The organism is Bacillus sp. V33-4, assembly GCF_002860225.1.
GTDB lineage: Bacteria > Bacillota > Bacilli > Bacillales > Cytobacillaceae > Bacillus_BJ > Bacillus_BJ canaveralius.
In genome coordinates, this window is the sequence record NZ_PGVC01000034.1 from 1 (window position 1) to 57671 (window position 57671).

A 57671-nucleotide genomic window follows, 5' to 3' on the forward strand; every position below is an offset into this window, starting at 1 on the left:
GACACTTACTCGGGTTGGACTTTCACCAACTAGCAATTAACGGCTTGCTGGGCACGCGCAAAAGAAAAAACCCGGCTTGTCCGGGTTTTTTCTTGTTCTATTGGCATATAGTTTTTAAAGTTGCTCAAGCAGTGTTTTTGTATCTGAAAATTCAAGGTTATGTGCTTCAGCCACAGCCTGATACGTTACATAGCCAGCGAGCGTATTGATCCCTCTCAGCAAGGCCCCATTATCAAGGCACGCTTGTTTGTACCCTTTATTTGCGATTTGGATCGCATACGGTACGGTCACATTCGTCAGCGCAATTGTCGAAGTGCGCGGCACCGCTCCCGGCATATTGGCGACAGCGTAGTGAACAACACCATGCTTTTCATAAGTAGGGTTGTCATGAGTCGTAATTCTGTCAGTTGTTTCAAAAATCCCGCCCTGGTCAATCGCAATATCAACAACCACTGCACCAGGCTTCATCGCTTGGATCATTTCCTCTGAAACCAGCTTTGGCGCCTTTGCCCCTGGAATTAAGACTGCACCGATCACAAGATCCGATTCTTTAACCGCTTCCGCAATATTGTAAGGGTTGGACATGAGGGTTGTTACATCTGTTCCGAAAATATCATCCAATTGGCGGAGCCGCTCAGGATTCAAATCGATCATCGTAACCTTTGCCCCAAGGCCAATTGCCATTTTCGCGGCATTTGTCCCCGCAACACCGCCTCCGATAATCGTCACCTTGCCTCTTTGCACACCGGGAACACCTGACAGAAGAATCCCCATTCCGCCATTTACTTTTTCTAAAAATTGCGCGCCAATCTGCGGTGCCATTCTTCCGGCAACCTCGCTCATCGGCGTCAATAAAGGAAGCGCCCCATTTGCGAGCTGCACAGTTTCATAAGCTAGTCCGACCACTTTATTTTCGATCAGTGCTTTTGTCAGCTCCGGTTCAGGTGCTAAATGCAAATATGTAAATAAAATTAATCCTTCACGAAAATAACGATACTCACTCGGAAGCGGTTCTTTCACCTTCATGACCATATCCATCGACCAGGCTTCCTCGGCCGAATTGACGATTTTTGCTCCGGCAACAATGTAATCCTCATCTGTGAAACCCGATCCTGCACCGGCATTTGTTTCAATATATACTTCATGGCCAAAATTAATGAGATTAACTGTTCCTGCTGGTGTCATCGCCACGCGGTTTTCATTGTTTTTGATTTCTGCTGGCACTCCGATTCGCATTATTTTATACCTCCCATAATATCTTCAGACCGAAATGATTATCTAAACAGTTACTAATATATCACCTTTTCATAAGAAAGAGGAAGAAAAATTCCCCTTTAACGATAAGACTTTTTGAAAATTTCGCATCTTGACATTAACTTAGTGAACAAGCCGTAGCTGCTTGCTCCTGGTGTGGATCAAGCTAAACCTGCTTGTTCCTATCGTGGAACAAGCCAAAAGCCGCTTGTTCCTATCGTGGAACAAGCCAAAAGCCGCTTGTTCCTATTATTGTTCGTTTTTTTGCTACAATATTCACAGCGAAAATATTGTATAATTAAGGCAAAGGAGGAGAGGACAATGAAACTGGCGTATAAAAATATTTTAGTAGCCGTTGACGGTTCCAAGGAAGCGGAATGGGCTTATAAAAAAGCGATTGAGATTGCCAAAAGAAATAATGCTTCCCTCGTTTTATCCCATATTATTGACACAAGAACCTTTGCCACTGTAGAAGCGTATGATCGGGCAATCGCGGAAAGGGCACAGCTTTTTGCCGAAGAGCTTTTGAAAAATTACCAGCAGCGGGCGTTGGATGCCGGCATCACAGATGTAAAATATGAAATAGATTATGGTTCTCCAAAGGTTAAAATTCCGAAAGATGTTGCCAAAAAGCATCAGGTCGACTTAATTATTTGCGGTGCAACCGGATTAAATGCGGTTGAACGCTTCTTGATCGGCAGTGTTTCAGAGCATATTACCCGCTATGCAGCTTGTGATGTCCTTGTTGTTCGAACCGAAAAAGGTCTGGATTAAATACTGTTAATATTATCATTTTTACCTTAATGTCAGCAGATAATACCAAAAGCACGCAGCCACTAGCGGCATGCGTGCTTTTTTATTTCCATAATAACTTTGCTTTATCAATCGCTTTTTGTACCTGTTCAAATCCTGTCCCGCCAGCGCTGTTGCGGCGCTTGACGGCCGTGTATGGATCAAGGGCGCTATAAATATCTTCTTCAAATAATTCGGTTGCCTCCTTGAACTTTTCCAGCGGCAAATCGGCAAGAAAGCAGCCTTTTTCAACACAGGCAAGAACCAATTTTCCAACTACTTCATGTGCCTCACGAAATGGCAACCCTTTATCCGCCAAATAATCGGCAAGCTCGGTTGCATTGGAAAAATCGTTTTTTACTGCTTTTTCCATAACTTCGGTATTGACCTTCAGCGTCTTCATCATGCCGGCAAATATTTTTAATGAACCGGTAACAGTCGTCACCGTATCAAACATTCCTTCTTTGTCTTCCTGCATATCCTTATTGTAAGCGAGGGGAAGCCCTTTTAAGACCGTTAACAGCCCGATTAGATTTCCATACACCCGTCCCGTTTTACCGCGGACCAACTCAGCCATGTCAGGATTTTTCTTCTGCGGCATAATGCTGCTTCCTGTCGAAAATGCGTCGTCCAATTCAATAAATTTGAATTCCTGGCTCGCCCAAAAAATAATTTCTTCGCTTAATCGCGACAAATGCATCATTAAAATGGAGCTCGTTGATAAGAATTCAAGGATAAAGTCGCGGTCGCTGACAGCGTCAAGGCTGTTTTCATAAATTGCATCGAAGCCGAGCAGCTCGGCACTGTAGTGGCGGTCGATCGGAAAAGTTGTCCCTGCCAGTGCCCCGGCTCCGAGCGGCGAAACATTAACCCTTTTTAAACTTTCCTCATAGCGCTGTTTATCCCGTTCAAGCATCCAAAAATAGGCCATTAAATGGTGCCCGAACGAGATCGGCTGTGCCCTTTGCAGGTGCGTATAGCCCGGCATAATCGTTTCAACATGCGCTTCGGCTTTTTCGACAAGCTCCTTTTGCATTTCGATGATTAATTCAATGATCGCTTCTGTTTGCGTACGCAAGTATAAGTGCATATCGGTGGCAACCTGGTCATTTCGGCTTCTTGCCGTGTGAAGTTTGCCGCCGGCTGCGCCAATTTCCCCGGTCAGCAGACTTTCAAGATTTAAATGAATATCCTCCAATTTAACTGAGAAAGGCAGCTCGCTTTTGCCGGCCTTTTCCTTTAAGTTAAGAAGGCCCTTTTTAATGAGCTCGCCTTCAGCTTCGGTTAATATCCCGCATTTCGAAAGCATCTCTGCATGCGCAATACTTCCGTCTATATCTTCGTTTACGAGCTGATGGTCAAATGAGATCGATGCGCCAAACTCATCGACCCACTCCTCCGCACTCTTCGTAAATCTTCCGCCCCACAGTTTTTTCACACAGTCACCTTCTTGTTTTGCACAATACTTTGTACTTTTGTTGGCAAGCCCCATAACTTAATAAAACCTAAGGCCGCTGTATGGTCAAACTCATCTTCCGCTGTATAGGTAGCAAGCTTCTCATCATAAAGGGAATAAGGAGATTTTCTGCCTTCCACGATTGCATGGCCTTTGAAAAGCTTAACGCGAACCGTTCCGGTGACATGCTCCTGGGTCTGTTTCAAAAACGCTTCAAGCGCACCTTTTAAAGGAGAAAACCAGAGACCCTCATAAACGAGCTCAGTAATTTTTTTCTCAATCACCGGTTTGAAATGCGCGACTTCCTTCACAAGCGTCAAGTCTTCCAGCTCTTTATGCGCGTTAATTAATGTGATCGCAGCGGGACATTCATACACTTCCCTCGATTTGATCCCGACAAGGCGATTTTCAACATGGTCGATTCTGCCGACGCCGTGCTTTCCAGCCAGCTTATTTAATTGTAAAATAAGCGCAGATAAGGAGTAATGCTTTCCATTCAATGATACAGGTACTCCCTTATCAAAGCCGATTTCAACTAGATCAGCTGTTTCCGGAGTATGTTCAAGACTTGCTGTCAGCTCGTACGCCTCTTCCGGCGGCGCCGCCCACGGATCTTCCAAGATTCCGCATTCATTGCTTCTCCCCCACAGGTTCTGGTCAATCGAGAACGGGCTGTCTAAGTCGATCGGAATCGGAATTCCCTTTTCTTTTGCATATTGAATTTCTTCTTCCCTTGACCAGCTCCATTCACGGACTGGAGCCAATACCTTCAACTCAGGGTTCAACGCCTGAATCGAAACTTCAAACCTGACCTGGTCATTTCCTTTGCCTGTGCAGCCATGAGCAACTGCGACCGCACCCTCCTGCTCAGCAATTTCAACCAGCTTCGCTGCAATCAAAGGGCGCGATAAAGCTGATACGAGCGGATATTTTCCTTCATATAATGCATGAGCCTGCAAGGCGATCAATGCATATTCCTTGGCAAATTCTTCTTTTGCATCAATCACGTACGACTGGACCGCCCCAACCTGAAGCGCTTTTTGCTGGATAAACTCCAAATCCTTGCCTTCACCGACATCAAGGCAACAGGCTACTACCGAATATCCCTGGTCCCCCAGCCACTTTATTGCTACAGATGTATCCAAGCCACCTGAATATGCGAGTACTACTTTTTGATTTGTCATCGAAGTTCCTCTCCTTAACGAATGAATAAATATTCATCTAAATATATTTTTATACAATATCTGTTTTTTACTTTACCAAGTTTTCGATCACTTTTCAATACTTATTAATAAATTTGTGTAAACATGATTTTTTTAATGATTGGAACACATGAGGGGATTGATGTAGAATGAAAGCAACAACGCTTCATGGAGGCTTAAGATGGAGGATTTTTTTTCGTTTAATCAAAGGCTGGGCATCCCCCTTCCCGAGTCTTATAAAAGCTGGGACACATACAGTGAAGAAGACCAGCAATCAATTTTGCTGACATGGGAAAAAATCAGAGGCAAAATCCCTGATCGAATCTCCGATTTGGAGAGGATAATCAATTTAAAACAAGCAGCACTCTCAGATGAAAGCGACTTTAAGCATTCCTGCCAGCTAAACAATGAGATTGCCGAACTGGCGTCGATCATCAATGATTTATGGCTCTGGTACCGTACCAGCCAGGATATCTCCGGGAAGGTGCATCAATAAAAGGCCTCTTCAATGTGAAGAGGCCTTTTATCCATTCAAGCTACTTCAATGTGAAGAGGCCTTTTAAGCTACTTTAAATCCTTCCTCAGTTCTCTGACGACGTGCCCAAGCTCAGGCAAAATCAGCCTGTTCATTGCGAGCTTTACGGCGCCTGATGATCCGGGCGTTGAAAAAATCGCTGTATCCTTGATAACTCCGGCAATCGCTCTTGATAGAATTGCTGCTGATCCGATATCCTCCTGATAGCTAAGCATTCGAAACAGCTCTCCGAATCCTGTTATTTCCTTATCAAACAGCGCGCGCACCGTTTCAATCGTGACGTCCCGCTTCGCGATGCCAGTACCGCCATTTGTAATGACTGCATCAACGGCAGAATTCCCGGCAGCCTTTAAAACTTCTGCACGAATCGACTCCGCTTCATCTTTTACAATGACGTAATCCAAGATTGAATGACCGAACTCCTCAAGTAAATCGATGATTAATCGGCCGCTTTTATCCGTTTGTTCATCCCTTGTATCGCTGACGGTTATGACCATGCAGCGAACCTGCTTCGGTGCTTCCTGCTTATGCTCCGCTGTGCTCATCGGCCCGCTCCTTTTCCAAAAAATAACGCATTTGATAATATTGGTGCGCGAATTCTGTCACCTTTCTCGTCAGCTGATAATTTACTCCCGCACCAATTGCCATGCTGATCAGCGGCATTCCCTGAACAGAACGCTTTTTTAACATCATAATCGCAATTCCTTTAAAGACCTGCTTTAGCGGATGCTCAAGCCACGTCAAATCGGTTAAATCTTCTTTTCCATCATAAAAGTAAAACTCCCCGCTCCCTTCAAGCTCGTTCATCAATTCGTTCCAGGCCTGTCCCTGCATGCGCGGCGGCAATGTCGCAGCGTGGAACACTTTTAACGAAGTCATCATTTCAAAAGGAGTGTTTACTTCAAAACTGTAAGTCATCGCAATCAGCTGGACGACCCGGAGATTAATCACCGCCATTGCCGGAATATCCGTACCGAGCAGCAACGCACCGCCTGTTCCGGATAGGCCGCCCTGTGCAAATGAATACAAGCGGTGTCGCGAAATTTGTTGATGGGCTATGTATTTAAGCTGGTCGATATCAAGCGAGCGGAGATCCCTGACTGTCTCAATGTCCGGATTAAACACCCTGCCAGCTGTTAGAATCCGTTCTTTTGCATCATGCTGGATTTGCGCACTTTGAATCACAGCATGAAGATGAAAGAGCCAATTATCGAGGGCAGAAAATATTTGCTTCTGAATCTGTTCAGGAAGCAGCGAAAATGATCGCTCCAAATATTTTTCATATGTCAATTCCAAATCATTCGGCTCATAACTTGCCAGTCGCGTTTCCCAATCCCTTATTCCATCAAGTACCTGTTGTTCCCGTTCTGATAAAGCCAATCCTATTACCCCCAGTCTTGCCGGCTATTTTTAATCATTATAGCACAGAAAAACATCCCGTTTCCTTTCAGAAGCCAACGGGATTTTCATACAAAAAAGCAGCTTTATCCCGTACTTGAGAATAAAGCTGCTTGTTATTATCCGTGAATTGCGCCTTTTTCAACAACGTCCCTGGCAATCATCACTTCTTCATTGGTCGGGATGACCATAACTTTAACAGGGGAGTGAGGATAGTTAATAAACGCTTCTTCACCGCGGACTTTGTTTAAAGCCGGGTCCCAATAAACACCCATAAATTCCAGTCCTCTTAACACTCTTTCACGAATGGTATCACTGTTCTCACCGATTCCTGCCGTGAAAATAATCGCGTCTACGCCGTACATGCGGGCAGCGTAAGATCCGATATATTTGTGGATTCGATTTCCAAACACTTCAAGGGCAAGTTCAGCCCGTTCATTGCCTTTATTGGCCTGCTGTTCAATATCGCGGAGATCACTCGAAAAACCGGATACGGCAAGCATGCCGCTCTTCTTATTTAACACCTCAAGAACCTCTTCGGCTGTCATTCCTGTTTTCTCCATAATGAACGGAATCAGCGCGGGATCGATGTTACCTGAACGGGTTCCCATTGTAACACCTGCCAATGGGGTAAAGCCCATTGAAGTATCAATTGATTTGCCGCCCTCAATTGCGGCAATACTGGCACCGTTCCCCAAATGACATGAAATAAGGCGCAATTGCTCGACCGGACGGCCAAGCATTTCGGCAGCCCTCTGTGATACATATTTGTGCGAGGTTCCATGGAAACCGTATTTGCGAATTCCGTATTTTTCATAATATTCATAAGGAAGGCTGTACAGGAAAGAGTTCTCCGGCATTGTTTGATGGAAAGCCGTATCAAACACCGCCACGGCAGGGACGCTTGGAAGAACGCGCTGAAATGCCCGGATACCCGTGACGTTTGCCGGGTTATGAAGCGGGGCGAGCTCTGATAATGATTCAATTTTGCGGATCACTTCATCAGTAATCAAAACAGATTCATTGAAATCTTCACCGCCGTGAACAACGCGGTGCCCGACTCCATCAATTTCTGATAATGAAGCAATGACCCCAAGATCAGTCAGCTTATCAAGCAGCAATTTTACAGCTACTTCATGGTTTGGTATGTCGGTAACTTCCTGTATTTTTTCACCGTTTACCGTTATATTAAAAAGTGCATCATTGAGGCCGATCCTTTCAATCAGACCCTTTGTAATCACTTCTTCGCCAGGCATTTCAAACAGTTGAAATTTTAAAGAAGAACTGCCTGCGTTTATTGCAATAACCTTTGACATGATTGCTACCGCTCCTTTTGTATAACACGATCATAAATTAATATTCTTGCCTGGTACAATGTTATTTTGTACAACCGGCATTGAATATATCTCTCAACTCCCCATTTAAACACTGTCCATGACACTTTTCAAGACGCACGTGCGATTGTTACCGTTTTCAACACAAATTAAATATATTCTGATATTTTATCGAAAAAAACCGCTGCAATTTCTGCACGCGGTTTTATGATTTCTCTTATTTATTTTCGGCAAACCAGGCATTTATTTTTTGAAGGATGCGGTCTACCGCAGCTCCGTTTGATAGATCTGGCAGATTAACAAGCAGAGCTTCTTTAGGAGGGTTGATATTTTCGCCCTTTTTCTGCAGGATCAAAATGCTTTTTGCGTCAGCCTCATTTTTAACAAGGTTGAAAGGAAGCTGGATCAAGCTTTGAATATTCAAATTCTCTTTTACAAAAGCATGCAGATTTGCAGCCTGCTCACTTTCAAACAGGCCATTCGGGATGATCAAAAACAGATAACCACCCGGTTTTAAATATCGGGTGCTCTGTTCGATAAACAAATGATGTGCATACGTATGACCTGATTCAGCCCGAATATCAAACGCGGCGGCCCTGTCATCATTTGGATAAAAGCCGACAGGCAAATCGCAAACTACAGCGTCAACAGGATCTACAAAGAGCGGCTCCAAGCTATCCTGATTAAATAACTGAACTGGATGTGATTGCAAATTGGCATTTACATAAGCGAGCTTTACCAGCAAATCGTCGATGTCGATCCCGATCGCCTCAACCTGTCTATTATCCTGGTAATTGATTACCGTCGTTAACAGATTGCCCGTCCCGACTGCCGGATCGAGGAGCCGAAAAGAACTCGCCTCCACAAACTTATTGACCAAATACCCAACGAGCATCCCGACTGTATCGGGAGTCATCTGATGGTTTGGCTGGACATGCTCCTTCATTCCTTTTAAAATCGCGAGTTGAAATGCTTTGCGATACTCTTCGCTTAGAAAATTTTTTTCCGCAACCAAGTTATAACTTTTTTCAAGCCTTTTAACGGTTATCTCACTCAATTCTTCCTGAAGAATCGTGTTTTGAAAAATATTTTCCCCTGTTTCAGCAAGGGCTTCCAAATATGTACACTGCAGCTCTTCCTGCAGGATCGCAGCTGTACCGTCAAATACTGCAAATAGTTGTTCTACTGGAGAAACCTCCACTTCACATACCTCCCGAAGTCTTTATTTCCCTATTGTAACGATCACACTTTTGATTCACAAGCAGGCAACTCTCACGTTCGCGGATAAATTTTGCTTTTAACGGATATATGGTGCCTTTCCGCGGATAAATTGAATTTTTCGCGGATATATCGAAATTTTCGCGGATATCTCCCTTATTTCCGCGGATAAAATTTTTTCAGCAGGCAGGAATTTGTAAATTTAATAGAGAAATTGTCTTAAAAAGTAAAAAGGAGTGATATTTTTGATTGTTAAAGAGCGTACAGTTCCCGTAAAAATTAAACTGGGTAAGGCTTTGTTAAGAAGATCCCCAAAAACCATCCAAAACGGGCGACAATTGAGCAAGACTTAGCAAAAGGGCAGGCCGGTTACAAAGGAGAGGAAGCCTTAGACTTTTATTTAAAACGTCTCCCCCAGAAAAACTTCTATATTTTTCAAGACCTTCGACTGCAACATACCTACTCTTACTTCCAAATCGATACGCTGATCCTTTCTCCATGTTTCGCGGTTATCCTTGAAGTCAAAAATATTTCAGGTACATTATATTTTGATCCCTATTTCCAGCAACTGATTCGAACAATGAATGATAAGGTTGAAGGCTTTCAAGATCCTTTAACTCAAGTGAGAAGGCAAAGTGAACTTTTTAAGAAATGGATAACAGAACATAACATTCCAGATATCCCGATAAAAAATTTCGTTGTGATTAGTCATCCCTCTACCATCATTACGACTCCACCTGAAAATTCTCAAGCGCTCCAAACCGTTTGCCACGCTTTTCAACTTGTCAGTAAAATAGAAGCTCTTACCAATCACTTTATTAAGGAAAAACTTTCTGAAAAGAACCTCAAAAGGTTAAATCGTCTGCTAATCAAGAAACATAATCCCCTGCAATACAATATCCAGCATTATAATATCTCCCAAAATGAAATCTTAAAAGGCGTACATTGCCCGGAGTGTTCATTTATACCGATGGCCCGAGTGCAAGGAGCATGGGTATGTGCTAACTGCAATACTCGTGCCAAAGATGCACATGTAGAAACAATAGATGATTATTTTCTCCTTATTCGACCTACTGTTACGAATAAGCAATTACGTCAATTCCTGCAAATTTCTTCTCCGGACCTATGTAATAGAATTCTAAGAGCGCTGAATTTGCCCTGCACTGGAAAAGGTAAAGGCCGAATTTACTTTCAGTCCGAACCACTTGAAAAAAATTAGAGACTTCCCTGTATGCACGTAGCGTGCATCCTACATTTCGCGGATATAATAAAATTTTCGCGGATATATGGTCCTTTTTCGCGGATATATCAAAATTTTTGCGGATATATGGTCCTTTTTCGCGGATATATCGAAATTTCCGCGGATATGAAGCTATTTCCACGGATAAATCGCAATTCACCGCGGATAGCCCACCTTTTTATGTGTTTTTTTCATCTAAAACAGTCAAGCGCCCCGTCTTGATGATTTTCTTTGCAGTTTTCAACTGCTTCCAATCATTTCAACTATGTTTTCACCATTCCCAACCGCCTGGGATCGGACCAAGTTTAAAAATCGCAATAAAACACCCCCGCTATCCATCAGCGGGGGCCACTTTGATTATTTTGCTTGTTTTGCGGCTTCTATAGCTGCTTCGTAATTTGGATGATTGGTTGCTTCGCTGACATACTCTGCGTATGTAACGGTCTCGCTTGAATCAACGACGAATACGGCACGGGCAAGCAGGCGAAGTTCTTTAATACCAACTCCGTACGCTTCAGCAAATGAAAGGTCACGGTGGTCGGAGAGCGTTTGGACATTCTCAATTCCATTTGCTCCGCACCAGCGTTTTTGTGCGAATGGAAGATCGACACTCACCGTTAAAATCTTCACATTATCAAGTTTTGCTGCCTCTTCGTTGAAACGTCTTGTTTGCGCGTCACACACACCTGTATCTAATGACGGCACAACGCTGATCAGCCGAACAGTACCTTTCGAATTATCAAGCGTCACCTCTGATAAATCATTGGCCAGCACGACAAAGTTTGGTGCTTTGTCACCAACTTTTACTTCATTTCCTAACAAAGTAACCGGATTGCCTTTAAAAGTAATTGATGCCACTCGAACCATCCTCCTCAACATTTTTCTTGCAGAACGCCTGGTCTTGAGATAATAAGCCGCTTTTGTCAGAATATATTCCTACATAAATGCAGCTTATTTTTTCAATATGTACAGTGTAAATGATAGCTTTTAAGAGCATTTTTTGCAAAGGATTAAGCTTTTTTTAGGAAAAAACAAACACAAGAATATCTTCTAATCCAACAAAAAAGCTAACTCTCATCTTGCAAGAGTTAACTTCTGTTGTTCTAAAAATCTTCGTCCTGCTATTGGCTGTTACAGTTGTTCGATTCGTTTTGCTGTTGGCTGTTACCGTTGTTCGATTCGTTTTGCTGTTGGCTGTTGTTGTTGTTTGATTGGCTTTGCTTCTTGCCGGCCTGTTCGCCCCCGCCTGCCCCGTTTTTATTCTGAAACATTTGCTGGATCTTATCAACGGCCTGTGGAGCGAGCTCCAATATTTTTTCATAAATATGAGTGCTTTCATCAAGGTGCAGCATTTTTACTCCACTAGAGTTGACGATTAAAAAAGCGATTGGCGTAATCGAAACACCGCCCCCGCTTCCACCGCCAAACGGATGCTGGGATTGTCCCTGGCTCTGGCTCCGGCTTTGGCTCTGATTCTGACTTTGTCCCTGCCCTTGAGAGGAACTTGAGCCATCCAGCTTAAATTCACTGCCGCCTGCGGCGAAGCCAAAGCCAACCTTTGCAACCGTTAAAATTACGCTTCCATCAGGGGTTTCAACAGGATCCCCAATAATCGTATTGACATCAATCATTTCTTTTAAACTTTCCATGGCAGTGGTCATTAACCCCTGAATCGGATGCTCGGACACTTCTGCTTCCTCCCCATCTAAATGGATTTAGCCTTATTTTCAGAATGAGCGGAAAAAGGTTTTGTTATAAACCTGAGGCCTGCGCCCTTCCCAAATTTAATCATTTTAATTCCGGCAACCATAGCATGCCCGATTCTAAATTGAAGCATACATGTAAAGGATGTTTCAGAAATGACCTGTTGAAACCCGGGCGCAATCGACAACACAGGCATCATCTTAAGCTTCATATAACTGCTGATCATCCCGATAATGCTGCCTTTAAGCGCCCAGATCCCGCCCGTCAGCACCGCTGTCGATGCAGCATCGCCAACCCCGACAACCGAATGCCATTCTAAATGTTTAATAGCTATTTGCTTCAAAAAATTTTTAAGAATTCGATGTAACTGTCCCATCTCGTCAAGCAGTTTTTTCACGTCATTTAAACTAGTTCCCAAATCACCGCCAGGATCCCTGCCGTATTCTTGTGACGGATTTGTTCCATCATGCTCCATTTCCTCGTTTAAAATAGCTGATCCGGAATCTTCATTGGCCGTTGGCAGAGGGACATCAACTCGATATTTTACCAGCCCAAACCACACTTTAAACTCCAATTGTAAATGGTTGTTGCCGTTGTAATGGTTGAAGTATGCATAAACCGTTAATTTGCTCATCACAATGATGACTATAAGGAGAATAGTAACCATCAAAATGATTAATCCAATTGCAACCCAATTCATGATAAAACCACAACCTTTCAGCCTATTATTATCGGCTGAAATCAAAAAAATAAACCTGCCATTCTCTTATGGCAGGTTTACGTTTCTATCTTTCATGAACGACTGTTGTGTCTGAAAACAGATCGTGCAGTCCCTGTTTTTTCGGCAAAAAAGCGACAATTATATAGCCCACTATGATTGTTGATGAAATAAAGCGCCCAATCCATTCTCTAAACAGAACAGTTCCCCACGATAACTTGCTTCCATCTAAATCAACGACCTTAAGCCCAAACACCATCTTCCCGAGCGTTTGCCCGAAGAACTTCGTCATCAGCACAAAGTAGGCATAGAAAGTAATGGCTGTTGCAATTGTGATTGGCGCGAAAATTCCCATTTCATGCAGGGGAATATCAAGTACCCTGAAAATCGGATTCATGATTAGGCGATCGATGCTTCCAACGACAATTAAATCTAAAAGATATGCCCAAAAGCGCATCCAGAAGCCGGCAAAGCGCAATACAGGAGCTGGAGGAGCGCTGACCGCATAATCTGAATCAGAAACTCGATTAGCATTTTCGGCAGGAAAAGATTCGCCAGCCTCCAAGCTTTCCAGGGTTACGGACGCTTCGTCCTGTTGATCGAGATTTTTTTCTGAAGAATCGTTAACACTCATCGGTTTCCCTCCTTATTCAGCATATAAATACATGAGACGTGGAGCATACGGCTGGGATAACAGCTTCATAATTCCGGCCATTTCCAGCTCTTCCCCCATGATTTTGTGCGCCCCCATACTAAATAAAGAGCCAAAGCCCAGATTTTCGGTATATTGGACAACCATCGCGCCGCTTAAGTCATGGTCTTTTTTCAACGCCTCAATGACATCGTCTAAATAACCGAAATCATCAATCAGGTTCAATTCCTTCGCCTGGCGTCCGTCATAAATGCGTCCGTCGGCAATTTGCCTTACCTGATCTTCGGACAAGCCACGGCCTTCAGCGATAACGTCTACAAAACCTTTATAAGAATTATCAATCATCGACTGGAGAATCGCGCGTTCTTCTGCTGTCATCTCTCTCGTCGGGCTCATAATATCCTTATATGGACCGCTTTTGATTGTTTCAAAATCGACCCCATATTTTTCAGCAAGGCCGCTATAGTTCATACCTTGCATAATCACACCTAAAGAACCGGTCATTGTCTCGGGGCTTGCATAAATTTTGTCAGCAGGAGCTGAGATGTAGTAACCTCCGGAAGCCGCCATCGATCCCATTGAGACGTACACAGGCTTTTTCGTTTCTTTCTGAATCTCAACAAGCTTATCATGGATTTCGGCACTTTCGACCACTCCGCCGCCCGGCGAGTTGACACGAATAATCATGGCGCTTACGGTATCGTCATCCTTGACTTGCTCCAGTTTTTCCATAAAAGCACGGTGATTATATCCAGGGGTTGCGAACAGCGCAGCTGCGTCGCCTGTATCCTGAATAACTCCATCGACGTCGAGCACAGCAATTTTGCTAAATTCGTCGCCTTCCTCGACAACCTCTTCAAGGAATAAATCATCGGATGTTTCAAATACCTCCGAAAATGTAGTTTCCCAATCATTTAATGCAAATGCTGTTGCAAAATTAACAATCACTGATACTAAAAATAATCCGGCAGCAATTCCAAGTGCTGCCCAGCGTTTACCGTTCATGATGTTTCCCCCTTATTTATGACTCCATTTTAATACGGACTCACTTTCAAAATGTTTCAAAAACATGGTAAACTAATGTCAACATCTAATATTTTAGCAAAATGGCAAGCTCTGTAGTTTAAAAATAGGAACGTATGAAAATTCATTTTTTTCAGAAAACGAATTGAACCAAAATAACCTACCTTATGCTTGGAGGAATGAACATGCCTAATCGCCGCAATTTATATCTTTACCATAAGCGGGATGTTGAAACTCTGGAAAAAGTAGCGCCCCTCTACGAACTTGCCAGTCAATACGGATTTAACGTTGTTAAAGATTTTAACACCGCGAATATTATCGTCAGCATCGGCGGTGATGGTACATTTCTGCAGGCAGTCAGAAAAACAGGCTTTAAAGAGGATAGCTTGTATGCAGGTATTTCAACAACCGGCAGCTTAAGCCTTTACTGCGACTTTAATATTGATGACACCGCAAAAATGATTGAGGCAATGACCAATGAACAGATCGAGGTTCGGCGCTATCCAACCATTGATGTAACGTTGGATGATGAATCTACCTTCAGCTGCCTGAATGAGTTCAGTATCCGCTCCGCGATCATCAAAACCTTTGTTCTTGATGTCTTCATCGACCAGAACTACTTTGAAACCTTCCGCGGCGACGGCATGATTGTCGCGACACCAACTGGGAGCACAGCCTATACAAAATCGGTTAATGGTTCCATCGTCGATCCGATGCTGCCGTGCTTCCAGGTGAGCGAGCTCGCTTCGTTAAACAATAATCGCTACCGGACGCTCGGGTCTTCTTTCATATTGAGCGGTGACAGACAGCTTACCCTCAAAGTTGCCCAGGCTGGCAATGACTACCCGACAATGGGAATGGACAATGAAGCACTCAGCATCCAGCATGTTGAAAAAATTGATATTAAATTAAGCGGCAAAGTCATCAAAACCGTCAAACTAAAGGACAATTCTTTTTGGGAAAAAGTGAAACGGACTTTTTTATAGAATTTTGTAATGAAAGAGAGTCCCCCAAAACGGACTCTCTTTCTCACATTTCAAGGCCTTTGCTTTTTTTCCATTTCAGCTCGAGCGCTGTGACCGCTTTTGTACGTGCAATTGAATAAATCGTCAATGCTGCCCAAATAAATGTGAAGGCGAGCAGGTGATTTCTTGAAAAGTGTTCACCATAGACAAACACGCCAAGAAGGAGTGTTAAGGTTGGCGCGATATATTGCAGGAATCCCAGCATTGATAATGGAATGCGCTGGGCGCCTTTTGCAAAAAACAACAATGGCAAGGCAGTAGCAGCACCTGCACCAATCAGCAGCAGGTCTGTAGAGATGGACACAGACGCAAAAGCATTGCCGCCATTGTAAAAAAGTACGCCGATGTAAATGGCGGCAATCGGAGTCACCATCAAAGTTTCAAGCGTCAAGCCAATTTCCGAATCGACTTTGATCAGCTTTTTCGAGAGACCATATAAACCAAATGAGACCGCGAGTGTCAACGCAATCCATGGAAAGCTTCCGTATGAAATCGTCAAGACGAGAACGCCAATTGCGGCAAACAGCACCGATAAGTATTGTGCAGGCGAAAGTTTTTCCTTGAAAACAAGCATACCGAGCAAAACACTGACGAGCGGATTAATGTAATAGCCAAGGCTGGCTTGAATCATTTGGTCGGTATGAACTGCCCAAATATAAATAAACCAGTTGATACTGATCAACAAAGAAGCACAAGCAAGTGCAGCCGCTTTTCGAATGTTTTTCAGCTCCTTCAGCTGCTGCAAGAAGGCTTTCTGCTTTCTTAGAACAAACAAGACAGCAAGCATAAAAATAAACGACCAAACAATCCGGCTTGCCAAAATTTCATAGGCACTGACATGATGCAAAAACTTCCAATAGATCGGCAGCAATCCCCATAAAATATAAGAGAAGCCTGCGTAAATGGCCCCTAATCGTTGTTCATCATGATTCATTTCCTTCGTTCCTCTATTCTTTCTAGTATCGAAATATTTTTTATTATACAGGAAATGTGTGGATAGTGAGCTATAATTGCTTGTGAAAAAATAAAAATCCGGGATTACACCCCCGGATTTTCCAGTTTATAAACGATTTGTCCATCAACAACCGTCATTGCGACTTGTATATCAGCAATCTGCTGCGGATCAATTTCAAATATATTTTCGGAAAGAACCGTGAAATCGGCGGCGTATCCTGCTTTAATGCGACCGCGGTCATGTTCATGGCAAATCGCATAAGCGCTTCCTTTTGTGAACAAGCTGACAGCTTCATAAACCGATAACGCTTCTTCTGGCTTATATGCGATCTTTGCAGGATCATCGACGTTCGACCTTGTGACAGCAGCATGGATGCCGAGCAGCGGATCAGCTGGCTCGATCGGCGCATCCGAACCTCCGGCGCAAGGAATGCCTGCGTCGAGAAGAGTTTTCCATGCATAACAATATTTCATGTGCTCCTCGCCAATCCGCTCGACTACCCACGGGAAATCGGATGCTGTGAACATTGGCTGGATATCGAGGATTAACGGAAGCTTTTTTGCCCGCTCGATTAAATCGCTGCGTAAGATCTGGGCGTGAATCAGCCGGTCCCTTCCCTTACCTTGCAAAGAGCTTTTCTCCAGTGCATTTAAAGCGTACTCAAAGGCCAAATCGCCGATCGTATGAATCGCGACAGGCATCTCGTGTTCCCTCGCGTTTTTGACTATATCAAGCAACTGTTGTTCTGTAAAAATGGCAACGCCGCTCGTGCCGGGTTCATCTGCATACGGGTGGCTCAGCAAGGCCGTTCGACCGCCCAGTGCCCCGTCCGCAAATATTTTGATTGCGCCAAATTCAATCCATTGATTTCCGCCGAGAAAAGTGCCACCCTCTTTATAAAGATCGGAAGCCACTTCATGGTGGACGAGAAGGTGGGCACGGAACCTCAATCCTTCATCTTCAATGACATGTTTAAATGTTTCATATGTCTTTTGAAAACCGCCATAATAATTTAAATCCTCTGTGTGGGCCCCGGTCAGGCCGAGACGCCAGGCGTTTTTTATCGCTGCCCGCAACGCCTGCTGCAAATATTCTTCCTCGACATCAGGCAAAGCTGACAAAAGGAGATCCTGGGCCTGGTCCTTCAGAAGTCCAGTCAATTTTCCCGAATCACTCTTGTCAATGACCCCTCCGGGAGGACAGATCGTTGCCGAGGTTATATTGGCCGCTTTTAAAGCGAGCGAATTGGCGACTAAAGCATGGCGGCAGACGCGCTTGAGTAGCACGGGATGATCCGGGACAAGCGCATCCATTTCTTCCCGGGAAATAACTTCAGGATTTTTCCACAGATTTTCATTCCAGCCTTCCCCGATGATCCACTTGCCTGGTGCTGTGCGGTCCGCATAATCCTCTACAGCTTTAAATACCGCTTGCTTCGAGGTATGCCTGGAAAGATCAAGCCTGATCAGCGTCTCACCATGGCCGATTAGATGCATATGGCTGTCGACAAAGCCTGGCAACATTGTTTTTCCATGTAAATGATTGATTTCAGATATCTCGTTTTGATATTTTCCCTGAAGACCTGCGAAGGTTCCCGTTGCCATGACCGTGCCATTTTCCGTATAAATGGCTTCAACCTGCTCGCCTTCCGTCTCCATCGTATAAATTAGTCCACCGTGCCAGAGCGTTCCCATCATCCATTTCCCCTTGCTTTTCCATTTGAAAATGCAGACGGAATACGCCTGCATTTTTTGAATAAGTATACCAAATATCACGGGAAAACATCATCTTGTAAACTGCCGATCTGTGCGGACTGTAAGGTTCGATATATCCGGGATGTTCGACGATATTCTTCCCTAAGTTGACGATATATTCGGGAAGTTGACGATATCCTTCCCGAAGTTGACGATATCCTTCCAAACTTGACGATATATCCGGGAAGTTGACGATATCCTTCCAAGCTTGACGATATATTCGGGAAGTTGACGATATCCTTCCAAACTTGACGATATATTCGGGAAGTTGACGATATCCTTCCAAACTTGACGATATATTCGGGAAGTTGACGATATCCTTCCCGAAGTTGACGATATCTTTCCAAACTTGACGATATATCCGGGAAGTTGACGATATCCTTCCCGAAGTTGACGATATCCTTCCCGAAGTTGACGATATCCTTCCCAAGCTTGACGATATATTCAGGAAGTTGACGATATCCTTCCCGAAGTTGACGATATCTTTCCAAACTTGACGATATATCCGGGAAGTTGACGATATCCTTCCCAAGCTTGACGATATCCTTCCCAAAGTTGAGAATATATCCGACTTATTATAGGATTAGTTCTCCTTCAACATCCCTAATTCCTTCTGGCGGAGTTCAATTCTCCTGATTTTTCCCGAAGTGGTTTTCGGCAGCTCGTCTAAAAACTCGAATTTTCTTGGGTATTTGTATGGCGCTGTTAATCCTTTGACATGATCCTGCAGGTTCTTGACCAGATCTGCTGAATTTCGATCAACTCCATCGCGCAAAATAACGAACGCTTTGACGACATGTCCGCGGATTTCATCCGGGCTTGCGACAACGGCACATTCTTTTACAAAAGGATGTTTCACGAGCGCGTCTTCCACTTCAAAAGGTCCGATCGTGTAACCCGAGCTGACAATAATATCATCACCGCGCCCTTCAAACCAGAAATAGCCGTCCTCATCTTTCTTTGCCTTGTCACCGGTGATATAATAATCGCCCCTGAACTGCATCGACGTTCGCTCCGGGTCTTTATAATATTTTTTAAATAGAGCAGGTGTTTCCACATGGACGGCAATATCGCCGACCTCGCCAGGCTGGCATGGCTCTCCTTCATCGTTAACAATCTCTACACGGTTGCCAGGGGTAGGTTTTCCCATTGAACCAGCTTTAAGCTCCATCCCCTTCGTCACACCGACAAGAAGCGTATTTTCCGTTTGTCCGTACCCATCCCGAACATCAACGTTAAAATATTTTCTAAATGTATCAATCACTTCCCTGTTTAACGGTTCGCCTGCAGATACAGCACTGTGAAGATGTGAAAGCTTGTACTCATCAAGGTTGTCAGCCTTTGCCATCAGCCTGTACTCGGTTGGCGTACAGCACAGTACATTAACTTCATATTTGTCCAATAACGACAAATATTTTTTCGGCTCAAATTTGCCATGATAAACAAGGCCGGTTCCACCAGTTCCAAGAACTGATAAAAACGGACTCCATATCCATTTTTGCCAACCCGGCCCTGCCGTTGCCCAGACCACATCGCCTTCTTTAATAGAAAGCCACTTCTCGGCCGCTGTCTTCAAATGGGCATAGGCCCAGCCGTGCGTGTGCACGACCCCCTTCGGATTTCCGGTTGTTCCTGAAGTATATGATAAAAACGCCATATCGTCCCGCGAAGTTGCCGCGATTGCCATTTCATCTGATTCACCCACCATTTCTTCATCAAGGTCGGTCCAGTCTTCAGTTTTTCCGCCAATCACAAACTTTTCAAGGCCTGCCATTTCTCCGATATCGGAAAATTGCTCAACATATGGATAGTAGCTGACGATTGCCTTGACGTCACCATGGCTAATTCGATATTGTAAATCCTTACTGCGCAGCATTTCCGAACTTGGAATAACGACCAGCCCCGCTTTTAAAGCAGCAAAATACACTTCATAAGCCCGGATCAGGCGCGGGACCATGATTAGAACGACATCCCCCCGCCGCAGGCCGCTGCGAAGAAATACATTGCCAATTTTATTCGCATTTTTTATCAGCTGTTGATATGTAATTTCACTGGTTTCTCCTGTTTCATTTTCCCATTTAACTGCCAGTTTCCCCGGATCAGCTGCAAAACGTTCCATCTCACGAACCAAATTATATTTATCAGGTGCAATTAAGTCTTCCCGTTTCAAAAATATTCCCCCTCACATGAATTCTCTGCAAAATTATTATACTAAATTTTTCAACATTTTAAAATCACACAAAAAATAGGAGCAGGCGAACCCGCTCCATGTAGCCATTTATTTTCATTGGGTTTAAGAAACTAAGCAGCATAACATCGCACTTCATTCAGGTTGAACCCCGGCATTTCGTGCCATCGCGTCTCCCTATCAATAGGATGTGCCAAACCTCCGAAAAACATTCGTATTTCGAAAACTTCTAGAACAGCTCATCAATTTGTTCTGCTTCGTTGCCGAATCCAGGTTTGATGTTCAGCAGCTGCGTATCATTAACAGCTTTTTGAATATACGGTTCAAAATCGATAAAACTTTCATAGCGCTGAACTTTCTCGCGCCGCGGCTTCGTTTTCGGAGCCGCCGGTACAAAAACAGTACAGCAGTCTTCATACGGCCGAATTGAAATATCGTGTGTATCAATGCTGTGGGCAATCGACATAATTTCCGTTTTATCCATCGAAATTAACGGTCTTAAAATCGGTGTGTCGGTGACCTCATTGATTGTAAACATGCTTTCGAGCGTTTGGCTGGCAACCTGGCCGAGACTTTCCCCGGTGACGATCGCAAGGCCTCCCTGCTTTCGGCGCAATTCATCGGTTATTCTCAGCATCAGCCGCCTTGTCGTCGTCATTGTATAATTCTCCGGAATCTGTTTTTGGATCAGCTGTTGGATTTCAGTAAACGGAACGATATGGAGCGTGATAGCACCACTGACACCGGCAAGCTTTTCAGATAGGTCAATTACCTTTTGCCTGGCCCGTTCACTCGTAAATGGAGGGCTGTGAAAATGGACTGCTTCAATATCGACTCCCTTTTTCATCGCCAAATAGCCGGCTACAGGACTGTCAATTCCCCCTGAAAGCATCAGCATTGCTTTGCCGCTTGAAGCGACAGGGAGTCCTCCGGCACCGTGGATATTTTCGCAGGAAAGGTACACTGCCTCTTTCCTGACTTCAATTTGCAGATTAATATCAGGGTTTTTCACGTTTACCTTAAGACCGGGAATATTTTTTAACAAATATCCGCCAAATTCGTGATTAATTTCATCTGTGTTTAACTGAAACGTTTTGTCGCCTCTTTTGGCAGTAATTTTAAAGGTTTTCCCTTGCTCGTAAATTCGCGAGAACAGCTTCAACGCAGCCGATTTCATTTCATCAACATTCCGGTCGGTTTTAACGGCGAGGCTGAACGATTGGATTCCAAACACCCTTTTAAGTTTTACCGCAATTTCTTCTCCATCTTCGCCGTTAAGCAAGACATACATCCGATCACGGTCCGCCTCAACGGCAGCGTTTGGATAATCGCGCAAAACTCTTTGGATGCTTGCCTTAAGGAGGCTAATAAATTTATTGCGGTTTCTTCCTTTTGTTGATATTTCACCATAGCGAATAAGAATTCGATCATAATTCATGTTAATTCATAACCCTTCCCAATTTGTCTATCGCGTTCTTGATCGTGTCGATTACCTGGCCTGCTTCCTCTACTGTATTATCGTATGAGAGGCTGATCCGTACCGCACTGCCCGCCTCATCATCCGGAACACCCATCGCCAAAAGTGTTGAACTTGCCGTTTTTTGCTTTGATGAACATGCGCTAGTCGTTGAAACGTAAACTCCCTCTTCTTCAAGGGCGTGAACAAAAACCTCTGCTTTAAATCCTTTTATTGAAAAATTTAAAATATGCGGCGCAGAAAATTTTCGTGGAGTATGAATTTTTACGCCCACGATTGTTTGCAGTTCTTCCCTTAATTTTTCCTTGATTGCTTCCATTTGCTGCAAATGTTCTTCCCTTTTCGAGAAAGTCATTCGCATCGCTTTGGCCATGGCTACCATCCCGGCAACATTTTCTGTACCGCTTCTTATTTTCGATTCCTGGTTCCCTCCGGAAAAAAGCGGTGACAGCGTAAGACCTCCCTTTACAAACAGGGCACCCGTACCCTTCAACCCGTGAAATTTATGGCCGGATATGGTGCAAAGACCAATACCGCATTCATACATATCCAAAGGTACTTTTCCAATCCCCTGGACGTGGTCGACATGAAAGATGATCTTGTGGTAGTTTTTCAGCATATGACCAATTTCGCAAATCGGCTGGATTGTGCCGACCTCATTATTTACATGAATGACCGAGACAAGCATCGTTTCATCGGTTATAGCCTTTTCGATATCAGTGATCCTTACTCTTCCGTCAGAATCCGGTGCAATATAGGTTACGCTGAAACCATAATCACGTTTCAATTGTTCGATTGCTTCCCTGACGGAGGTATGCTCAACCTGCGTCGTGATGATGTGCCTGCCCCGTCCTTTATATGCCAGGGCGGCACCTTTAATCGCCAGGTTATTACCTTCCGTACCTCCGGATGTAAAATATATTTCGTTAGCCTTGACATTCATTAATTTTGCCAGCTCTGCTCTAGCACGTGAAAGCAGCTTTTCTGCCTGGGCACCGGCGCTGTGGAGTGAAGAAGGGTTGCCAAAGTAATCTGAGGACACCTTTACATACGAATCCAATACTTCCTTGTAAGGCTTGGTTGTCGCACTGTTATCAAAGTAAATCATCGTGTCTTCCCCCTTGTTTTTAAAACATTTATGCCAACTTTAAATGTTAACATAATCAATTGACGCAAATCCAGCCGTAATCGCAAACAAATTCAAAAAAAACAGGCCGCAACGTTGGCCTGTTTTTCTATTCCTTTGCTAATATCATTTCAATTTTTCTTAACGCACCCGGCTCGACTTCCTCTATAGATGTTGCCGCCTGCTCCAATGCCGCCTGGTAATCAAAGCTTCTAAATGCAGATTCTGCTTCAACAAGCCCTTTTGCGACAGATGGATAACGGCTTCGGTAACGGTTGCCGTATTGGATGACTTTTTCAGCAAGCATCGCGTTTTCAACAAGTTCAAGCGTTGTATTTGCCAGCTTTTCGACCGTTAAAACGGCTACTTCCAAATACCTCTGTACCGCCGGGATATCAAGAGGCTTTTCCTCCAGCTTCAGCACCACATTCTGAATACTCTCATTGGCATCATCCAATAAATATTGATATGTATGCGACAGGCCCGGAATATTGCTTTTCGATACCGATCTGATCGTCTCAGCGATCTTCTTCTTTAGCTCAGCAACTTTTTCATGCGCCGACATTTCATCTTTTCGGAGTGTCTGGAGCTTCTGCGCATATTCTTTCTGTTCATCCAGTACGGCTTCAAGCAACTGCTGGACTTCTCTTAACTCTTCGCCTAATACCGATTGTGCAGTATCATTCTCAGCCAGTCTTGTCTCAAGTACCAGATGCCTTTTCGCAAGCTCTGACAAATGCTTCTCCATTTCAGCCAGATTCTTCAGATCATTTTCCGCCAAATGATAGCTCTGTTGGACTGAAAGAGTCTCGGCCTTCAACTGTTCTTTTTCATTAAGCAGCTTTTCCAGGAAGTTTTTTATTCCCTGTCCATGCTGGCTTATAAAGCGTTTCGCATCTACTTCCCGTTCAAGAATATCGAATAAATTTTCGACACTTTCTTTTAATGCCTGGATTCCGTTCTCCACTTCGGAAATTTCAGCCTGTTCGAGATAAGCCACGTATGCGGCCAGTTCTGTTTCAAGCCTGTCGGTTTCCTTGTCAAGCTGGAGATGGTCCAAAACATACCCTTGAGCTGTCATCTCCCGGCAACCCTCTTTGACTTCATGAATATGGCCAGGAATCGTTGACTGGCATTCCACCAATAAATGCGGCAGATTTTCAAGGCAGTAGTTGATTTTTTCAAGCTCGTCCTTTATGACAAGCACCACTTCCCGCGCTTCAAGATAATTGCCCTGGTTCGTCTTATCATCGAAATCCTCGAATTTCGCCATAACACGGTCCAAATTTTGTTCAAGCTTTGCTTCAGCTTTTCCGTAATTATGCCTGTGCGCAAGCAAAGTTTTTTTATTTTCGCGGTATTGTTCCTTTAATCCGTCGATCTCTGCGCGGTTTTTTTCTTCGCTGCCGACAAGTTCATGAAGTTCATGCAGGATGCTTTTTATCTGTTCTTCTGTTTCAGTAAGCTCCCGCTCTATTCTTGACTGCACTTCTTTCGATTTGCCAAAGCGATATTTATCGATAAACTCTTCTGCGTCGAACAAAAGGTCTTCAACAGCCGGCAGCCGCGTCGTCACGATCTCGTCCCATTCTTCGCGCCAGCGTTCAAACAGTTTCTCTGTTTGCCCGGTCATATTTAACTGTTTAACCTTTGACATCTCATCCAATACAGGCCGGTTCATTATATCAATCTTCCAGCCTTCCAGCCGGTCAATGTCATGATAAAATTTTTTTCTCAATAAAAAGCCGCTTAAAAATAAAATGATAATAATGGCTAATCCGCCAATGATGTATTCCATTGTAAACCCCCAGTTTACATACCGAATTTGGAGCAATTGTACGGTTCTATGTAAAAAATGAATAAAATGTGTTTTCTTAGTTTTTATGATACCATGTAAACGACAATTTTTGACTAATAATTTCACTTTTTCTTGAAATAGCAACAAAAATTCGGCTATTAGCTTATTTCAAGTCGGGATATTCCTCATAAAATATCCCAGTATTAAAAAAAGCTGATGGGGACCCCTTAAATAAAAAAAGGAGGGCGGCAAATGCTGAAGGATGGCCATATTCATACAAAATATTGTCCGCATGGAACAGCGGATTCATTTTCCGAGTACATCGAAAAAGCCATTAAACTCGGATTTCAGGAGATAACTTTTACCGAGCATGCACCGCTTCCGGAGCAGTTTGAGGACCCGGCTCCAGGAAAAGACAGTGCCATGAATCCTGAATTACTGGATGCTTATTTTGCTGATCTCGACGTTTTAAAGAAAAAATTTGCCGGTGTAATCAAAATAAACACAGGCTTGGAAGTCGACTTTATTGAAGGATATGAAGAGGAAACACGGAGGTTTTTGGACAAAGTGGGACCTAAACTGGATGATGCCATTTTATCTGTGCACTTTTTAAAATATCGCGACAGCTATGACTGCCTCGATTACAGCCCTGAAGTTTTCGGACAAATGATCGAAAAGTACGGGACAATCGAAGCGTTATATGAGCGCTATTTTGATACATTGCTTTTATCAATCAAAGCTAATCTTGGCCGCTATAAGCCGACGCGGATCGGGCATATCACCCTTGTCAGGAAGTTCCATAAAAAATTTCCTGCCGCATACGATTACAGCGAAAGACTTGCTGAGATTCTTCTCGTGCTGAAAATTTACGATTACGCACTTGATTATAACGGAGCTGGAACCGCAAAACCGCTATGCCGGGAGCCTTATCCGCCAGACTGGATTGCTGAAAAAGCAGTCGAGCTTGGAATTCCCCTTGTTTATGGTTCTGACGCACATCAGGCAAAAGAGCTGGGACAAGGACGTGAACAGATGGCTTTTATCCAGCTCCCTGAATAGCCAGTACCCGCTCGCGCTCACTTGTGCATAACATCCGTTCAATCCAAAGGACGAGCTCCTGTTCATACATTTTCAAAAAGTATTGTTCATGCGGAAAAACATGGAGCACTTCGGTTGCATATTGAATATTTAAAAAAGGCATCATTAAAAGTCCTTTAAACTGGATGATCGTATACGGAATCGATTGGATCGAAAATTCGCCAGCTTCGATTCCTTTTTCAAGCACCGTTTTAAAATAAAAGCGTTCTTTAACATAATAAGTGGACATAATTTCCCTGACAACTTGAGAGTCAATCGACATTTCCCTTAAAATAAATCTTGTTAAATGAATATTCTCACACTGGTATGCAAGAAGATTTTTGCCGATCTCCTTTAAACAATGGGCGGCCCCGAGCTCAATCTGTGCAAAGCCTTTTTCGATCTCTGCCATATAGTTTTCAAAAAAGTTCATAAAGCAGTATTCGAGCAGGCCGTGCTTATTATGAAAATAATAAGCAATATTGGCGGGATTCACCTCTGCTTTTCGTGCGATGTCCCGGATCGAAATTCCATTGTATCCTTTTGTATTGAAAAGCATAATGGCCGCCTCGACAATCGCATCCTTACAATTTTTTTTCACCTTTTCCTCCTCCAGTCTGATTCTGTTCGATTAAAAGTAGTATATGAATGAATTTCATAAAGCAATTCTTTAGTGAAAAAAGAACAGTCCTTAATGTTAAGGTAGTATTATTCGTTTCCTACGCATACTCCTGTATATCTGGACAACTTTGTTCTTTTTCGGTTTAGCTTGTTACATTGTGAAATTGACTCATATAAGTAACATTCTTTGCATCTCTTGACTTTCCTTTATATAATTATCGACAAAGTACCCGCTTTTCAGCGGATTATGCTACTGTGAAAGATAAAAACTCAGGAAGTGAGGTGAACGATGATGTTTGAGGTCGATTCCTATCAGGGTACACGGGAAGATAATTACGAAATGGTGATAAAACAGCTTAATGCTCTATTGGAAGGGGAACCAAATCGGATTGCGAATTTAAGCAATGCGTCTGCCCTGTTAAATCAATTTTTGGACCGGGTTAACTGGGTAGGCTTTTATTTACTTGAGGACGATGAGCTCGTGCTCGGGCCGTTTCAAGGGCTGCCGGCCTGTGTACGCATTCCAGTCGGAAAAGGTGTGTGCGGTAAAGCGGCGCAATTGCAGGAAACGGTAAGGGTGGAAGATGTTCATCTGTTCCCGGGCCACATTGCGTGTGATGCGGCATCACAATCGGAAATCGTTATTCCATTGCTAAAGGATGGAAAGCTGCTTGGAGTTTTGGATATTGATTCCCCTGAAAAAAACCGCTTTGATGTGTTGGATCAAGCCAAGCTTGAGAAGTTTTCCGAATCACTTGTCCAATATTTGTAAAGTGTGAAAACAGCCTGACCGGATTCGGCCAGGCTGTTTTTCTGTACGCCGTCAATTCATCTTCGCAAAAGCCTGGGCCAAATCGTCTTCGATGTCCTGCCACGCTTCCAACCCAACTGACAGGCGGAGGAGATTGTCCTCAATCTCCATCTGTTTTCTCGTTTCTTGTGGTACAACAGCATGCGTCATTGTCGCCGGGTGCTGGATTAAAGTTTCTGCATCCCCGAGGCTGACAGCAATTTTGATTAAGTTCAATTGATTCATAAACTGCTGTGCATCATGCTTGGTTCCTTTGATTGTAAATGAAATGAGTCCGCCAGGCTTGCGCATTTGTGTCGCGGCAATTTTATAATCACTGTGTTCTTGATCACCCGGGAAAAAAATGCGATCGACTTGCGGATGTTTTTTTAAGAAAGAGGCAAGTTTTTCAGCATTTTCACAATGGCGATCCATTCGGACAGGCAATGTCTTGAGCCCGCGCAAGAGCAGCCAGGCGTCAAAAGGAGCAATGATTCCGCCGATATCCTTCAATGTCGTTTTACTTACCATGTCCATGAATGCACGCGTGCCGACTGCCAGGCCTGCAATTACATCTCCATGTCCACAAATATACTTTGTCGCACTATGAATGACTACATCGCAGCCAAGGCTTATCGGCGTCTGTAAATATGGTGAACAAAATGTATTATCGACAATGATCGGGATTCCTTTTTGCCTGCCCACTTCGGCTACCATCTGCAAATCGACCAGTTTCATCGTCGGATTAATGGGTGTTTCCACATAAATGCATGCTGTTTCAGCCTTGATACCCGCAAGCAGCTCTTCCTTTGTCCCCATCCTCGAAAAATCATGGGTTATAAGAAACTTCTCATTCAGCAGGCTCAGCAATCCGAATGTACAGCCATATACACCCTGCGAGCATAATATGTGGTCGCCGGCCTTGAGCAAAGCAAATAAAACTGCAGAAACTGCCGCCATACCAGAGCCAAAAGCAAGACCTGCTTCGCCATTTTCAAGCTCTGCTATCCGCGTTTCAAGAAGTTTAACGGTCGGATTTCCAAGCCTTGAGTAAATAAAACCAGGCTCTTCACCGGCAAAGCGCTTTTCTCCTTGTTCGGCATTGTCGAAAGTAAACGTGGATGTTTGATACAGGGGTGGCACCAGGCTCCCCTGGAAATGGCTGGAATCATAGCCTGCATGAATAACACTTGTTTCAAACCGTTCTTTTTTCATTCCTAACCCCCTCCGCTCATTGGAAACGCTTACATTATTGTGATTTATCATATTTGCCCTCTTTTAGAATATGATATTTTTCGAGGAAAGGAAAGGCTTGTCCGTGAAAAAAGCCGGTCCGCTGGAATAAAGATTCGCGCGAACCGGCCTGCCTTGTTTTATTTAAAAATCAGTTTATCGCCCAGTATCGTTCCGGATTCTTCCTTCTGGATGACTACTTTATTTTTTCCGCTCCCTTTCGCCAGATAGAGAGCACGGTCCGCTCTTTTAAATAAATTAATGCTCGTATCTGATTTTTCAGAATTCCAGTGCGATACCCCGCAAGAAATCGTGATTTGCGGTGATGTATTTTCGGCGACCTTTTCAACCAGCCTTTCGGCAATAACAACCCCCGCTTCAAGGGGAGCTTTTGGCAAATAGATCGCCAGCTCCTCCCCGCCCCATCTTGATCCAATATCCGTCGAACGGATATGGGTATTAATGATGTTTGCCACCTGAATGATTACTTCATCACCGATCTGGTGGCCGTACGTGTCGTTTATAGATTTGAAGTCATCGATGTCAATCAAGATAAACGTGCCCTGTCCATCCGTTTCGATTGACATGTCCATTTTCTCATTCAAATAGTTCCGGGAGTATAGCTTTGTTAAATGATCGGTAACCACCATTTTTTCGAGTTCTTCGCGAAGCATTGAATTAGTAAATGCCAGTGTTGAGTGATGGATGAGTGATTGAAGCAGCTTAAAAGCCTCAAAAGAAAAATGATACGGTTGTTTATGCATGACAAGCGCAAAACCCTTCAACGTTTCGCTTTGCACCATCGGAACCGCCATGATCGATTTAAAGCGGGGAGCCCGCTCACCATTGTGCAAATTTAAATCGCCAATAAATAAAGAATCCTTTTCTTTCTTGATTTTATCTTTTATATATTTAATATAGACTTTCGCCTCTTCAGTAAAATAAAATGGGCTGCTGCCCTGCATAACCTCTGTTTGTTCAAGGTCTTCGGAAAGAAGAATAAAGCCTGCTTCCCGAGCATCAAACCATTTCATGATTTGCTGTGACATATAGCTTATCGTCTCGGTAAGCCTGAGATTTGAATTAAGCTGATGGGATGTCTCATTAATGAGCTGAAGATCCGAGATTAACCGCCTTGACTGCTGGTAGAGCTGGGCATTTTCTAAAGCACCGCCTGCCGTGTTGGAAAGGAGCATGATAAACTCAACCTCATTTTTCGGAAAAACAACTGTATTCGGAGCAATGACCTGTAACACGCCGTATACTCCCTGTCTTCCTTTTAACGGGGCATAAAGCACGGATTTTCTGTCTTGAACGGAATCCTCAATCTGGACCAGCCCGGTTACATAAGCCTGCATGGCGGCAATATTTTCGCTGTCATATTCCAGATCTCTTACCGGTAAATCGCCATGGCTGTTATTATCCTGTGAAAGCAATAAATAATAAGTAAAAGATGGATACACTTCTTTAAGCGTGCCGATGATCTCACCAAGGACGGCGTCCATGTCCATGGAAGAATGAAGCTTTTCCGTGATGCGAAAAAGCTGCCTGTAACGCTTCTCGTCAACCACTATTTTCGAAAGGCCACGGACTTTTTTCAGAAATGTGACACATTCTTTACTTATATTTATCAACAATTGATCGGAAAGTGCTGATTGGCTGCCCGGATTTTTTTGTTTAATGAGCAAAAATCCATGAATTCGTCCTTCTTCCTTGAAGACCAGCGACAAATCGCATTCGCCAAAAACTGCCAGGGGGGCTCCGGAGCGGTAAACTACTTTTCCTTTCAATAATTGTTCATACTCTTCCGACGTAACAATAGGAGCAAAAGCAGCTGCGTAAGCACTCTTTTCTGTGGAAGCTTCGATGACGAGCTCTTGATTCCATTCACTTGACGCCAGCAAAGTTACCTCACTGGCATGCAGCAGGCTCTTGATTGAGCCAATCATCGCATCAAGTAAAAGCTCATCACGTAATAAACCGCTTTCGACGTCAAACAAATCAAAAAAACGGCTTTTTAAATTTAGTATAATATTGTCTTCAAGCAATTCCATTCCATCATCACCTATTATCTTACAGGGTTATCACAGGAAAGTCCGACTAGCCAGCAATTGATTTTTTAGATATTGAGTAAATTTAATTCGTTTTTCGGTTAAGCTTAGTACTTTGTGAAATTCACTCAACTAGTTATATATACATGCCGTTTCGAATTAATTTTTAATATTCCTCATTATACCATATCTTTGTACTCATGACTCTTTACCTGCGAAATATTTATTGATTTGACCTTTGGTTACTATCTTGACTTTCACCCAACTAAAGTTATATAATATCCTTTGTGTAAAATAATATCGCAGCCTATGTGAACACCTTGGTGGGTGCATTTTGTTCCTCTGGCAGAGGTTTTTCTCCTCTAGGATGGTGTATTGGGTAACCCCGAGCTGCTGGGGCGAAGGTACATGAAGACAAAATGGCCACGATTGTGCGTCACAACTGTTTTTATTTTACTAATAAAAACACAAAGGAGGAGTCATTCATGGCTCGTTATACTGGTCCAAGCTGGAAACTATCCCGCCGTCTTGGAATTTCTCTAAGCGGTACAGGTAAAGAATTAGAAAAGCGTCCTTACGCTCCTGGACAACATGGTCCAAACCAGCGTAAAAAAATCTCTGAATACGGTTTGCAATTGCAGGAAAAGCAAAAGCTTCGTCATATGTACGGAGTAACTGAGCGCCAATTCCGCAACCTATTCGATCGGGCCGGCAAAATGGCTGGTAAACACGGTGAAAACTTCATGGTTCTTCTCGAATCTCGTTTGGACAATGTTGTTTACCGTTTAGGCTTAACGCGTACACGCCGCCAAGCTCGTCAGCTTGTAAACCATGGTCACGTAATGGTTGATGGTTCACGCGTTGATATCCCATCATACCGCGTGCAGCCTGGCCAAACAATCAGCTTGCGCGAAAAGTCCCGCAACCTTGACATCGTGAAAGAAGCAATCGAAGTAAACAACTTCGTACCTGACTTCGTAACTTTCGATGCTGACAAATTAGAAGGTACTTTCACTCGCTTGCCAGAGCGCTCTGAATTGCCTGCCGAAATCAACGAAGCTCTTATCGTTGAATTCTACTCTCGTTAATAACATTGAAACAAGCCGTGGAATCCACGGCTTGTTTTTTTATTGTTTGATCCACTTCAGCAACAATGGTCTCGTGAATGATTTTACATAATGATCGCTACATTTCGCTTTATTCCACGCTAGCTTTCCATGACTGAATAAAATCCTTCCGGCAATCGGAAGGCTTCTACTATAATTAGTATTTGATTAAGAAGTATTTCTTTTTCCCTCTGCGAATGATCGTAAATTGCTCTTCGATACGGTCCGCTTTGGTTAAAATCTTGTCGGTATCTGTGACACGCTCCCCATTCACAGACACAGCCCCGTTTCCGACATCCTCACGCGCCTGGCGCTTTGATGGAGAAATTTTTGCCGCGACGAGCAAATCAACAAGAGAGATATCTTCTTCACCGCCATGCGCATACGACGGAACATCTTTGAAGCCTTGCTTGATTTCGGCTGCTGAAAGAGTTTTTACGTCACCGCTGAATAGCGCTTCGGAGATTTTGATTGCTTGCTGCAATGCTTCCGGCCCGTGAATCAATGCGGTCATTTCTTCTGCCAGAGCTTTTTGTGCTTTACGCAAATGCGGATCTTCCTCGACCGCTTTCTCGAGTTCTTCAATTTCTTCTTTCGAAAGAAACGTAAAGTATTTTAAATACTTGATCACATCGGCATCAGCCGTGTTAATCCAGAACTGGTAAAACTCATATGGTGAAGTTTTTTCAGGGTCAAGCCAAATTGCTCCACTCTCCGTTTTTCCAAATTTCGTACCATCCGCCTTTGTGACGAGTGGAATCGTCAAACCGTAAGCTTTTGAACCTTCAGGCTGCATTTTGCGGATTAACTCTAAACCGGTTGTGATGTTGCCCCACTGATCGCTTCCACCGATCTGCATTCTGCAATGATGATGTTCGTACAAATGAAGGAAATCCATCGCCTGCAAAATTGTATACGTAAACTCAGTAAATGATATTCCTGTATCGAGGCGGGAAGCAATCGTATCCTTTGCCAGCATGTAATTAACCCCTACGTGCTTACCGTAGTCGCGCAGGAACGTAACAATATCCATCGAGCCGGCCCAGTCATAGTTATTGACCATAATCGCGCCGTTTTCGCCTTCAAAATCAAAGATTCTCTCGAGCTGCCCCTGCAGGCCTTTCACATTGTCTTGAACCGTCTCCAAGGTTTGCAGCTTTCTCTCTTCAGACTTTCCGCTCGGGTCGCCAATTAAGCCGGTCGCTCCCCCGACAAGAACGATCGGGCGATGGCCTGCATTTTGGAAGCGGCGCAATGTTAAGAACGGCAGCAAATGGCCAATATGCATGCTGTCGGCTGTCGGATCTACTCCGCAATAAAGTGAAATCTTTTCCTTGTTTAACGTGTCTTTAATCCCTTCTTCATCTGTCTGCTGGTAGATGATTCCTCTCCATTCCAGCTCTCTTAATAAACTCATCATCTCATTCCTCCTTCTTCCTTAAACAAAAAACGCCCCTGCGAAAACGCAGGGACGCTTGTATTTAGCGCGGTACCACCCAGATTGAGGGCATACATCAGCCCTCCACTTTAAAAAGATAACGGTTCAACCGTTTACTGCTACTGACGTTTCACAGTAAATGCTCAGGGAGGTAATTCATCCTTCTATTTGTACCGGCTTGCAGCAGCCGCCGGCTTTCTAAAAACAGGGATAGAAGCACTACTTGTTCCCGTCATTGCTCTCGAAATGTTATTTAAACTATTGCAGTTTTACCATATTTCACTGGATCATGTCAAATCGTCACAGTATATTTCAGAAAAATGCCATAGCTTGTCATCGCAGGATGTTAATGTATGCTATAATGTAGGTGATTTTAGGGGGATTGATAAAGTGAACGAAAAGCCAAATTGGAAAGACGAAATAAAATCATGGTTCAGCCTTGTTACTGATAGGAAAACAGTCAAAGGCGCAAGAATTACCTATCAAGTTTTCTGGAATTTATTGCTAATTTTTTTAATAATCTTAGTACTCGGCGGTGCTTTCGCAGGCGGGGTTGGGGCAGGTTATTTTGCGTCACTCGTCAAAGAAGAGCCGATCCGCTCCTATGAAAGTATGAAAAAAGATATATATAACTATGAAGAAACGTCGGAAATGTATTTCGCTAACGATGTGTATTTAGGCAAGCTCCGAACCGACCTTGAGCGCGAGGAAGTCAAGCTTGACGACGTATCTCCATATTTAATTGATGCCGTTGTTGCAACAGAGGACGAGTATTTTTACGAGCATAACGGTGTCGTTCCGAAAGCGATCGCACGTGCCTTGTTTCAAGAGGTCAGCAATTCGGCCAACCAATCAGGCGGCAGTACACTCACACAGCAGCTCATTAAAAACCAGATACTCACAAATGAAATTTCTTTTGAACGTAAAGCAAAGGAAATTTTACTGGCACTCCGGCTTGAAAAATTCTTTGATAAAAAAGAAATTCTCGAAGCGTATTTAAACGTTTCCACATTTGGCCGCAATTCTTCGGGACGAAATATTGCCGGTGTACAATCAGCTGCAAAGGGGATCTTCGGAGTTGAAGCGAAGGATCTTAATTTAGCCCAATCCGCCTTTATTGCTGGCCTTCCGCAAAGTCCGTTCGGCTACACACCGTTTACAAACAAGGGAGAAGTAAAAGCGGACCTTGAACCCGGCCTGACGAGGATGAAGACTGTTCTAAAAAGGATGCATGAAGGCGGGGCAATTGACAGCAAGCAATACGAAGAGGCGATTGCCTATGACATTACCAAGAATTTTGTACCACCAACTGATAACCCCACCGAACAGTATCCATGGTTAACCGTTGAGATCGAAAAGCGGGCAGTTGAAGTTCTTTCGAAAGTACTCGCAAAAAAAGATGGATATGAGGAAGAAGCTCTAAAGAAAGACGATGATTTACGGAAAAAATACATAACTCTTGCAGATCGGAATCTCCGCCAAAATGGTTATCGAATTCATAGTACCATTAATAAGGATATGTATGATGTCATGGCTGTCGTAACGGCGAATTATAAAAATTTCGGCCCTGAAAAGCAGCAGGTTATTACCGATACGGAAACCGGCGAACAGAAAACGGTCATGGAGCCAGTTGAGGTTGGCGCTGTGCTGATCGAAAATCAAACTGGGAAAATTCTCAGCTTCGTCGGCGGAAGGAATCACAAGCGCGAACAGATTAACCACGCAACAAGCGGGCTTCGCCAAAACGGCTCAACAATGAAGCCGCTGCTTGTCTACGGACCGGCAATGGAGCTTGGTAAATCAGCTCCAGGAACGATTTTGCCGGACATCCCTTTGAAGCTTAACCCGCAGCTCAATCGGCCATGGCCAATGAACTATACGAGAACCTATAGCGGACTTGTATCAGCAAGATATGCTTTGGAAAAGTCATTAAACGTCCCGGCTGTTAAGTTATATAAAGATATAGTTGATCAGAAGCCCGCTAGTTATTTGGAAAAAATGGGCTTTACCTCTTTAGTAGAAGAGGACTACACAAATCTCGCAACTTCGATTGGCTCATTGAAAGATGGAGTCACCGTTGAAGAAAACACCAACGCTTTTGCAACATTTGCCAATAGCGGTCAATTTATCGACGCTTACATGATCGAGAAAATCGTTGATAAAGAAGGCAATGTGATCTACCGGCATGAAGTAAAACCGGTTGAAGTGTTCAGCCCGCAAACAGCTTATTTAACGATTGACATGATGCGCGATGTTATTAAAACCGGGACAGCTGCATCCATTAAAGGAAGGTTAAAATTCAGTTCCGACCTTGCCGGCAAAACGGGAACAGGAAATGAATTTTACGATTCCTGGTTTGTCGCTTCCAATCCGAATATTTCCTTTGGAATCTGGACGGGCTATGATACGCCTAAGTCGTTAAAAACGGCAGGGTTGAATTACAGTCTGCGGACCAATTATTTGTGGGCGGAACTACTGAATGCTGCCTACGATATTAATCCCGCACTGATTGCTCCTGCTGAGCAATTCAAAATGCCTGGCGGAATTGTCAGAAGGTCGTATTGTGTAACCTCGGGACTGCTTCCTTCTGAAGCGTGTTCGCGAGCGGGCCTTGTCGAAACCGATTTATTTAATGCGAAATTTGTTCCAACTGGTGTGGATGACAGCTTGATTAGCGGAAAGTTTGTTCGAATTGGCGACGCCAAGTACCTTGCTCTTGATTCGACTCCGGCAGAATTCGCTGAAGATGGCGTGATTTTAAACCCTGATTATCTTCAAAAGATTTTTGGAATTACAGCCAATGTCGACCAGCTCATTCCGAAAAAAGATCGCTGGGCAAATATTTTGATTCCGAATGCGAAAATTGAAGATAACGGAAAAGCTCCTGCTGCTCCGGTCGTCGTGGGTTCCGGCTCCACTCTCACATGGGGCAGCCACCCTGAGCCAGATGTCATTGGTTATCGTGTCTATACAAACGGCGGCCAACGGATCGGCAGCATTAAAGCGGGGGGCGGGCTTGCGCAAAATGTTGGAAATGGAGAATACTATGTAACGGCCGTTGATATAGCCGGAGCAGAATCGCCTCCTTCTAACATCGTATTAATCGGTGCGCCGGCCGTAACAAACCCGGTTGAACCGAAAGAAACCGAGCAAATTCCGGCACCGGTGCCAGCCCCTGCTCCGGCTCCGGTACCGGTACCAGGACCTGTCGAGCCTGTTCCTGACCCGGGAGATGGATCCACCGATACTTAATAACATTTTAAACGCCGCCTCAAAAAATGAGGCGGCGCGTTTTTTCATCTGAATGAATTTCGTAAAGCCATTCTTTAATTGAAAAACGAACAGTTACTTACATTATAGTATTATTTGTTTCCTACGGCATACTGCTGTATATCTAGAAAACTTCATTCGTTTTTCGGTTTAGCTTATTACATTGTGAAATTGGCTCCATAAAGCAATTCTTTAATTGAAAAATGAACAGTTATTTAAAATTAATCGTTGCCTGCGGCATACTCCTGTTTACTTAGACGACTTCATTTCATTTTTCGGTTTAACTTATTACATTGTGTATCTATTACGATTAATCTTCCATTGTCGACAGGTCACCAGTCGGCAAATCCAATTCCCATGCCTTTAAAACGCGGCGCATAATTTTTCCGCTTCTTGTTTTCGGCAGCTTGTCACGGAAATCAATTTCCCGTGGCGCTGCATGGGCAGCAAAACCTCTTTTTACAAATTGGCGGATTTCTTCCTTCAATTCGTCAGAAGCTTCATAACCGTCCCTCAAAGCAACGAACGCTTTAATAATCTCTCCGCGCACTGGATCAGGTTTACCGATCACGCCTGCTTCCGCAATAGCCGGATGTTCAAGAAGCTTGCTTTCGACTTCAAACGGGCCAACCCGTTCTCCAGAAGTCATGATCACATCATCCACTCTGCCCTGGAACCAGAAATAACCATCCTCATCCATATAAGCGGAGTCGCCAGAGACATACCAGCCGCCAGGCATAAAATACGAATCATACTTTTGCTCATTTTTCCAAACCATGTGCATCATCGAAGGCCAGCCTTTTTTGATCGCCAGGTTTCCCATTCGGTTTGGTGGAAGCTCGTTCCCCTGGTCATCAACAATCGCCGCTTCAACACCCGGGATTGGTTTTCCCATCGACCCTGGTTTGATTTCCATGCACGGATAATTACAAATAAGCTGCGCACCCGTTTCTGTCATCCACCAAGTATCATGAATCCGCAGGTTAAACACCTTCATTCCCCATTTGACTACTTCCGGATTAAGTGGTTCCCCGACGCTGAGGATATGGCGGAGGCTGCTTAAATCAAATTTTTTGACTACTTCATCTCCCGCTCCCATCAGCATCCGGAAAGAAGTTGGAGCGCTGTACCAGACCGTAACTCCCATATCCTCAATTAATTTATACCAGGTCTCTGGATTGAACCTGCCGCCAATTACGACATTTGATGTGCCGGTTAACCAGGGTCCGAACATTCCATAGGATGTGCCGGTAACCCAGCCGGGATCTGCTGTACACCAGTAGATATCATCTTCTTTCAAATCAAGAACCCATTTTGCAGTCTGGTAATGCTGGATCATCGCGTTATGGACATGCAGTACTCCCTTTGGTTTACCAGTCGAACCGGAAGTGTAATGGAGGATAAGACCGTCATTGCGATCAACCCACTCAATATCAAGCTTGCGGCTCGCCTCTTCTAGTTTCCTCTTAAAATCAAGGTAGGGTCCCTGTTCTTTAATATCATCTCCGACTAGAAAAATATGCTTTAAAGCAGAAAGCTCCTCTACCGGGACACGCTCGAGCAGCTCGGGGGTTGTAACGAGCACCTTCGCTTCGCTATCTTCCAAACGGTCGCGCACGGCCCCTTCCATAAATGCTTCAAATAACGGACCGACGATCGCTCCCAGCTTAATCGCTCCTAAAGCGGCAAAATAGAATTCAGGCGAACGCGGCATAAATATAAACACGCGGTCTCCTTTTTCTACATCCGCAAACGCTTTAAATACGTTCCCTGCCTTATTGGACAGCTCTTTCATTTCCTTAAATGTATACTTTTCATTGCGGCCACCGCTCCGGTAATACAACGCAATTTTATTTTTCCTTTCAGATTCAGCATGGCGGTCAATCGCTTCATAAGCCATGTTCATGAGTCCAGTATTGGACCAGGAAAAATGCTTTTCGGTTTCTTTCCAATCAAACTGCTTGTACATTTGTTCATAATCTTCTAGATTAAATTGCCCCTTTATTACTGGCAGCGCTTCCACTTTCATGCACCATATCCCCCTTTAATTCGGTTAGTCAACATTATTATAGTATAAAAAACATTTTTTCTCAATTTTTAAAATATTCTACCTGCCAAAGATTTCTTTAATCTTTATGTGACGGCTTTTTAACATATATTGAAATTTACCAGAAAATTTTGTGAAAGCGCTTTTAATTAATAGTTTTTATGTATAATAGTATTAATCTGTTAATTGTTATTCCAGGTGGTGTATAAATGGAGCATAAAAAAACTTACAATGCAAAAGAATTGAAAACAAAGCACGGCGACCTGATTATCGAAGGGCCAATTTCTGCTGAGAAGCTTGCCGGTTATGAATTTCATAAAGATTTAGTTGCCTTTCGCCCTCCGGAACAGCAGCATAAGGCACTAGTGGAAATCGCCAGCCTCCCTGAAGGAAGAATTTTGATCGCCAGATACAGGCATATGATTGTCGGCTACGTAACTTATTTATATCCTGATCCGCTCGAACGATGGTCTGAGGGCAATATGGAAAACCTGATTGAACTTGGTGCGATTGAAGTTATTCCGGAATTCCGCGGGGCGTCAGTCGGAAAAAATCTTCTGGTTGTATCGATGATGGATGATGCAATGGAAGACTACATTATTATTACGACTGAGTATTACTGGCATTGGGATTTAAAAGGAACCGGCTTGAACGTTTGGGAGTATCGCAAAATAATGGAAAAAATGATGAACGCCGGCGGGCTGGAATGGTATGCAACCGATGACCCTGAAATAAGCTCACATCCTGCGAATTGCTTAATGGCTCGAATCGGAAAAAGAATCGATCAGGAATCGATTCAGCGCTTTGACCAGCTAAGGTTCATGAACAGATTTATGTATTAAACGAAACCTGGAGCAACTGATGCCATTTATTGATTTACGAATAAATGACATTTGGTAAGGGGGAAAAAACGATGATTGTCGAAGAAATCATGAAAACGAATGTGTGCACGTTATTTCCAAATAGCACGATTGCGGATGCCATTCTTTTAATGGAGCAAAAGAAAATTCGCCATATTCCGATCATCAATCAAGATAACCGTTTAATCGGCCTGGTGACAGACCGGGATATCCGTGACGCTACCCCTTCGATTTTTCGGGCCGAAGAATATAAGGACGATTTACAGAAACCACTGGAAACAATTATGAAAACGGACGTGATCACAGGCCATCCCCTCGACTTTGTAGAGGAACTTGCTGCTCTATTTTACGAGCATCATATTGGCTGCCTGCCGATTTTAAAGGATCGGAAGCTGGTCGGGATTATTACGGAAACCGATTTACTGCATACGTTAGTTGAATTAACCGGGGCTCATCAGCCAGGTTCGCAAATTGAAATAAAAGTTCCCAATAAAGCAGGCATGCTTTGGGAGGTAGCGACCGTCATCCGCAACCGTAAGGCCAACATTCAAAGTGTCCTCGTCTACCCTGATAAAAAGGATGAAAACTATAAAATAATTGTACTCAGAGTCCAGACCATGAATCCGGTCGGCATGATTGACGATTTAACGAATGCAGGACTTCAAGTGCTGTGGCCGAATTTACCAGGGCTTCCATCATGACCGAGCAATCCGTGTTTGTATTTTCAGAAGAACTGCTGAACTACAAATTCAGCAGGCATCATCCTTTTAATCAGCTTCGGCTTAAAGTGACACTTGACCTGCTCCAAAGAATGCAGGCTATTGAAGAACAGCAAATCGTGCCGCCCCGGTCTGCTTTAGAGGAAGAGCTTTGTCTCATCCATGATCAAAATTATATAAACGCTGTCCGGCTGGCAGGACACGGGAGCCTTGACAAGGATATTGCTGAAAATTACGGCCTTGGTACCGAAGATACGCCAATTTTCGACAAGATGCATGAAGCAAGTTCGCTGCTTGTCGGCGGAACGTTGACAGCGGTTGATTATGTCATGACAGGCAAGGCAAAGCATGCCTTGCATCTCGGCGGCGGGCTTCATCATGGATTCAGGGGAAAAGCTTCAGGATTTTGCGTTTACAATGACACTTCGATTGCGATAAAGTACTTGCAGCACAAATACAATGCGCGCGTTCTTTACGTTGACACAGATGCCCATCATGGAGACGGCGTTCAATGGGCATTTTACGATGATCCAGACGTTTGCACGTTATCAATACATGAAACAGGGCGCTATTTATTTCCCGGGACAGGCAATGTTAATGAAAGAGGCCAGGGAAAAGGGTACGGTTATTCCTTTAATATCCCGGTTGATGCGTTCACAGAGGATGATTCATGGCTTCACGCGTACTCCAATGCTTTAAACGAAGTGGCCGATTTCTTCAAGCCTGATGTGATCCTGACGCAAAACGGAGCCGACGCCCATTATCTGGATCCGTTGACCCATTTATCGGCAACGACAAAAATTTTCCGGGAAATACCGAAACTGGCCCATGAAATAGCGCATAGGTACTGTGACGGACGCTGGATCGCAGTTGGCGGCGGCGGGTATGATATTTGGAGGGTCGTTCCAAGGGCATGGGCCCTGATCTGGCTGGAAATGACTGAAAATCCGAATCGTTTTGGCAATATGCCCTCTGATTGGATTGAATTCTGGCAGGATAAAGCGCCCGTTGCGCTTCCGAAGGAATGGGATGACCCGGCCAACCTCTACCCGCCGATCCCAAGAAAAGCGGAAATTACCGAAAAAAACAGCCAAACACTTGACAAAGCACTATATCCGATTCGCAACAGGACGAAAAGTGAATCAGGATAAGACCATCCGTGTTGAAATTTCGGATAATACAAAAAACAGGAGGCCCGGAAGGATTTTTCAATCCTTACAGGTCTCCTGTTTTTTTTGCAAAGTTTCTTTATATCGGCAAACTTACTCTTTCGTTGAGCTGCGGTATTCAATTCGGTGCGGAAGAACTACGATCTGATCGTCGACTTGTTCCTTATTCATCAATTTCGTTAACAGCCGCATTGACACTGCTCCAATATCGTAAAGCGGCTGCACGACCGCTGTCAGCTGAGGACGGACCATCATAGTCAGTCTTGTATTGTCTGAACTAATCACTTCGAAATCGTTCGGGATGCTGTAACCCTTATCCTCTGCACCGTGGACAACACCGAGTGCCATTTCATCTGAACCGACAAATATCGCGGTTGGCTTTTCTTCAGCTTCGAGCAATTTTTCAAATGCCTCTATTCCTGAATCGTACGTGTAATCGCCTTCGATGACAAGCTCATCACGGTACGGCAACCCGGCAGCTTCTAGGGCTCTTTTATATCCGGCAAGCTTTTTTTCCAGATTGATCGGCTCATGGAAAGGCCCTATTACAAACGCGATGTTTTTATGGCCTTTTTCCACAAACGTTTGAACAACATCAAAGGCTGCTTGCTCATAGTCGATATTAACGGAAGGAATGTCCCCGCTTGCCTCAATGGAACCGGCAAGAACAATCGGCACAGGTGATTTTTTGAACTCTTCAACATGTTCATCCGTAATATTGCCGCCCATAAAGACGATACCATCAACCTGCTTGCCGAGCATTGTATTCAAAAGATGCAATTCCTTTTCTTTGTTTTGATCCGAGTTACTGAGGATAATATTGTACTTATACATTGTCGCAATATCTTCGATTCCCCTTGCCAGCTCAGCGAAAAAAGTGCTCGAAATATCGGGAATAACGACACCGACAGTCGTTGTTTTTTTGCTGGCCAGCCCCCTTGCCACTGCATTCGGACGATAACCAAGCCGCTCAATGACTTCCAGGACTTTTTTTCGAGTCGCCGGTTTAACGTTAGGATTCCCGTTGACCACCCGGGAAACGGTTGCCATCGAAACATTAGCTTCACGGGCAACATCATATATTGTTACATTCATATCTATACACTCCTTTTTGTTTGCACACGCACCGTTTTTCTTTATTTTACTGCAACAAAGGAAAACCTAAACATCTTTCTAAAGTTTGTGACGCGTTAAACAAGTCTAATTATGTATTTAATCATACGACAGACAAGGGAATGCCGCAATGTCAAGCCCTTAATTTTTGCATTTTTTTATAAATTTTATGTATATTCGCCACGATTTTCACATAAAAAGAGCCTTCCCGATGAACAGAAGGCTCCTGTTGTACCTTAAAAAATGCACTTAAACTCTTACAAATGGCGTGCTTTGTAATTCCTTGAAGAAATGCTCGAATTGTGGCAGATCCATTTGCTGGGCTGAATCGGAAAGAGCTACTGCCGGATCCGGATGAACCTCGGCCATTACCCCGTCAGCTCCGACGGCCAATGCTGCTTTCGCTGTTGGGATGAGCAAATCACGGCGTCCTGTCGAATGAGTTACATCCACAAGTACCGGCAAATGCGTTTCCTGCTTGAGAATTGGCACAGCTGAAATATCAAGCGTATTTCTTGTCGCGCGCTCATATGTGCGAATCCCCCGCTCACAAAGGATGATTTGTCCGTTCCCCTGCGCCATAATATATTCAGCTGCATTGATAAATTCTTCGATGGTGGCAGCGAGGCCCCTCTTTAATAAAACAGGCTTATTTACTGCCCCGGCAGCTTTAAGAAGCTCAAAATTTTGCATATTGCGGGCACCGATTTGAATCACATCAATATATTGAACAGCCGTTTCAATATCAGCAGGATTGACAATTTCGCTGATGACAGCCATATCATAATCGTCTGCGACACGCTTGAGGATTTTCAACCCTTCCAAGCCAAGCCCCTGGAAATCATACGGAGAAGTTCTCGGCTTGTACGCACCGCCGCGCAACAGCTTTAACCCTTTTGCTTTTACCGCTGCAGCAACAGTCGCTACCTGTTCATATGACTCAACCGCACATGGGCCAAATACAAAATGAGGCTTGCCATCCCCAACCAATTCTCCCTTAAGGTTAACTACTGTGTCCTCAGGTTTTTTCTTCCGGGAAACAAGCAGAGCTTTGCGATGGTCATCCTTCTGCAGCTCCAGACCTGCTTTAAATACTTCTTTGAAAATATGCTCAATTGTTGAATTTTCGAATGGTCCATCATTGTTTTCTTTAATTAAATCAAGCATTCTCCGTTCTCGCACTGGATCATAACGGTAAACTCCCTGAGTTTCTTTCACTCGCCCGATTTCCTGGACGAGCCGGGCTCTCTCATTAATTAATGATAACAGCTCCAGATTTAATTCATCTACGCGATCGCGCAGTTGGTCAAGTTGTTTATTGCTCATTTTCTTTCCCGTCCTTTCAAATTTTTTCGGTTTTTTAAACACTTGCTTTGCACCCGTAGAATCAGGTAAACTGCAAGCCAGCTGGGCGGGTCAAAAGCTTATCGTTTCCAATCTCTTTAACGCCCCGTAAAAATGTGGTACATTTTATTATAATTACGATTTATTATATATGAATCTTTTCTTAATGTCACGAAATTTCTTTATTAATTAAACGCTTTTAAGTGTTAAAGTATTTTATGATGAATTTAAAAAAGAAGGTGTTCTCATTTTGCAGGAAAAAAACAAACTGTTTGCCCTTGATATTGGCACGCGTTCCGTAGTCGGCGTCATCCTTGAAGAAACCGGCGGCCAGTTCCATGTTGTTGATATGCTTTCGATGGAGCATAGCGAACGTGCGATGCTTGATGGGCAAATCCATGACGTGTTGTCAGTCTCAAAGTTGATTGCCGTTATAAAAGAGCAGCTTGAGGAGCAACATGGACCGCTACATAAAGTCTCGGTCGCGGCAGCCGGCAGGGCTTTGCGAACAGAAAGGGCCAAGGTATCGGTCGATATTAATGGAAAACCGATGATGACAAAGCAAGACATCCTTTACCTTGAATTAAGTGCTGTCCAGCAAGCCCAGGCGATGGTTGCCGAAAAGCATGAGATTGAAAAAAGCCAGTATTATTACTGTGTCGGATACTCCGTGCTTTATTACCGGCTTGATGGAGAAGAAATCGGCAATTTGATTGATCAGCAGGGTGATGAAGCTTCTGTTGAAATCATTGCGACTTTTTTACCGAAGGTTGTTGTTGAATCACTTATTTCTGCTCTTCACCGGGCAGGATTGGAAATGGATGCTTTGACGCTGGAACCGATCGCCGCAATCAATGTGCTGATCCCTCCTTCGATGCGCAGATTAAATGTCGCTCTCGTTGATATTGGCGCAGGCACTTCCGATATCGCGATCACCGATGCAGGAACGGTCATCGCCTATGGAATGGTGCCTGTTGCCGGAGATGAAGTTACTGAAGCAATCAGTGACCATTTTCTCCTCGATTTTCCGCTTGCAGAAAAGGCGAAACGGGAGTTATCCAGCCGTGAAACGATTACCATAACCGACATTCTCGGTTTTGAAGCAGAGGTTACAAGGGAGGAAGCAGTTGGACACATTACACCTGCCTTGGATAAGCTCGCTGCTACGATCGGCGACGAAATTTTATCATTAAACAACGGGAAGCCGCCAAAAGCTGTCATGCTTGTCGGTGGAGGCAGCTTAACGCCTGAACTCCCAAATAAGCTCGCGCAACGTCTCGGGCTCCCGGAAAACCGGGTTGCGATAAGGGGCATAGAAGCGATTTCTTCGTTAACACTTGCAGATCATATTTTAAAAGGACCGGAACTGGTTACTCCCGTTGGAATTGCGATCGCGGCCCGAATGTCTCCGGTTCAATATCGGACTGTTTACGTTAATGAGCAGCCCGTTCGGCTTTTTGAAGTGAAAAAGCTAACGGTCGGCGACTGTCTGCTTGCAGCCGGAATAAAAATGAATAAACTATACGGAAAACCGGGCCTGGCGATGATTGTGACGTTAAATGGACAAAGCATCACGATTCCCGGCCAGCTTGGCAATGCTCCAACCATTTTAAAAAATGGTGCCAGCTGTTCCTTCGATGAAGAAATCAGCAATAATGACCGGATTACGGTTAAAAAGGGCGCGGACGGCCAACAAACGAAGATACAAATAAAAGATTTAATTGACCATCTTCCCCAGAAAATGGTGACGATTAACGGGAAGCCGGAAATCATTTCTGCCGTGCTTACATGCAATAAGGCAGCTTGCAGCCCGGAAAAATTTGTTGAGGATCGCGATGAGATCGTCTGCACGCTCCCTGAGACAATTGAAAAACTGCTTCATTCATTAAAATTACAGTACTACCTGCCTGAGCTGCGCCCGCTTTTCCTTAACATAAACGGAAAGGATCAGTACTTTCCAGGATTCGGCGGAAAAATCTATCGAAATGGCATGGAAGTAAGACTGAAAAGCGGCTTCAATGACCTTGATGAATTAACAATCACCAAACGAAAAGCGCCGACAGTCGAGGATCTGGCAGAAATCAAGCAAATAAATCGATATCAAAAGTTGCCAATCTCCTTTAACGGCGAAAGCGTTACGCTTACTAAAGAAGTTACAGAGTTTTACAGAGGGGAGCAAAAACTGCTCGATGATGATATCCTGTCAGATGGAGATCATCTGAGAATTTCCGAAAAAAGCTTTGAACCGTTCATCTTTCAGGATATCTTTATGGCGGTTCAGGTCGATATGCCCGCCCATGCAAACGGAAGCTTTGAACTGACACGGAACGATCAGTCTGTAGCCTTTCATGATCAGATTCAAGCGGGAGACAGCTTGAGAATTTTCTGGCCGCTTGCTCAACAGAATTAGCAATAAAGCAAGCATATTTTGGATGGTGATCGAAAATGCGGATTGCCGCTCATAAATTTCGATAAGCGCTCGTAAATCCAGAGTTTCGCTCGTAAATTTCGATAAGCGCTCGTAAATCCGAAGGGTTCCTCTCATCAATCGGTTGTTACAACTTTATGCAGTACTTTTATCAAAACAAAACCACCTTGCAATTCAAGAAAGGTGGTTTTGTCGATAATTTATTTGTTTTCAGCTAGCACATTCGCCAACGTCTCATAAGTAATTTTCCAGTGTGAGGCATGCCAGGCGACACCCGAATTCGTGAATAGGAGCGCCTGCGGAGACTCATGCTTAATATCATACTTTTCCGCAATATGGTTGGAAAGTGGGCGGGCATCCTGGACAGTTAAATAATAGCTGTTAACCTTTGGATGGTCCTCTGTGAATTTTTCAAATTCTTCATAAGCCGCCTGGCTAATCGGGCAGGTAGTACTGTGCTTTAATATTAAGAATGCTCCATTGTTAACTGCGTCGTCAAATTGCTCCACTGTGTTGATTTTATTCAAAATAATCCCTCCTGAAAAACTTGGAGCCCGTGCCACTTTAGCACATAAGCAGCCAATAAATAACGGTGAAGTTATCTTACCACTTCACCGTCTCCAAAACAAACTTAATGTTTTTGATTTAATTTTTTCTCTGTTTCATCAAAAGCCTTTTTTGTTTCCTCAAGCTTTGCTTCGGGGTTGCCGGTTTGGATAGAACCTTTGTTCTCAGTCTCGCTTAGTACGTCAATGGCTGATTCACTGGAAATATATTCATCTGGCGTGTTAACCCCGGTGCCATCCCCGACTTGGGATCCGCTTTCGGAAGAATTTTTGCTGCTTCTCACCTTGTTAAGAAGGTCTGTCGATTGCTGGGCGACTGAACTCGTTTTTTGTTTCGCAATAGACACCACTTCCCCGCCTTTAGTCATGGCAGTTTCACGAAGCTGACCGGTCTTTTCTTTTGCTTGCGCAGCCAGATCACTGCCCTTCGTCATCGCCGCTTCGCGATATTCATTTGTTTTTTCTTTTAGCATGCCTGCTTGTTCCTTTAAGTCGCTGCGAAGCTCCCTGCCTGAGTTCGGAGCCAGTAAGAGCGCTGTTGCTGCTCCGACAACCCCGCCAATAATCGCACCCAAAACAAAATCCCTCGAGGTCCCACTATTGTTTTCGTTAAAACCTTCAAATTGACTACGTTCCTTCACCATGCTCAATTCCTCCTCACCTTTAATATCTTGCCCGCTCCCGCTCTGTTCTTACAACAGGCGGCCGATTTTCAAGTTGATTTTCTTTTTTTCTGGCTGCCCACTTGTCTTTTAATTCCAGGAACACATTGCTCCATTGGACAACCTGTGAAATCTTATCCTTATGCTGATCAAGCTGATGGTCAACAGATGAAGTGATATTTTGAATAGATGTGTTAAACTTCTGAACTGAATAGCCTACATTCTTCACTGCGTCCACGACAGTATTTAAGCTTTCGGACTTTTGCTGAATATCTGAAGCGAGAGCGTTGGTTTTATGCAGAAGCACAGTAGTCTCTCTCGTAACTCCATCCAACTGCTGCTCTAATCCTGTCAATGTTTTTGAAACACTGTCAAGGGTTGTTTGCACTGATTTCAACGTTTTTGTTAAATACAGAACTAACACAAAGAAAGCTATGGCGATCACAGCTACGCTTAAATATAAAATAATCTCCATACATTCCACCTCCATAATCGTTACTCTATTTTTTACCCAGGGCGGTCCAGCCTAAACCACCGTTTTACTAAATAAGTATCTTACTTTAACGGTATCATACTTCTCCTCATTTTAAAAAGATATCATTTTTTCAATTCTCCTTTAGGCGAATTTTTCGCAGCTGAGTTTATCTAATAGGAACGTGAACCATCCTTGACTCCTTGGCAAGCAGCCAAAGATATGCATCAACCCCCATATTTTATACCAATTAAAGTAATCTAATCAAAAAAACCACCTTGTGAAGGTGGTTTTCGACTTTTTACAATTGCAGCTGCTTTTCATAAGCTGACTGGAACTTTTGAATATCGCCGGCACCCATGAAAATAATCACACTATTTTCGTGTTTTCTCAAGGAGCCTGTTTCTTCCTCTTTGATAATCTCTGAATGCGCTATTTTCGCCTGCAAATCTTCGATTGAAAGTTTACCGTGATTTTCACGGGCAGATCCGAAAATTTCACATAAATATACTTTATCAGCTTTATTCAAGCTTTCGGCAAATTCATTTAAAAAGGTTTGCGTTCTCGTAAAAGTATGCGGCTGGAAGACTGCAATGATATCGCGATCAGGGTACTTCTGCCTGGCTGCTTCGATCGTGGCTTTGATTTCGGTTGGATGATGCGCGTAATCATCGATGACAACTTGCGAACCAATTACCTTTTCTGAAAATCTTCTTTTAACACCGCCAAACGTTGAAAGCTGCCGGGCGATAACTTCTGTGTCAATCGCTTCATAATGGCAAAGAGCAATCACCGCCAAGGAGTTTAAAACATTATGGTTACCATAAGTAGGGATTTCAAACGTCTCATAATACGTATTCCGGACGAAAACATCAAAGGTCGTTCCCTCAGTCGACTTAACCACATTCCTTGCCTGGAAGTCATTTTCTTCGCCGAATCCATAAAATACGACAGGCACCTTTGCCTGGATTTTTTGCAGCTGTTCATCATCACCGCATGCAAATATACCCTTCTTTACTTGCCATGACATCTCCTGGAATGCAGAAAAGACATCGTCTATATGGGCAAAATAATCAGGGTGATCAAAATCTATATTCGTCATGATCGCATAATCAGGAAAATAGGATAAAAAATGCCTTCTGTATTCGCACGCTTCAAAAGCAAAATACTCAGCATCCCGGTCTCCTTTTCCAGTACCGTCTCCAATTAAGAAGGAGGTCGGCTTTGCACCACTCATAACATGAGCAAGCAGCCCGGTTGTCGAAGTTTTTCCGTGCGCACCTGTTACGGCCACACTGGTGAAGTTTTCCATAAAATCACCTAAAAAACGATGATATCTGACGATAGGAAGCCCGAGTCTCATTGCCTCCACGATCTCTTCATGAGTATCAGGAAAAGCATTACCGGCAATAATCGTCATTCCGGGCTGTATATTCTCCTTTTGAAAGGGAAGGATCTTTATTCCAGATTGCTCAAGCGCTTGTTGAGTAAAAAAGTGCTTATCGACATCGGAGCCTTGCACATGATAATTCATATCATGAAGAATTTGTGCGAGCGCACTCATTCCGGACCCCTTTATACCTACAAAGTGGTAAATGGTCATGTAAAGAACCTCCAACCAACGTCTATCTGTAAAACAGTATATGACATTTATATTAATTTGCTCATTTCATCCATTAGTCTGAGCTGCATGCTAAACATTATAACATCTTTCTTATATCTGGTGAAATCCAGATCTAAAACTCTTTTCTATAAATCTGTTTCCGTAAGCCTTCGTAAAGAAAAAGTATCGCATGATTTTTTAAATATGTTCTCCACGAAAGAGATTCATCCTCGCGTTTTTGATCGATAAAACTGTTTTCCAATTTGTTAAAAACCTCAGGCCCACTCACTGCAAATAAAGGACTGATCGCGATATCTCGTTTCAGCGCCGGTATTTTCCTCAAAAATACGTATTGCAAATTTTGAGATTGCAAAAGAGGAAGTTTGGAAAATACAGGGAATGCCATCTCTGACGCAAAGCCTTGTACTGTAATCTCCTCATTCCCTTCGTCAACCGATATAACAGTAAACGGCTCCAGCATTGAGCTTAAAAATAACGCCCCCTGGATCATCTCAGGTTCTGTTAAATTTGCAGCCTGATTTTTCAAAAACAGGCTCAGCATCGTAAAGCCTTGAATTGTCTGGTAATCAAATAGAAACCACTGCTCAAACAACTCTTCTTCAACGGCAGTCAATATGTGCCCATTTCGAAGGCCGAGCTTCTTGCGGAAAATATGCTTAGCACGAACTTTTTCCCGGATATTCGTGTTTCTTTCGGTATAATCTGCGGCAAGCCGGAGCAGATGCTGAACGCTTTTCTCTGCTTGTGCTTGCTTTTGGCTTCGATAGTTATCTAAATTTAAAGTTGAGCGGTCCATAGTCATAAGGATGCTCCCTGCCTTTTCCCGGCAGATAAGCGTGCCGGTCTTCTAAAGTTTCATTAATAAAATTTAAAAATGCTCCTGCTCGAAATTGAATCCGGAACATTGATGATTTCCAGATCGAATTTCTGATTGTTACTCTACTTTTTCAAGACGCGAATTCGGCCGCAATTTCCGGCCTGCCTTTGCCTGGTGCTCCCCATTTAACGTCACATTATCACCTGTAAAGCCAATGTTAATCTTCAAAAGGCTGCCACCCACGCCGTATAAATCGACAGGAACTCCATTTTTTTCAAATTCAACAATTCTTGTTTCATTAAAACCGCCGCTGACAACAATTTTGACATGATGATAGCCTTCATCATCCAGAGCCTTCCGCAAACCAAAAATCAGCTCGGCGTTAACGCCGCGCGGATCAAAAGTTCCTAAAAGGTGCTGGTTACGCAAAAAGTATTGGTCGATAAGGGTTCTCGAAGTATCCACCCTTACCCCCTTCAAATCGTCGCCAAAAGCGCGGGCAACCTTTAATGAATCGGTAACCGCATCATTATTATAATCAACAAGAGCAATTAAATCATCATCGGGGAATGTTTCCTGATAAGCCTTTGTCGCTGCCACAATATCCCCGTTAAATAGCTGGATCAGCGCATGCGGCATCGTACCCATCCCTTGTTTTCCCCACCATTCATTCATGGCATGGGTCGCCTGGGCCGTGGCACCACCGATATAGGCAGCATACCCGTCGCCAGCCTGGGTTGTAAAATGGTCATCTCGGTCTCCCATAAAAATGACCGGTTTCTGTTTACCGGAGATGCCCGCCGCCTTGACAACATTATAAACATTCGTCGCTACCGACGTCCGGCGCGCCAATATCCCATCAATGAGTCCTTCCAGGTATCCGAAATTCTGGTATAAGCCTGTAATTGTTAAAACGGTCTCGAATGGACTGATCTTGTCTCCATCCTTTAACGAATAGATTTCAAGCTCCTCCGGACGGTCCGCAAATGTTTTAACGAGCGCAATCACTTCATCTGTTCCGCACAGCACCGCATGTTCTTTCTGGAAGAATTGCATAGTGACGATGTTATCTTTTAGATACTTTTGGACAATTTCCCGCGTTTTTAGAAAATAAACGGCAGAAAACCACCCATCCTTCACTCGTTCGTCGAATTTAAAGGTGCGGTTCGTTAAGCGCTGGATTTCACCTTTTAACTTCAATTCTATTTCTTTCATTTCAAAGCTCCTCTAAACAAGTCAATATTGCGGGCAACCCGTTAAGTAAATTAAAGATAACCCTATTCTTCGATACATGCTAATACAGAATAACATTAATTAATCGATTGGACTAGTGTCTTGCAATGCCGCAAGCTCTGTTTCCGTAATCAGGACATCGCGCGGTTTGCTGCCTCGCGTTTCAGATATGTAACCATGCTGTTCCATCATATCAATTAACCTGGCGGCGCGATTATAGCCGATTTTGAAACGGCGCTGCAGGCTTGAAGTCGAAGCAGCCCCATGGCTGACAACAAATTCGCAAGCTTCATAAAAGAGTTCATCTTCCTCTTCGCTCGCCTCGGCTTTTTTCAGCAGTTCTCCCTGTTCAAACAAATAAACAGGCTCCCGCTGGGCGCGCACATGGGAAACAACATCGTCAATTTCAAGATCGGAGACATAGGTTCCCTGCAAACGGACAGGCTTGGATGAGCCATTTTCAAGAAACAGCATATCACCACGGCCAAGCAGCTTTTCAGCGCCGCTTATATCAATAATCGTTCTTGAATCGATTTGCGAAGACACAGAAAAAGCAATCCTTGTTGGCACATTCGCTTTAATCAAACCGGTAATGACATCCACTGACGGTCTTTGTGTCGCAATGATCAAATGAATTCCGCACGCCCGCGCTTTTTGGGCAATCCTGCAAATTGCCTCCTCGACATCTGCCGGCGACATCATCATCAAATCGGCGAGCTCATCGATAATAATCACGATGAACGGCAGCTTATCGGAATAACGCTTGTGCTGGTCGGCCATTTCATTAAAACGGTTAATATCACGGACACCTGTATGGGCAAACAGCTCATAGCGCCGTTCCATTTCCTCCACTGCCCATTTCAGGGCAGCAGTAGCTGCTTTTACATCTGTAATAACTGGACAAACGAGGTGAGGAATATGATTATATGGCGCAAGCTCGACCATTTTCGGATCAATAAGCAGTAATTTTACCTGGTCAGGATCTGCTTTGTACAGCAAGCTGACAAGAATCGTATTGATGCAGACACTTTTTCCGGAACCGGTCGCACCGGCAATCAGGCCATGCGGCATTTTCTTCAAGTCGGTGATAATCGGTAACCCGGATATATCAAGACCGAGAACAGCCGTCAGCGGCGAAACGCTCTCTGTGAACTCACGGCTTTTGATGATTTCACTAATCAAGACCGGACGGCTCTTCTCGTTTGGCACTTCAATTCCGATCGTATGCTTGCCCGGAATCGGTGCTTCAATCCGGATATCTTTGGCAGCGAGGCTTAATTTAATATCATCAGAAAGATTGGTAATTTTATTTACTTTTACTCCGGGATCAGGCTGGACCTCAAAGCGGGTTACGGACGGCCCTTGCACAACATTGACCACCCTTGCACCGACATTAAAATTCTCCAGCGTTTCGTTCAACAGCTGTTCCTGCGCGTACAGCCATTCATCATTCGCTTCATAAACAACAGGCGGCTCAAGTAAATCAAAATCCGGATGCGTGTAGCCTTGAGCGGTTTCCGGTTCTGGTTCAGCTTCTTTAGCCGCGGGATATCGGTTCATTTCGGTGGCGGACTTGTCATAAGAAGCCGCACTTCGACCTGTCTCGCTGCCGGACCGCTTATTGGCTAAAGGAAATTGGTTTTCCTCCAGCTTCTGCTTATCCTGCTTCAGCATAAGGACGTTAAACGGCAAATGCGGCCTTTCTTTCTGTGATTGTGGAGCCTGTGGTTCGGATTGTTGCTCCCCATCTTTCAGGCTCAGGTCATCGACGGTTTTGTCCGCTACCGGAGCAGCTTCGAATCTTTGAATATCAGGAACCTCATTTTCGAAAATTGAATTGCTGCGAGACTCGCTATCTCCCTCAGAGATTAACGTTTCGCTTTCGGAAACAGGTTCGCTTTCTACTTGAAAAATTCGGGATGGAGCTGCTGCCTGTTCGAAAAATGCATCGCGCTGAGTCCTGGATCCGTCCTGAATCGTTAAAGAATCACTTTCAAAAATAGGATTACGATCAGTCTCGATTTTCCCTTGAAGAATTGCCGACCCGCTGTTAGGCGTTTCACGAGCAGCAACATCAGAATCTGCTTTGATATTCTCTCGGTATTTGATTTCAGTTAATTGGCTGTTGTTCGGCTCAAAGCTGCTTATTTCGTGGATGATGGCTTCATCCTTACTTTGTTTGCCAAAGCCAAATACGGGTGGAATTTCAACCGGTCTAAAAGGCTGGCTTGCTTGACTTGACACGGTTGGCATTCGGTTTTTATGTAAAGTTGACTGTTGTTCCCTTTTTTGCTGAATGGTGACGGGACGATTTTTTTTATGCATGCGTTCAGTTCTACTCTGACTCGGCGGCTGTGACTCCTTTTCATCCGGAATGACGGGAAACCGAAACTGCCCTTTAGGATAATGATACGCAACCCTCGTCTCGATATCTTTGCCGCGTCTTTTTTTTATTTCCGGATTAGGCATCCCGGCAAATTCATCTCTATTTGAAAGATATTCGCTCTCTTCGTCTTTAAACATGTGAAGCAACTTTTTAATCCAACTCAAAATCTATCACTCTTTCTTCTTTCTCATATATCATATCTATTTTATCAGTAATTCCTAAAATATCGACATAAAATGAAGGAATGAGCTGATTAATTGAGCTTTTGGAGAATAATACTAGATTGTTATGACTTTTGTAGGATATCCCCCTCGCAGGACAACGGATTGTAAAATAAGTAGATAGATTCGATTTTTCGAATTTAGCGAAAGTGCTCATTGCATTAAAAAAGCATGGCATCGTGCCACGCTTTTTTGATGTGTATATTACTTACTCCCGTTTCCGGTTTTTTCCCAAAATAAAAATCGGCTCAAACTCGCCGTCCTCGTATAAAAAAGACAGGGCCGTAACCGGCACCCGACCGCTTGCAAAGAAGCTCATCGTCATTTGCGCGAGCACATCGTAGCCTGTGTTATTCTGAATATCTCCGATAATTAACACATCCTGATGCGGAACAGCAACCGTCATCGTTCCGGTGACTTTGCCCTCCATCTCTTTTAAAAACGATTCGTTCAAAATTCTTGACGCGTCATATCCATCATTGGAATTCAAAAAATAGAAGGTGTTGCCTGCCACAGTATCGGTTTTCATCTTGATCGGCAGTGCCCTCGCATTGAACAAAGCAATCTCCCTGACCCGGTTCGCATCCCAGTGTTCCTTTTTTAGAAGCTGTTCGTCAATTAGCCTGTACGTATTGCCCATATCAAAAGCATAATAAACTCTTGTTTCGGCAGTATGTTCATCGTACACAAGCGGAATCCCTTCCTCTGCCTCTGTCGGGAAGGAGGCAGAGCGGATAACCGGATATATGTTCTTTTCTTTCCCGGATAGCTGAACAGATTCTACCATTGCCTGAAGCCCTTCTTCGACATAATAGACGACCTCATCAATCGCTTTATCCTTTTCAATCTGCCATTTAGCGATAATACCCGGCAATGAAATGGTAATTCCTTTCCCGGTGCTTTTGTTCTCAATCCGCAGCGTATCTTTTTCGCTATCAAAAGTAAATGAACGACCCGGATCGCCTAGCCTCTTTTCAAGTTCTTTTCTCAATTTATTGCTATCCAATTTGTATCCTCCTCTAAGGAGCCATGATTATTAATAATTTCTTTTACTTGTTCCAACCGATTAGGAAAACCCCTCCGCCTGCTTGAAGACGGAGGGGCCGTGCATTTGATTATGATAAACCGGCAATGAATGTTTCAATTTCTTCCTGTGTTTTTCTGTCCTTGCTGACGAAGCGGCCCATCTCGCGCCCATTGTCAAATGCGACGAAACTTGGTATCCCAAATATTTCTAGTTCCCCGCAAAGATCTATGAATTCATCCCGATCCACATGAACAAATGTGAAATCGCTGAATTTTGCCTCGACCTCCGGCAAGATCGGCTCAATAACACGGCAATCCGGGCACCAATCAGCTGAAAACATAAAAATATGCTTTCCGCTATCGCGAAGCGCCTGGAATTGCTCAATTGATTCTAGTTTTTTCATTTTCTTTCTCCTCCAATTTGGATTAGCATATCACCTGGTTTGATCCAGTTTTTTTTCCTCATATATTCAGATAATACCAAGCTGACCAATGCAGGTCCAATGATATGCAACAAGGCAACCTTGAGCCAAACTTCACCGCTGAATCCCATTGTCGTGAACGTCATGATTTGGCCAACGAGGCCACTCGTACCCATTCCGGCACCAGCTGCGTTGTTTTCCATCAAAAAAACGGTCGTTCCAAGCGGAGCAAGCAGGGCGCCTGCAATCGTCGGCGGGATTAAAATTAATGGGTTCCTGACTATATTCGGAATTTGCAGCTTTGAGGTTCCGATTCCAATCGCCAACAACCCGCCAATTTTATTTTCCCGGAAGCCGCTGACGGCAAAACCGATCATCTGTGCAGCACAGCCAATCGTGGCTGCCCCGGCGGCAATCCCATGAAGATCAAGCATTAAAGCGAGCGCTGCGCTTGAAATCGGACCGGATAATGCCAATCCGACCAGTACAGCGACAACAATTCCCATCACAATCGGCTTCTGTTCTGTCCCCCACATAATTAAATCGCCAAGTCGGATCATGATAAAGGCAATTCCTGGCCCAATGAAAGCTGCGACAGAATAACCTGTAAAAACAGTTACAAAAGGGGTAACGATAATATCGATTTTTGTTTCCTTACTAACAAGTTTGCCAATTTCTGTAGAGATGATCGCAGCGATGATACTGCCTGCAGGCCCGCCCAATGCTGCTCCCGCTGCTCCGCTAACTATTGCGGAAAACAAAACAAGCGGCGGCGCCTTGAGACCATAAGCAACTGCTGCCCCGATTGCCGGTCCCATCAGTTCCATTGCAGTTGTTCCTATTTGGACGAGATAAGCGATCCCGGCTTGTTCACCAATCGTTTTAATAATAAGTCCAATAATTAAAGATGCAAATAGACCTAAAGTCATGCTGCTCAATGCGTCAATAAAATATACCTTTGGTGAAAGACTTACTCCCTTTCTCTTTAGAAAATCTTTCATCTTGATCCCCCCAAACACAATTTTACATATGTAAAGACACCTGTTGTTTTTTATTCTAAGGCTTGGATGCAGGAAAAGGAAACATATTTTTCAGCAAAGATATTAATTTAACTATTCTGACTATTAGGTGCATGAGGAAAACATAGTTACAAAGCATATTCGACGATTGACGGCTTCACCTTTGGCATAACATTCAATCAAAAGGACACAGCAGTTAGCAAAAAAGTGAAAAAAATCAATGAAGCCCCCCAGCGTCAGCAGATATCGCGACACAGGAGGGATCATCTTTCGTCAGCAGTTTTCAGAGTGATTAGTCGTCAAAAAGTCCGCGCACTGTATTATTAAAATCTTCAAAAAGGCCTGCATCATTCCCGCCACCCTCAATATCATCCGCATAGCCTGTCAATGTGTCATAAAAATCGGGATTCGTTGAGAGATACACTCGGTGAACATTCCTGTCGGCTGCCCGTACCTGATCGGCTATTTTTTGATCTAATGGTGAATCCACCGGACCATAGTTGTCCTGCTGAATATTCACATTATTGCTGGCTTCATTGCCGGTACCCTGGCCATCGCCTTGGCCAATTCCTTGGTTGTTGCCTTGGTCATTCCCATTATTGCCGGCATCACCATTGCCATCAATTGCACCGTTTTCTGCTAAATTATTAGCAGTTCCGCCTCTTGTGTCCTGAATAACGCCATCCTCAGTGCCATTTGCAGCGTTATTTCCGTTTTCACCACCATTGTTATTGCCAGCTTCACCATTGTTACCGCCGGCACCACCACCATTATTAGCATCATCAGCAAGCCGTACAGCGACATACGCATTATTATTCACAAGAAATACCTGTGCCTGATCTACTTCTTTCATGCGTTCAATATTCCGGGAGGCGCGGTCTGACACTCGCACCCTTTCGTTATTATCGTTGTTATTATTGTTGCCGTTGTTGTCATTATTGTTCCCGACTCTGATCGGCTCGGCGTCATTATTTGCGTTATCACCAGCATTATCACCGATGCCGCAGCCTGTCAAACCGAAGAGAAATAGCGCTGACACGAACAGGATCCATCCTTTTCTCATTGTGCTCACTCCTTAATATGATTTTGCATTCATAGCATGGCTAGT

49 protein-coding genes and 1 other annotated feature are annotated in these 57671 nt (G+C 43.9%); of the genes, 12 read left to right on the forward strand and 37 right to left on the reverse strand.

The genetic code is table 11. From position 1 onward, the window contains the following. Positions 1-114: 114 nt before the first annotated feature. Positions 115-1236 (reverse strand): alanine dehydrogenase, encoded by a 1122-nt coding sequence (ald, locus tag CVD23_RS12900; protein ID WP_101666244.1) that lies wholly within the window; start codon positions 1234-1236, stop codon positions 115-117. 339 nt (positions 1237-1575) lie between these two features. Between ald and CVD23_RS12905 the strand changes: the two genes are divergently transcribed. Then, positions 1576-2028, forward strand: coding sequence for a universal stress protein (locus CVD23_RS12905; RefSeq protein WP_101666245.1), 453 nt, complete (start codon positions 1576-1578; stop codon positions 2026-2028). A gap of 82 nt (positions 2029-2110) precedes the next feature. On the opposite strand, the gene argH is transcribed toward CVD23_RS12905, so the two are convergent. Both argH and CVD23_RS12915 read right to left on the reverse strand, forming a co-directional pair. Next, positions 2111-3484 (reverse strand): argininosuccinate lyase, encoded by a 1374-nt coding sequence (gene argH / locus CVD23_RS12910; RefSeq protein WP_101576937.1) that lies wholly within the window; start codon positions 3482-3484, stop codon positions 2111-2113. Further along, positions 3481-4686 carry an argininosuccinate synthase gene (locus tag CVD23_RS12915; protein WP_101576934.1) on the reverse strand — a complete coding sequence of 402 codons (1206 nt, stop codon included), beginning with the start codon at positions 4684-4686 and terminating at the stop codon, positions 3481-3483. The genes argH and CVD23_RS12915 overlap by 4 nt, the downstream gene beginning before the upstream one ends. A 199-nt stretch (positions 4687-4885) precedes the next feature. On the opposite strand from CVD23_RS12915, the gene CVD23_RS12920 reads away from it, so the two are divergent. Beyond that, entirely contained in the window at positions 4886-5200 is a 315-nt protein-coding gene (locus CVD23_RS12920; protein WP_101666246.1) for a hypothetical protein, read from the forward strand. Between the two features lie 68 nt (positions 5201-5268). Here the strand turns inward: CVD23_RS12920 and CVD23_RS12925 are convergent, their stop codons facing one another. The 4 genes from CVD23_RS12925 to CVD23_RS12940 form a co-directional block, all read right to left on the reverse strand. After that, the gene (locus CVD23_RS12925; RefSeq protein WP_101666247.1) at positions 5269-5784 is read right to left on the reverse strand and encodes a MogA/MoaB family molybdenum cofactor biosynthesis protein; all 516 of its coding nucleotides are present in this window, start codon (positions 5782-5784) and stop codon (positions 5269-5271) included. Further along, a complete protein-coding gene (locus CVD23_RS12930; RefSeq protein ID WP_101576928.1) occupies positions 5765-6619 on the reverse strand; it encodes an EcsC family protein in 855 nt (284 codons plus the stop codon). Before CVD23_RS12930 ends, CVD23_RS12925 begins: the two co-directional genes overlap by 20 nt. A 137-nt stretch (positions 6620-6756) precedes the next feature. Next, complete coding sequence (locus CVD23_RS12935; RefSeq protein WP_101576926.1) at positions 6757-7953, reverse strand: acetate kinase; 1197 nt, start codon at positions 7951-7953, stop codon at positions 6757-6759. A gap of 235 nt (positions 7954-8188) precedes the next feature. Further along, a complete protein-coding gene (locus CVD23_RS12940) occupies positions 8189-9172 on the reverse strand; it encodes a class I SAM-dependent methyltransferase (RefSeq protein WP_101576924.1) in 984 nt (327 codons plus the stop codon). Positions 9173-9526: 354 nt separating this feature from the next. Between CVD23_RS12940 and CVD23_RS12945 the strand changes: the two genes are divergently transcribed. Beyond that, positions 9527-10408 carry a nuclease-related domain-containing protein gene (locus CVD23_RS12945; protein WP_257988430.1) on the forward strand — a complete coding sequence of 294 codons (882 nt, stop codon included), beginning with the start codon at positions 9527-9529 and terminating at the stop codon, positions 10406-10408. A gap of 378 nt (positions 10409-10786) precedes the next feature. Here the strand turns inward: CVD23_RS12945 and tpx are convergent, their stop codons facing one another. The 5 genes from tpx to sppA all read right to left on the reverse strand — a co-directional run bounded on the left by tpx (position 10787) and on the right by sppA (position 14508). Next, complete coding sequence (gene tpx, locus CVD23_RS12950; protein WP_101576920.1) at positions 10787-11287, reverse strand: thiol peroxidase; 501 nt, start codon at positions 11285-11287, stop codon at positions 10787-10789. A gap of 263 nt (positions 11288-11550) precedes the next feature. Continuing rightward, positions 11551-12117: a GerW family sporulation protein gene (gene ytfJ, locus CVD23_RS12955; protein WP_101666249.1), complete on the reverse strand. Its 567-nt coding sequence runs from the start codon at positions 12115-12117 to the stop codon at positions 11551-11553. Positions 12118-12134: 17 nt separating this feature from the next. Continuing rightward, the gene (locus tag CVD23_RS12960; protein ID WP_142382898.1) at positions 12135-12833 is read right to left on the reverse strand and encodes a DUF2953 domain-containing protein; all 699 of its coding nucleotides are present in this window, start codon (positions 12831-12833) and stop codon (positions 12135-12137) included. A gap of 85 nt (positions 12834-12918) precedes the next feature. After that, positions 12919-13485, reverse strand: coding sequence for an RDD family protein (locus CVD23_RS12965; RefSeq protein ID WP_101666251.1), 567 nt, complete (start codon positions 13483-13485; stop codon positions 12919-12921). 12 nt (positions 13486-13497) lie between these two features. Then, positions 13498-14508 carry a signal peptide peptidase SppA gene (sppA, locus tag CVD23_RS12970; RefSeq protein ID WP_101666252.1) on the reverse strand — a complete coding sequence of 337 codons (1011 nt, stop codon included), beginning with the start codon at positions 14506-14508 and terminating at the stop codon, positions 13498-13500. 203 nt (positions 14509-14711) lie between these two features. Here sppA and CVD23_RS12975 point away from each other — a divergent pair, with 203 nt between their 5' ends. Further along, the gene (locus tag CVD23_RS12975; RefSeq protein WP_101576911.1) at positions 14712-15512 is read left to right on the forward strand and encodes an NAD kinase; all 801 of its coding nucleotides are present in this window, start codon (positions 14712-14714) and stop codon (positions 15510-15512) included. 43 nt (positions 15513-15555) lie between these two features. On the opposite strand, the gene rarD is transcribed toward CVD23_RS12975, so the two are convergent. The 7 genes from rarD to ezrA form a co-directional block, all read right to left on the reverse strand. After that, the gene (rarD, locus tag CVD23_RS12980; protein WP_101666253.1) at positions 15556-16485 is read right to left on the reverse strand and encodes an EamA family transporter RarD; all 930 of its coding nucleotides are present in this window, start codon (positions 16483-16485) and stop codon (positions 15556-15558) included. Between the two features lie 104 nt (positions 16486-16589). Next, entirely contained in the window at positions 16590-18200 is a 1611-nt protein-coding gene (locus CVD23_RS12985) for an amidohydrolase (protein WP_101666254.1), read from the reverse strand. Beyond that, on the reverse strand, positions 18139-18792 hold the full coding sequence (locus CVD23_RS21650) for a hypothetical protein (protein WP_142382899.1): 654 nt from the start codon (positions 18790-18792) through the stop codon (positions 18139-18141). The genes CVD23_RS12985 and CVD23_RS21650 overlap by 62 nt, the downstream gene beginning before the upstream one ends. A 51-nt stretch (positions 18793-18843) precedes the next feature. Continuing rightward, entirely contained in the window at positions 18844-20430 is a 1587-nt protein-coding gene (gene mbcS, locus CVD23_RS12990; RefSeq protein WP_101576904.1) for an acyl-CoA synthetase MbcS, read from the reverse strand. Positions 20431-20677: 247 nt separating this feature from the next. After that, positions 20678-21886 carry a tRNA uracil 4-sulfurtransferase ThiI gene (thiI, locus tag CVD23_RS12995; RefSeq protein WP_101666255.1) on the reverse strand — a complete coding sequence of 403 codons (1209 nt, stop codon included), beginning with the start codon at positions 21884-21886 and terminating at the stop codon, positions 20678-20680. Between the two features lies 1 nt (position 21887). Next, positions 21888-23033, reverse strand: coding sequence for a cysteine desulfurase family protein (locus CVD23_RS13000; RefSeq protein ID WP_101666256.1), 1146 nt, complete (start codon positions 23031-23033; stop codon positions 21888-21890). A gap of 127 nt (positions 23034-23160) precedes the next feature. Continuing rightward, on the reverse strand, positions 23161-24849 hold the full coding sequence (ezrA, locus tag CVD23_RS13005; RefSeq protein ID WP_101666257.1) for a septation ring formation regulator EzrA: 1689 nt from the start codon (positions 24847-24849) through the stop codon (positions 23161-23163). A gap of 252 nt (positions 24850-25101) precedes the next feature. On the opposite strand from ezrA, the gene hisJ reads away from it, so the two are divergent. Next, entirely contained in the window at positions 25102-25908 is an 807-nt protein-coding gene (hisJ, locus tag CVD23_RS13010) for a histidinol-phosphatase HisJ (RefSeq protein WP_101576895.1), read from the forward strand. Here the strand turns inward: hisJ and refZ are convergent. Beyond that, positions 25889-26527 (reverse strand): forespore capture DNA-binding protein RefZ, encoded by a 639-nt coding sequence (gene refZ / locus CVD23_RS13015; RefSeq protein ID WP_101576893.1) that lies wholly within the window; start codon positions 26525-26527, stop codon positions 25889-25891. The genes hisJ and refZ overlap by 20 nt on opposite strands. 312 nt (positions 26528-26839) lie before the next feature. On the opposite strand from refZ, the gene CVD23_RS13020 reads away from it, so the two are divergent. After that, positions 26840-27319, forward strand: coding sequence for a GAF domain-containing protein (locus CVD23_RS13020; RefSeq protein WP_101666258.1), 480 nt, complete (start codon positions 26840-26842; stop codon positions 27317-27319). 51 nt (positions 27320-27370) lie between these two features. Here CVD23_RS13020 and megL read toward each other — a convergent pair whose 3' ends face one another. Both megL and CVD23_RS13030 read right to left on the reverse strand, forming a co-directional pair. Further along, complete coding sequence (megL, locus tag CVD23_RS13025; protein WP_101666259.1) at positions 27371-28552, reverse strand: methionine gamma-lyase; 1182 nt, start codon at positions 28550-28552, stop codon at positions 27371-27373. Between the two features lie 158 nt (positions 28553-28710). Continuing rightward, positions 28711-30624 (reverse strand): sensor domain-containing diguanylate cyclase, encoded by a 1914-nt coding sequence (locus CVD23_RS13030; RefSeq protein ID WP_101666260.1) that lies wholly within the window; start codon positions 30622-30624, stop codon positions 28711-28713. Positions 30625-31106: 482 nt separating this feature from the next. Here CVD23_RS13030 and rpsD point away from each other — a divergent pair, with 482 nt between their 5' ends. Then, a complete protein-coding gene (gene rpsD, locus CVD23_RS13035; protein ID WP_101579439.1) occupies positions 31107-31709 on the forward strand; it encodes a 30S ribosomal protein S4 in 603 nt (200 codons plus the stop codon). 175 nt (positions 31710-31884) lie between these two features. Here rpsD and tyrS read toward each other — a convergent pair whose 3' ends face one another. After that, positions 31885-33144 (reverse strand): tyrosine--tRNA ligase, encoded by a 1260-nt coding sequence (gene tyrS, locus CVD23_RS13040; protein WP_101666293.1) that lies wholly within the window; start codon positions 33142-33144, stop codon positions 31885-31887. A 47-nt stretch (positions 33145-33191) separates the two neighbouring features. Next, positions 33192-33410: a binding site (T-box leader), on the reverse strand. A gap of 145 nt (positions 33411-33555) precedes the next feature. Between tyrS and CVD23_RS13045 the strand changes: the two genes are divergently transcribed. Beyond that, complete coding sequence (locus CVD23_RS13045; RefSeq protein ID WP_257988414.1) at positions 33556-36417, forward strand: transglycosylase domain-containing protein; 2862 nt, start codon at positions 33556-33558, stop codon at positions 36415-36417. A gap of 328 nt (positions 36418-36745) precedes the next feature. On the opposite strand, the gene acsA is transcribed toward CVD23_RS13045, so the two are convergent. Beyond that, entirely contained in the window at positions 36746-38464 is a 1719-nt protein-coding gene (acsA, locus tag CVD23_RS13050; protein ID WP_101666261.1) for an acetate--CoA ligase, read from the reverse strand. Positions 38465-38691: 227 nt separating this feature from the next. On the opposite strand from acsA, the gene CVD23_RS13055 reads away from it, so the two are divergent. The 3 genes from CVD23_RS13055 to CVD23_RS13065 all read left to right on the forward strand — a co-directional run bounded on the left by CVD23_RS13055 (position 38692) and on the right by CVD23_RS13065 (position 41212). Continuing rightward, positions 38692-39324: a GNAT family N-acetyltransferase gene (locus tag CVD23_RS13055; protein WP_101666262.1), complete on the forward strand. Its 633-nt coding sequence runs from the start codon at positions 38692-38694 to the stop codon at positions 39322-39324. Between the two features lie 71 nt (positions 39325-39395). Then, complete coding sequence (locus tag CVD23_RS13060) at positions 39396-40043, forward strand: acetoin utilization AcuB family protein (RefSeq protein WP_101578988.1); 648 nt, start codon at positions 39396-39398, stop codon at positions 40041-40043. Further along, a complete protein-coding gene (locus CVD23_RS13065; protein WP_101666263.1) occupies positions 40040-41212 on the forward strand; it encodes an acetoin utilization protein AcuC in 1173 nt (390 codons plus the stop codon). The genes CVD23_RS13060 and CVD23_RS13065 overlap by 4 nt, the downstream gene beginning before the upstream one ends. A 111-nt stretch (positions 41213-41323) precedes the next feature. Here the strand turns inward: CVD23_RS13065 and ccpA are convergent, their stop codons facing one another. Both ccpA and CVD23_RS13075 read right to left on the reverse strand, forming a co-directional pair. Next, positions 41324-42325, reverse strand: a complete 1002-nt coding sequence (ccpA, locus tag CVD23_RS13070; RefSeq protein ID WP_101666264.1) for a catabolite control protein A — start codon at positions 42323-42325, stop codon at positions 41324-41326. Between the two features lie 267 nt (positions 42326-42592). Next, on the reverse strand, positions 42593-43669 hold the full coding sequence (locus CVD23_RS13075) for a bifunctional 3-deoxy-7-phosphoheptulonate synthase/chorismate mutase (protein ID WP_101579030.1): 1077 nt from the start codon (positions 43667-43669) through the stop codon (positions 42593-42595). Between the two features lie 268 nt (positions 43670-43937). On the opposite strand from CVD23_RS13075, the gene CVD23_RS13080 reads away from it, so the two are divergent. After that, positions 43938-46097 carry a cell division protein FtsA gene (locus CVD23_RS13080; protein WP_101666265.1) on the forward strand — a complete coding sequence of 720 codons (2160 nt, stop codon included), beginning with the start codon at positions 43938-43940 and terminating at the stop codon, positions 46095-46097. Between the two features lie 218 nt (positions 46098-46315). Here the strand turns inward: CVD23_RS13080 and ytxJ are convergent, their stop codons facing one another. The 11 genes from ytxJ to CVD23_RS13140 all read right to left on the reverse strand — a co-directional run bounded on the left by ytxJ (position 46316) and on the right by CVD23_RS13140 (position 57626). Beyond that, positions 46316-46642 carry a bacillithiol system redox-active protein YtxJ gene (gene ytxJ / locus CVD23_RS13085; RefSeq protein ID WP_101666266.1) on the reverse strand — a complete coding sequence of 109 codons (327 nt, stop codon included), beginning with the start codon at positions 46640-46642 and terminating at the stop codon, positions 46316-46318. 104 nt (positions 46643-46746) lie between these two features. After that, the gene (locus CVD23_RS13090; RefSeq protein WP_101578993.1) at positions 46747-47325 is read right to left on the reverse strand and encodes a YtxH domain-containing protein; all 579 of its coding nucleotides are present in this window, start codon (positions 47323-47325) and stop codon (positions 46747-46749) included. A 19-nt stretch (positions 47326-47344) separates the two neighbouring features. Next, a complete protein-coding gene (locus tag CVD23_RS13095) occupies positions 47345-47818 on the reverse strand; it encodes a DUF948 domain-containing protein (RefSeq protein WP_101578994.1) in 474 nt (157 codons plus the stop codon). Positions 47819-48116: 298 nt separating this feature from the next. Next, complete coding sequence (gene murC, locus CVD23_RS13100) at positions 48117-49418, reverse strand: UDP-N-acetylmuramate--L-alanine ligase (RefSeq protein WP_101578995.1); 1302 nt, start codon at positions 49416-49418, stop codon at positions 48117-48119. A 133-nt stretch (positions 49419-49551) separates the two neighbouring features. Continuing rightward, positions 49552-50241: a hypothetical protein gene (locus CVD23_RS13105; protein WP_101666267.1), complete on the reverse strand. Its 690-nt coding sequence runs from the start codon at positions 50239-50241 to the stop codon at positions 49552-49554. Positions 50242-50373: 132 nt separating this feature from the next. Further along, positions 50374-51471, reverse strand: a complete 1098-nt coding sequence (locus CVD23_RS13110; RefSeq protein ID WP_101578997.1) for a nicotinate phosphoribosyltransferase — start codon at positions 51469-51471, stop codon at positions 50374-50376. Positions 51472-51570: 99 nt separating this feature from the next. Beyond that, the gene (locus tag CVD23_RS13115) at positions 51571-54039 is read right to left on the reverse strand and encodes a DNA translocase FtsK (RefSeq protein WP_257988417.1); all 2469 of its coding nucleotides are present in this window, start codon (positions 54037-54039) and stop codon (positions 51571-51573) included. 265 nt (positions 54040-54304) lie between these two features. Further along, positions 54305-55102: a DUF1444 domain-containing protein gene (locus CVD23_RS13125; RefSeq protein ID WP_101666268.1), complete on the reverse strand. Its 798-nt coding sequence runs from the start codon at positions 55100-55102 to the stop codon at positions 54305-54307. A gap of 109 nt (positions 55103-55211) precedes the next feature. Beyond that, the gene (locus CVD23_RS13130; RefSeq protein ID WP_101579000.1) at positions 55212-55526 is read right to left on the reverse strand and encodes a thioredoxin family protein; all 315 of its coding nucleotides are present in this window, start codon (positions 55524-55526) and stop codon (positions 55212-55214) included. Continuing rightward, a complete protein-coding gene (locus CVD23_RS13135; protein ID WP_101579001.1) occupies positions 55523-56545 on the reverse strand; it encodes a PTS transporter subunit IIC in 1023 nt (340 codons plus the stop codon). Before CVD23_RS13135 ends, CVD23_RS13130 begins: the two co-directional genes overlap by 4 nt. A gap of 310 nt (positions 56546-56855) precedes the next feature. Further along, positions 56856-57626, reverse strand: a complete 771-nt coding sequence (locus tag CVD23_RS13140) for a YhcN/YlaJ family sporulation lipoprotein (protein WP_101579002.1) — start codon at positions 57624-57626, stop codon at positions 56856-56858. Between the last annotated feature and the right edge of the window lie 45 nt (positions 57627-57671).

Bases quoted from the DNA above. Each gene is read 5' to 3' on its own strand.
- CVD23_RS13030 (WP_101666260.1), bottom strand. From the start codon at position 30,624: ATGGAATTGCTTGAAGACAATATTATACTAAATTTAAAAAGCCGTTTT.
- CVD23_RS12915 (WP_101576934.1), bottom strand. From the start codon at position 4,686: ATGACAAATCAAAAAGTAGTACTCGCATATTCAGGTGGCTTGGATACA.
- sppA (WP_101666252.1), bottom strand. From the start codon at position 14,508: ATGAACGGTAAACGCTGGGCAGCACTTGGAATTGCTGCCGGATTATTT.
- ezrA (WP_101666257.1), bottom strand. From the start codon at position 24,849: ATGGAATACATCATTGGCGGATTAGCCATTATTATCATTTTATTTTTA.
- CVD23_RS13065 (WP_101666263.1), top strand. From the start codon at position 40,040: ATGACCGAGCAATCCGTGTTTGTATTTTCAGAAGAACTGCTGAACTAC.
- tyrS (WP_101666293.1), bottom strand. From the start codon at position 33,144: ATGAGTTTATTAAGAGAGCTGGAATGGAGAGGAATCATCTACCAGCAG.
- murC (WP_101578995.1), bottom strand. From the start codon at position 49,418: ATGACCATTTACCACTTTGTAGGTATAAAGGGGTCCGGAATGAGTGCG.
- CVD23_RS13090 (WP_101578993.1), bottom strand. From the start codon at position 47,325: ATGGTGAAGGAACGTAGTCAATTTGAAGGTTTTAACGAAAACAATAGT.
- CVD23_RS12925 (WP_101666247.1), bottom strand. From the start codon at position 5,784: ATGAGCACAGCGGAGCATAAGCAGGAAGCACCGAAGCAGGTTCGCTGC.
- CVD23_RS13055 (WP_101666262.1), top strand. From the start codon at position 38,692: ATGGAGCATAAAAAAACTTACAATGCAAAAGAATTGAAAACAAAGCAC.
- rarD (WP_101666253.1), bottom strand. From the start codon at position 16,485: ATGAATCATGATGAACAACGATTAGGGGCCATTTACGCAGGCTTCTCT.
- ald (WP_101666244.1), bottom strand. From the start codon at position 1,236: ATGCGAATCGGAGTGCCAGCAGAAATCAAAAACAATGAAAACCGCGTG.
- CVD23_RS13020 (WP_101666258.1), top strand. From the start codon at position 26,840: ATGTTTGAGGTCGATTCCTATCAGGGTACACGGGAAGATAATTACGAA.
- CVD23_RS13000 (WP_101666256.1), bottom strand. From the start codon at position 23,033: ATGATTTACTTTGATAACAGTGCGACAACCAAGCCTTACAAGGAAGTA.
- megL (WP_101666259.1), bottom strand. From the start codon at position 28,552: ATGAAAAAAGAACGGTTTGAAACAAGTGTTATTCATGCAGGCTATGAT.
- CVD23_RS13075 (WP_101579030.1), bottom strand. From the start codon at position 43,669: ATGAGCAATAAACAACTTGACCAACTGCGCGATCGCGTAGATGAATTA.
- CVD23_RS13135 (WP_101579001.1), bottom strand. From the start codon at position 56,545: ATGAAAGATTTTCTAAAGAGAAAGGGAGTAAGTCTTTCACCAAAGGTA.
- CVD23_RS12935 (WP_101576926.1), bottom strand. From the start codon at position 7,953: ATGTCAAAGGTTATTGCAATAAACGCAGGCAGTTCTTCTTTAAAATTT.
- CVD23_RS13060 (WP_101578988.1), top strand. From the start codon at position 39,396: ATGATTGTCGAAGAAATCATGAAAACGAATGTGTGCACGTTATTTCCA.
- CVD23_RS12965 (WP_101666251.1), bottom strand. From the start codon at position 13,485: ATGAGTGTTAACGATTCTTCAGAAAAAAATCTCGATCAACAGGACGAA.
- CVD23_RS12975 (WP_101576911.1), top strand. From the start codon at position 14,712: ATGCCTAATCGCCGCAATTTATATCTTTACCATAAGCGGGATGTTGAA.
- CVD23_RS13105 (WP_101666267.1), bottom strand. From the start codon at position 50,241: ATGACTATGGACCGCTCAACTTTAAATTTAGATAACTATCGAAGCCAA.
- CVD23_RS13095 (WP_101578994.1), bottom strand. From the start codon at position 47,818: ATGGAGATTATTTTATATTTAAGCGTAGCTGTGATCGCCATAGCTTTC.
- CVD23_RS12920 (WP_101666246.1), top strand. From the start codon at position 4,886: ATGGAGGATTTTTTTTCGTTTAATCAAAGGCTGGGCATCCCCCTTCCC.
- CVD23_RS13130 (WP_101579000.1), bottom strand. From the start codon at position 55,526: ATGAAAAAACTAGAATCAATTGAGCAATTCCAGGCGCTTCGCGATAGC.
- CVD23_RS12960 (WP_142382898.1), bottom strand. From the start codon at position 12,833: ATGAATTGGGTTGCAATTGGATTAATCATTTTGATGGTTACTATTCTC.
- CVD23_RS13110 (WP_101578997.1), bottom strand. From the start codon at position 51,471: ATGAAAGAAATAGAATTGAAGTTAAAAGGTGAAATCCAGCGCTTAACG.
- acsA (WP_101666261.1), bottom strand. From the start codon at position 38,464: ATGAAAGTGGAAGCGCTGCCAGTAATAAAGGGGCAATTTAATCTAGAA.
- hisJ (WP_101576895.1), top strand. From the start codon at position 25,102: ATGCTGAAGGATGGCCATATTCATACAAAATATTGTCCGCATGGAACA.
- CVD23_RS12905 (WP_101666245.1), top strand. From the start codon at position 1,576: ATGAAACTGGCGTATAAAAATATTTTAGTAGCCGTTGACGGTTCCAAG.
- CVD23_RS12985 (WP_101666254.1), bottom strand. From the start codon at position 18,200: ATGGGAACGCTCTGGCACGGTGGACTAATTTATACGATGGAGACGGAA.
- thiI (WP_101666255.1), bottom strand. From the start codon at position 21,886: ATGAATTATGATCGAATTCTTATTCGCTATGGTGAAATATCAACAAAA.
- rpsD (WP_101579439.1), top strand. From the start codon at position 31,107: ATGGCTCGTTATACTGGTCCAAGCTGGAAACTATCCCGCCGTCTTGGA.
- ccpA (WP_101666264.1), bottom strand. From the start codon at position 42,325: ATGAATGTAACAATATATGATGTTGCCCGTGAAGCTAATGTTTCGATG.
- CVD23_RS13140 (WP_101579002.1), bottom strand. From the start codon at position 57,626: ATGAGAAAAGGATGGATCCTGTTCGTGTCAGCGCTATTTCTCTTCGGT.